Origin of the sequence: Caulobacter sp. SSI4214, from assembly GCF_012184455.1 — a bacterium.
Taxonomy (GTDB): domain Bacteria; phylum Pseudomonadota; class Alphaproteobacteria; order Caulobacterales; family Caulobacteraceae; genus Caulobacter; species Caulobacter vibrioides_E.
The window spans coordinates 1-56,604 of sequence record NZ_SZWJ01000021.1; the positions used below are offsets into that span (position 1 = coordinate 1).

The 56,604-nt window shown below is 68.1% G+C and carries 49 protein-coding genes, 1 tRNA gene and 3 pseudogenes (1 of these 53 only partly in view); 35 read left to right on the forward strand and 18 right to left on the reverse strand.

The features are described from left to right. Both FCU40_RS08580 and FCU40_RS08585 read left to right on the forward strand, forming a co-directional pair. Positions 1–498: pseudogene (locus FCU40_RS08580) on the forward strand (DegT/DnrJ/EryC1/StrS aminotransferase family protein); the annotation flags it as partial. 53 nt (positions 499–551) lie between these two features. Continuing rightward, positions 552–1,052 (forward strand): DUF2199 domain-containing protein, encoded by a 501-nt coding sequence (locus FCU40_RS08585; RefSeq protein WP_168074370.1) that lies wholly within the window; start codon positions 552–554, stop codon positions 1,050–1,052. Positions 1,053–1,246: 194 nt separating this feature from the next. On the opposite strand, the gene corA is transcribed toward FCU40_RS08585, so the two are convergent. Both corA and FCU40_RS08595 read right to left on the reverse strand, forming a co-directional pair. Continuing rightward, positions 1,247–2,215, reverse strand: coding sequence for a magnesium/cobalt transporter CorA (gene corA, locus FCU40_RS08590; RefSeq protein ID WP_168074373.1), 969 nt, complete (start codon positions 2,213–2,215; stop codon positions 1,247–1,249). A 15-nt stretch (positions 2,216–2,230) separates the two neighbouring features. Then, a complete protein-coding gene (locus FCU40_RS08595; protein ID WP_168074375.1) occupies positions 2,231–3,250 on the reverse strand; it encodes an adenosine deaminase in 1,020 nt (339 codons plus the stop codon). A 171-nt stretch (positions 3,251–3,421) separates the two neighbouring features. On the opposite strand from FCU40_RS08595, the gene FCU40_RS08600 reads away from it, so the two are divergent. Next, positions 3,422–4,474 carry a phytanoyl-CoA dioxygenase family protein gene (locus tag FCU40_RS08600; protein ID WP_241693574.1) on the forward strand — a complete coding sequence of 351 codons (1,053 nt, stop codon included), beginning with the start codon at positions 3,422–3,424 and terminating at the stop codon, positions 4,472–4,474. Between the two features lie 2 nt (positions 4,475–4,476). On the opposite strand, the gene FCU40_RS08605 is transcribed toward FCU40_RS08600, so the two are convergent. After that, complete coding sequence (locus FCU40_RS08605) at positions 4,477–5,373, reverse strand: pirin family protein (RefSeq protein ID WP_168074379.1); 897 nt, start codon at positions 5,371–5,373, stop codon at positions 4,477–4,479. 107 nt (positions 5,374–5,480) lie between these two features. Between FCU40_RS08605 and FCU40_RS08610 the strand changes: the two genes are divergently transcribed. Beyond that, the gene (locus tag FCU40_RS08610; protein WP_168074381.1) at positions 5,481–5,936 is read left to right on the forward strand and encodes a hypothetical protein; all 456 of its coding nucleotides are present in this window, start codon (positions 5,481–5,483) and stop codon (positions 5,934–5,936) included. Between the two features lie 66 nt (positions 5,937–6,002). On the opposite strand, the gene FCU40_RS08615 is transcribed toward FCU40_RS08610, so the two are convergent. Beyond that, entirely contained in the window at positions 6,003–6,500 is a 498-nt protein-coding gene (locus FCU40_RS08615) for an Lrp/AsnC family transcriptional regulator (RefSeq protein WP_004620861.1), read from the reverse strand. A gap of 142 nt (positions 6,501–6,642) precedes the next feature. On the opposite strand from FCU40_RS08615, the gene FCU40_RS08620 reads away from it, so the two are divergent. From FCU40_RS08620 to FCU40_RS08630, 3 genes are all read left to right on the forward strand, one after another. Then, entirely contained in the window at positions 6,643–10,089 is a 3,447-nt protein-coding gene (locus tag FCU40_RS08620; RefSeq protein ID WP_168074383.1) for an indolepyruvate ferredoxin oxidoreductase family protein, read from the forward strand. 221 nt (positions 10,090–10,310) lie between these two features. After that, positions 10,311–11,426, forward strand: a complete 1,116-nt coding sequence (locus FCU40_RS08625; protein ID WP_168074385.1) for an NAD(P)/FAD-dependent oxidoreductase — start codon at positions 10,311–10,313, stop codon at positions 11,424–11,426. Positions 11,427–11,719: 293 nt separating this feature from the next. Then, entirely contained in the window at positions 11,720–14,989 is a 3,270-nt protein-coding gene (locus FCU40_RS08630; RefSeq protein ID WP_241693575.1) for a S41 family peptidase, read from the forward strand. Positions 14,990–14,995: 6 nt separating this feature from the next. On the opposite strand, the pseudogene FCU40_RS23260 reads toward FCU40_RS08630, so the two are convergent. After that, positions 14,996–15,126, reverse strand: a pseudogene (locus FCU40_RS23260) (hypothetical protein); the annotation flags it as partial. 82 nt (positions 15,127–15,208) lie between these two features. On the opposite strand from FCU40_RS23260, the gene FCU40_RS08635 reads away from it, so the two are divergent. After that, complete coding sequence (locus tag FCU40_RS08635) at positions 15,209–16,258, forward strand: glycosyltransferase (RefSeq protein ID WP_168074389.1); 1,050 nt, start codon at positions 15,209–15,211, stop codon at positions 16,256–16,258. 44 nt (positions 16,259–16,302) lie between these two features. Beyond that, positions 16,303–16,379, forward strand: a tRNA-Met gene (locus FCU40_RS08640). A 37-nt stretch (positions 16,380–16,416) separates the two neighbouring features. Here FCU40_RS08640 and FCU40_RS08645 read toward each other — a convergent pair. Next, complete coding sequence (locus tag FCU40_RS08645) at positions 16,417–16,875, reverse strand: Lrp/AsnC family transcriptional regulator (protein WP_168074391.1); 459 nt, start codon at positions 16,873–16,875, stop codon at positions 16,417–16,419. Between the two features lie 108 nt (positions 16,876–16,983). On the opposite strand from FCU40_RS08645, the gene FCU40_RS08650 reads away from it, so the two are divergent. Further along, a complete protein-coding gene (locus tag FCU40_RS08650; RefSeq protein ID WP_168074393.1) occupies positions 16,984–18,189 on the forward strand; it encodes a methionine gamma-lyase in 1,206 nt (401 codons plus the stop codon). 80 nt (positions 18,190–18,269) lie between these two features. Beyond that, the gene (locus tag FCU40_RS08655) at positions 18,270–18,623 is read left to right on the forward strand and encodes a PilZ domain-containing protein (protein WP_168074395.1); all 354 of its coding nucleotides are present in this window, start codon (positions 18,270–18,272) and stop codon (positions 18,621–18,623) included. Between the two features lie 89 nt (positions 18,624–18,712). On the opposite strand, the gene FCU40_RS08660 is transcribed toward FCU40_RS08655, so the two are convergent. Together FCU40_RS08660 and FCU40_RS08665 are read right to left on the reverse strand one after the other, a co-directional pair. After that, positions 18,713–19,141, reverse strand: coding sequence for a helix-turn-helix domain-containing protein (locus tag FCU40_RS08660; RefSeq protein WP_004620846.1), 429 nt, complete (start codon positions 19,139–19,141; stop codon positions 18,713–18,715). Positions 19,142–19,271: 130 nt separating this feature from the next. After that, complete coding sequence (locus tag FCU40_RS08665; RefSeq protein WP_168074396.1) at positions 19,272–20,090, reverse strand: acyl-homoserine-lactone synthase; 819 nt, start codon at positions 20,088–20,090, stop codon at positions 19,272–19,274. A 129-nt stretch (positions 20,091–20,219) separates the two neighbouring features. Here FCU40_RS08665 and FCU40_RS08670 point away from each other — a divergent pair, with 129 nt between their 5' ends. Then, on the forward strand, positions 20,220–20,534 hold the full coding sequence (locus FCU40_RS08670; RefSeq protein WP_168074397.1) for an Mpo1-like protein: 315 nt from the start codon (positions 20,220–20,222) through the stop codon (positions 20,532–20,534). 44 nt (positions 20,535–20,578) lie between these two features. Here FCU40_RS08670 and FCU40_RS08675 read toward each other — a convergent pair whose 3' ends face one another. The 3 genes from FCU40_RS08675 to FCU40_RS08685 all read right to left on the reverse strand — a co-directional run bounded on the left by FCU40_RS08675 (position 20,579) and on the right by FCU40_RS08685 (position 26,058). After that, entirely contained in the window at positions 20,579–21,322 is a 744-nt protein-coding gene (locus FCU40_RS08675; RefSeq protein WP_004620840.1) for a LuxR family transcriptional regulator, read from the reverse strand. Positions 21,323–21,501: 179 nt separating this feature from the next. Beyond that, on the reverse strand, positions 21,502–23,043 hold the full coding sequence (locus tag FCU40_RS08680) for a response regulator (protein ID WP_168074398.1): 1,542 nt from the start codon (positions 23,041–23,043) through the stop codon (positions 21,502–21,504). Between the two features lie 177 nt (positions 23,044–23,220). Beyond that, entirely contained in the window at positions 23,221–26,058 is a 2,838-nt protein-coding gene (locus FCU40_RS08685; RefSeq protein ID WP_004620837.1) for a TonB-dependent receptor, read from the reverse strand. A gap of 479 nt (positions 26,059–26,537) precedes the next feature. Between FCU40_RS08685 and queC the strand changes: the two genes are divergently transcribed. From queC to FCU40_RS08700, 3 genes are all read left to right on the forward strand, one after another. Then, the gene (gene queC, locus FCU40_RS08690) at positions 26,538–27,266 is read left to right on the forward strand and encodes a 7-cyano-7-deazaguanine synthase QueC (protein WP_168074399.1); all 729 of its coding nucleotides are present in this window, start codon (positions 26,538–26,540) and stop codon (positions 27,264–27,266) included. 46 nt (positions 27,267–27,312) lie between these two features. After that, positions 27,313–27,945, forward strand: a complete 633-nt coding sequence (gene queE, locus FCU40_RS08695; protein ID WP_168074400.1) for a 7-carboxy-7-deazaguanine synthase — start codon at positions 27,313–27,315, stop codon at positions 27,943–27,945. Positions 27,946–28,017: 72 nt separating this feature from the next. Continuing rightward, positions 28,018–28,383, forward strand: coding sequence for a 6-carboxytetrahydropterin synthase (locus tag FCU40_RS08700; protein ID WP_168074401.1), 366 nt, complete (start codon positions 28,018–28,020; stop codon positions 28,381–28,383). A gap of 8 nt (positions 28,384–28,391) precedes the next feature. Here the strand turns inward: FCU40_RS08700 and FCU40_RS08705 are convergent, their stop codons facing one another. From FCU40_RS08705 to FCU40_RS08720, 4 genes are all read right to left on the reverse strand, one after another. Beyond that, positions 28,392–28,607, reverse strand: coding sequence for a hypothetical protein (locus FCU40_RS08705; RefSeq protein WP_004620831.1), 216 nt, complete (start codon positions 28,605–28,607; stop codon positions 28,392–28,394). 91 nt (positions 28,608–28,698) lie between these two features. Continuing rightward, the gene (locus FCU40_RS08710; RefSeq protein ID WP_004620830.1) at positions 28,699–29,229 is read right to left on the reverse strand and encodes a response regulator; all 531 of its coding nucleotides are present in this window, start codon (positions 29,227–29,229) and stop codon (positions 28,699–28,701) included. Positions 29,230–29,396: 167 nt separating this feature from the next. After that, positions 29,397–30,515 (reverse strand): chorismate synthase, encoded by a 1,119-nt coding sequence (aroC, locus tag FCU40_RS08715; protein ID WP_168074402.1) that lies wholly within the window; start codon positions 30,513–30,515, stop codon positions 29,397–29,399. Positions 30,516–30,640: 125 nt separating this feature from the next. Then, the gene (locus FCU40_RS08720) at positions 30,641–30,874 is read right to left on the reverse strand and encodes a hypothetical protein (protein WP_004620826.1); all 234 of its coding nucleotides are present in this window, start codon (positions 30,872–30,874) and stop codon (positions 30,641–30,643) included. 148 nt (positions 30,875–31,022) lie between these two features. Between FCU40_RS08720 and FCU40_RS08725 the strand changes: the two genes are divergently transcribed. Both FCU40_RS08725 and FCU40_RS08730 read left to right on the forward strand, forming a co-directional pair. After that, positions 31,023–31,988 (forward strand): bifunctional helix-turn-helix transcriptional regulator/GNAT family N-acetyltransferase, encoded by a 966-nt coding sequence (locus tag FCU40_RS08725; protein ID WP_168074403.1) that lies wholly within the window; start codon positions 31,023–31,025, stop codon positions 31,986–31,988. A 71-nt stretch (positions 31,989–32,059) separates the two neighbouring features. Beyond that, positions 32,060–32,545, forward strand: a complete 486-nt coding sequence (locus FCU40_RS08730) for a hypothetical protein (RefSeq protein ID WP_168074405.1) — start codon at positions 32,060–32,062, stop codon at positions 32,543–32,545. Positions 32,546–32,548: 3 nt separating this feature from the next. Here the strand turns inward: FCU40_RS08730 and FCU40_RS08735 are convergent, their stop codons facing one another. Next, a complete protein-coding gene (locus FCU40_RS08735) occupies positions 32,549–33,868 on the reverse strand; it encodes an aspartate aminotransferase family protein (RefSeq protein ID WP_168074406.1) in 1,320 nt (439 codons plus the stop codon). Positions 33,869–34,075: 207 nt separating this feature from the next. On the opposite strand from FCU40_RS08735, the gene FCU40_RS08740 reads away from it, so the two are divergent. From FCU40_RS08740 to FCU40_RS08780, 11 genes and pseudogenes are all read left to right on the forward strand, one after another. Further along, positions 34,076–34,750: a GntR family transcriptional regulator gene (locus tag FCU40_RS08740; protein ID WP_168074407.1), complete on the forward strand. Its 675-nt coding sequence runs from the start codon at positions 34,076–34,078 to the stop codon at positions 34,748–34,750. A gap of 64 nt (positions 34,751–34,814) precedes the next feature. Continuing rightward, positions 34,815–34,940, forward strand: a complete 126-nt coding sequence (locus FCU40_RS23525) for a hypothetical protein (RefSeq protein WP_275052044.1) — start codon at positions 34,815–34,817, stop codon at positions 34,938–34,940. Next, positions 34,937–36,382: an NAD-dependent succinate-semialdehyde dehydrogenase gene (locus tag FCU40_RS08745; RefSeq protein WP_168074408.1), complete on the forward strand. Its 1,446-nt coding sequence runs from the start codon at positions 34,937–34,939 to the stop codon at positions 36,380–36,382. The genes FCU40_RS23525 and FCU40_RS08745 overlap by 4 nt, the downstream gene beginning before the upstream one ends. Positions 36,383–36,394: 12 nt before the next feature. After that, positions 36,395–36,538: pseudogene (locus tag FCU40_RS23265) on the forward strand (hypothetical protein); the annotation flags it as partial. A gap of 25 nt (positions 36,539–36,563) precedes the next feature. Continuing rightward, positions 36,564–37,922, forward strand: coding sequence for an aspartate aminotransferase family protein (locus FCU40_RS08750; RefSeq protein WP_168074409.1), 1,359 nt, complete (start codon positions 36,564–36,566; stop codon positions 37,920–37,922). Positions 37,923–38,106: 184 nt separating this feature from the next. After that, positions 38,107–39,489, forward strand: a complete 1,383-nt coding sequence (locus FCU40_RS08755) for a glutamine synthetase family protein (RefSeq protein ID WP_168074422.1) — start codon at positions 38,107–38,109, stop codon at positions 39,487–39,489. A 109-nt stretch (positions 39,490–39,598) separates the two neighbouring features. Then, the gene (locus FCU40_RS08760; protein WP_168074410.1) at positions 39,599–40,693 is read left to right on the forward strand and encodes a spermidine/putrescine ABC transporter substrate-binding protein; all 1,095 of its coding nucleotides are present in this window, start codon (positions 39,599–39,601) and stop codon (positions 40,691–40,693) included. A gap of 143 nt (positions 40,694–40,836) precedes the next feature. Further along, a complete protein-coding gene (locus FCU40_RS08765) occupies positions 40,837–41,745 on the forward strand; it encodes an ABC transporter permease (protein WP_168074411.1) in 909 nt (302 codons plus the stop codon). A gap of 154 nt (positions 41,746–41,899) precedes the next feature. Next, a complete protein-coding gene (locus FCU40_RS08770) occupies positions 41,900–42,754 on the forward strand; it encodes an ABC transporter permease (protein WP_168074412.1) in 855 nt (284 codons plus the stop codon). A gap of 163 nt (positions 42,755–42,917) precedes the next feature. Beyond that, a complete protein-coding gene (locus FCU40_RS08775) occupies positions 42,918–44,069 on the forward strand; it encodes an ABC transporter ATP-binding protein (protein ID WP_168074413.1) in 1,152 nt (383 codons plus the stop codon). Positions 44,070–44,228: 159 nt separating this feature from the next. Further along, the gene (locus FCU40_RS08780) at positions 44,229–45,632 is read left to right on the forward strand and encodes an aspartate aminotransferase family protein (RefSeq protein WP_168074415.1); all 1,404 of its coding nucleotides are present in this window, start codon (positions 44,229–44,231) and stop codon (positions 45,630–45,632) included. A 2-nt stretch (positions 45,633–45,634) separates the two neighbouring features. Here FCU40_RS08780 and FCU40_RS08785 read toward each other — a convergent pair whose 3' ends face one another. Together FCU40_RS08785 and FCU40_RS08790 are read right to left on the reverse strand one after the other, a co-directional pair. Beyond that, entirely contained in the window at positions 45,635–45,910 is a 276-nt protein-coding gene (locus FCU40_RS08785) for a type II toxin-antitoxin system RelE/ParE family toxin (protein WP_035017419.1), read from the reverse strand. Beyond that, entirely contained in the window at positions 45,898–46,080 is a 183-nt protein-coding gene (locus FCU40_RS08790) for an antitoxin (protein WP_035017417.1), read from the reverse strand. The genes FCU40_RS08785 and FCU40_RS08790 overlap by 13 nt, the downstream gene beginning before the upstream one ends. 75 nt (positions 46,081–46,155) lie before the next feature. On the opposite strand from FCU40_RS08790, the gene FCU40_RS08795 reads away from it, so the two are divergent. The 7 genes from FCU40_RS08795 to FCU40_RS08825 form a co-directional block, all read left to right on the forward strand. Then, a complete protein-coding gene (locus FCU40_RS08795; protein WP_168074416.1) occupies positions 46,156–47,553 on the forward strand; it encodes a glutamine synthetase family protein in 1,398 nt (465 codons plus the stop codon). A 75-nt stretch (positions 47,554–47,628) separates the two neighbouring features. Continuing rightward, positions 47,629–48,942 (forward strand): FAD-binding oxidoreductase, encoded by a 1,314-nt coding sequence (locus FCU40_RS08800; RefSeq protein WP_168074417.1) that lies wholly within the window; start codon positions 47,629–47,631, stop codon positions 48,940–48,942. 56 nt (positions 48,943–48,998) lie between these two features. Further along, a complete protein-coding gene (locus tag FCU40_RS08805; RefSeq protein WP_168074424.1) occupies positions 48,999–51,020 on the forward strand; it encodes a tetratricopeptide repeat-containing sulfotransferase family protein in 2,022 nt (673 codons plus the stop codon). Between the two features lie 130 nt (positions 51,021–51,150). Further along, positions 51,151–53,541, forward strand: coding sequence for a TonB-dependent receptor (locus FCU40_RS08810; protein WP_168074418.1), 2,391 nt, complete (start codon positions 51,151–51,153; stop codon positions 53,539–53,541). A gap of 70 nt (positions 53,542–53,611) precedes the next feature. Continuing rightward, complete coding sequence (locus FCU40_RS08815) at positions 53,612–54,934, forward strand: amino acid permease (RefSeq protein WP_168074419.1); 1,323 nt, start codon at positions 53,612–53,614, stop codon at positions 54,932–54,934. Continuing rightward, complete coding sequence (locus FCU40_RS08820) at positions 54,931–56,214, forward strand: amidohydrolase family protein (protein WP_168074420.1); 1,284 nt, start codon at positions 54,931–54,933, stop codon at positions 56,212–56,214. The genes FCU40_RS08815 and FCU40_RS08820 overlap by 4 nt, the downstream gene beginning before the upstream one ends. A gap of 182 nt (positions 56,215–56,396) precedes the next feature. Then, on the forward strand, positions 56,397–56,604 hold the 5' portion of the coding sequence (locus tag FCU40_RS08825) for a hypothetical protein (RefSeq protein WP_004620787.1). The gene runs 29 nt beyond the window's last position; 208 of the gene's 237 nt are visible here — the first part of the coding sequence; its start codon is at positions 56,397–56,399; its stop codon lies beyond the right edge, outside the window.

Genomic DNA, 56,604 nt, shown 5'->3' on the forward strand with positions numbered 1-56,604 from the left:
GTCGACGCCGCCGGCGCCTTCGACGTGGTGATCGAGGCCCCCGCGCCGGTCCTGGTCGGCCTGCCCGGCGGCCAGGGCGTGTTCGTGGCCTGCGAGGACGCCACGCCCGTCAACGCCATCGCGGCCACGCCCTTCGTCGGCGATGACGGCCTGTCGGCCTGGCCGGGCCTGCGTCAGCGCCTGTGCGGCGTGGCCCAGCAGCTGCGCGTGCTGCTGCTGGACAGCGGCGTCGGCTTCCAGCCCGGCTGGGGCATGAGCTGGATCTCGCCGACCTGCGCGCTCAGCCTGCCCACGGACGACGCCGGCGCCGTGGCCTGGAAGCTGCAGGCGGCCGGAATCGCCGCCAGCTGCGCCGTCCGCGACCACGCGCTGGCTCACGACGAGACCCCGAACGCCGACCACCTGGCGGCCTCGACCGTGGTGATCGCTCTGGATCCGACCCTGGACGTCGAGAGTCTGGACCGCCTCTGCGACGCCCTGCGCGACGCGGTGGCCTGATCGGCCGACTTGGCCTAAGCCTTCGCGCCTGAGCCGAGCCGAAGGTGAAAGTGATGGCCGAAGTGTTCCTGTGCCCGACCTGCGGCGACCGTCATGAGGGTCTGTCTCGCGACTGGGGCTATGGCTTGCCCGACGAGGTCTGGGCCCTGCCCGAGGGCGAACGCGACGGGCAGGCGCGCTTCAACGACGACCTCTGCCAGTGGGGCGAGCGCTATTTCATCCGCTGCATCCTGCCCGTTCCGCTGAAGGGCCTGGACGACTATTTCGGCTGGGGCGCCTGGGCGGAGGTCGAGGCCGAGGTCTTCGAGCGCTATCTCGAACTCTATGACGAGGACGGGCGCGACGAGCCGCCGGTCCCGGGCAAGCTGGCCAACCGGCTGGAGCCCTATCCGGGCGTGACCCTGGGCACGCGCGTGCTGATCCAGTTCCAGGACCCCGGCGAGCGGCCGACCCTGACCCTGCTGGAAACCGACAAGAGCCGCCTGGCCCAGGACCAGCGCGACGGCATCGACGCCGCGCGGCATCATGAGATTTTGGAGATCTGCGGGGCGTAGGGGGCGATCCATATTCGGCGCGCGCCCCCTCCGTCTCGCTGCGTATCCGCAGCGCGCCACCTCCCCCGCGATGCGTGGGAGGAGGATAAGGCGTCTTCCTCACCCGCGAAGCGGGGGAGGTGGATCGGCGCGGATACGCGACGAGACGGAGGGGGCGTCAATGGCATTGACCGCGCCTCCAAACCTATCCGCCCCTAAAGCCACCCCGTCCGCTTGAACCGCTGGTACAGCAGGCCGCACACCACCACGATCGCGACCAGCACGGCCTCGTAGCCGTAGCGCCATTTCAGCTCGGGCATGTGCTCGAAGTTCATGCCGTAGATCCCGGCGATCGCCGTGGGCACGGCCAGGATGGCGGCCCAGGCGGCCAGCTGGCGGGTGATGACGCCCTGGCGCTGCTGTTCCAGCAGGCTGGAGATCTCGAACACCGAGGTGAGCACCTCGCGCAGGCCGTCGACCAGGATCTCGGTGCGCTGGATGTGGTCGCGGACGTCGCGGAAATACGGCCGCACCTCGGTGTCGATGCAGGGCAGTTCGTGGTGTTCGAGAGCGCTGGCCACCTGGGCCATGGGGCCGAGCATCTTCTTGAACCGCATCAGCGCCCGGCGCAGGTTGAAGATGCGGGCGATCTCGGCGCGGCTGAGGAACGCGTCCAGGGCGCGCCGCTCGAAGGCCTGCAGCTCCTCCTCGATCGTATCGACGATCGGCATATAGCCGTCGACGATGAAGTCCAGCACCGCGTGCAGCACATAGTCGACCCCGTGCGCCAGCAGAACCGGCGCGGCCTCCAGCTGGGCGCGCAGTTCGGTGTGGGCGCGGGCCGAGCCGTGGCGGACGGTGATCAGGTGCCGGCGGCCGACGAAGAAGTCGGTCTCGCCATACTGGATGTGGTCGTTGTCGAGATGCGCGGTCTTGGCCACGACGAACAGCTGGTCGCCATAGACGTCGACCTTCGGCGTCTGGCGGGCGCTGAGCGCGTCCTCGATCGCCAGCGGGTGCAGGTGGAACGCCTGCCGCAGCACCTCGAGCTCGGCTTCGTCGGGCTCGACCAGGCCGATCCACACGAACTCGTCGCCGCGCGGCTTCAGGCCCTCGGGATCGGCCAGGTCGAGGGCGCGGACGGGCTTGCCGTCGAGATAGGCGCAGGCGGCGACGACGCTCATGGGCGGAGGCTCAAATCAGTGCGCGGCGACGTAGGCGTCGATCTGGGCCAGGCGCGCGGCCTTCTCGGCCTCGCTCAGGAACGAGCCGGCGAAGCTGTTCCTGGCCAGGGTCACGATCTCGTCGCGGGTCAGGCCCACGGCCTGGGCGGTGGCCAGATAGTTCTCCAGCAGGTAGCCGCCGAAATAGGCCGGGTCGTCGGAATTGACCGTGGCCTTTAGGCCGAGCGCCAGCATCGTCTTCAGCGGGTGGACGTCCAGGCTGGGCACGCCGCACAGCTTCAGGTTCGACAGCGGGCAGACCGTCAGGGTGACGCCGTCCTTGACCAGGCGCGCGGTCAGGGCCTCGTCCTCCAGGGCGCGGTTGCCGTGGTCGATGCGGTCGACCTTCACCAGATCGATGGCTTCCCAGACATAGGCGGGCGGGCCTTCCTCGCCGGCGTGGGCCACGACCTTGAGACCCAGGTCCCGGGCGGCCTGCAGCACGCGGGCGAACTTGGCTGGCGGGTGGCCGACCTCGGAGCTGTCCAGGCCCACCCCGGCCAGCTTGTTCAGCCACGGCTTGGCCAGTTCCAGGGTCTCGAAGGCGCTGTCCTCCGACAGGTGGCGCAGGAAGCAGAGGATCAGCTTGCTGGTCACGCCCAGCGTCTTCTCGGCCTCGTCCATGCCGGCCAGCAGGCCTTCCATGACGACGCCGAAGGCGATCCCGCGATCGGTGTGGGTCTGGGGATCGAAGAAGATCTCGGCGTGGGTCCCGCCATCGGCCGCCAGGCGCTTGAAATAGGCCAGGGCCAGGTCCTTGAAGTCCTCGGCGGTCCGGAGCACCCCAGCGCCCTGGTAATAGATGTCCAGGAAGTCCTGCAGGTTCGAGAACTGATAGGCCGCCCGGATCTCGTCGACCGACTTGAAGGGCAGGGTGATCCCGTTGCGCTGGGCCAGCGCGAACATGAGTTCCGGCTCGAGGCTGCCCTCGATGTGCATGTGCAGCTCGGCCTTGGGCAGGCCGCGAACGAAGGTGGCGAAAGCGGTGTCGGTCATGGGGGAGTTATGGGCCGGCGAGGCGGCGACGATCAACCATCGCGCAGATTTTGTCGCCGAAATCCGCTAGCGACGTGGTCAATGGCCGGTTAAGTTGAGTTGTGGAGTAGAGGGGGCTTACGGTTGACTATTTCCCAGGCGTTGATGCCCGGCGTTCCGCTTGTTGAGTCCATGCTGCTCCAGGCGTCGCTGGGCCAGATGGACCTCACTGAACGTGAGCGCGCCATCGCCCTACAGGTTCATGACCAGGGTTTCGCGGTCATGGATTTTCCGGACGACGACCTCGACGCCCGCATCGAACGGATCAAGGCCGATCTGACGCCCCGCTACGACTTCGCCGGCTGGCGCGCGGCGGGCTGGGCGGCCAATGACGGCCTCAGGGTGCAGGACGCTTGGCGCACGAACGAGGATGTGCGCGCCATCGCCGCCAACCAGACAGTGCTGGACCTGCTGTCCAAGCTGTATGGACGCCGGGCTTTTCCGTTCCAGACCCTGAACTTTCCGGTCGGCACCCAGCAGCACGTCCATTCGGACTCGGTCCATTTTTCCAGCGTGCCGGAGCGTTTCATGTGTGGCGTCTGGCTGGCCCTGGAGGACATCCACGAAGACGCCGGCCCGCTTGTGTACTATCCAGGCTCGCACCGGTGGCCGATCCTCTACAACGACGCGATCGGCCGGGTGGCCGCGGCGAACACGGTCGATTTCGCCCAGCCGCCCTATGAAGCCGCCTGGCGCGCGCTGATCGAAGCCACCGGGACGCGACCCGAATACTTCCGCCCCAAAAAGGGCCAGGCACTAATCTGGGCGGCCAATCTGCTGCATGGCGGCAGCCGCCAGAACGATCCCGAGCGGACACGTTGGTCGCAGGTGACCCACTATTACTTCGAGAACTGCGCCTACTACACGCCGGCCTTCTCGGACCCGCTGGCCGGCAATCTCGACCTGCGGACCATCATCGATGTGGCGACCGGCGCCGTCGCGCCCAACATCTACGTCGATCGGCCGATCGCCGAGGTTGCGCGCGGCGGCTCAAACGCCCTCGCCAGGAAGGTGATGCGCCGCCTGCGCCTGGACCGCTGGCGATCCCCCTTCAGCTTTGGCCCCCCTAAGGACTTCGATCCGGCGCTGTATCTCGTCCTGAACCCCGACGTGGCCGCGGCCGGCGTTGAGCCGCGCGCCCATTATGCACGCCATGGCGCGCGCGAGCGGCGGCGATACAAATAGCTTTACGACATCGGCGGCGCCGGCGGCGGCGGGCCTTCGGGAAGCGGGATGAACTCGTCGTGGTCGAGGTCGGGCAGTTTCATGCGGCCGGCCTTCCAGTCGGCCTTGGCCTGCTCGATGCGGTCCTTGGACGAGGAGACGAAGTTCCACTCGATGAAGCGCGGGCCGATCGGCTCGCCGCCCAGCAGCATGACGGTCGAGGGCTCCAGGGCCTTGAACACCACCGTCTCGCCGGGCGCGAACACGGCCATCTGGGTGGCGTCGAGCACGCGGTGATCGACCTCGACGCGGCCCGAGGCGACATAGGCGGCGCGCTCGGAATATTCGGCCGGCAGGGCGGCCGTGGCGCCGGCCTCCAGCTCCCAGTGCACATAGAATAGCGGTGAAAAGACCGGCACATTGGCCTTGGCGCCGAACGCCTCGCCGGCGATCAGTCGGGCCTTCATGCCGCCGCCCTCGTAGTAGGGGAGGTCGGTCGGGCCCTCGTGGTGCGTGAAGCTGGGGGCGATCTCCTCATATTCCTGGGGCAGGGCGATCCAGGCCTGCATCCCGTCCATGCGGCCGCCGTGCTCGCGCAGGCCCTCGAAGCGTTCGGAGTGGGTGATGCCCGAGCCGGCGGTCATCCAATTGACCTCGCTGGGCTTGATCACCGCCAGGGAGCCGACGCTGTCGCGGTGGGTGATCTCGCCCTCGAACAGATAGGTCAGGGTCGACAGGCCGATATGCGGGTGCGGGCGCACGTCGGCGCTCTTGGCGAAGCCCGGATCGAAGGCGGCCGGGCCCATGTGATCGAGGAAGGTGAACGGCCCGACCATGCGGCGGGCGTGGAACGGCAACACCCGGCCGACCTCGAAATTGCCGAGGTTGTGGCGGCGGGCGTCGAAGACGAGGTCGATCATGGGAGCTCCGGGCGGTGGCGCGCGCGGAGCTTAGCGGGGACTCGTCCGGGATGCTTGTCGAAAACGGTCGAAAAGCGTCTGCTGCGGCGTCGAGGAAGGGGGAGACCATGGAGACGCCCGAAGACCAGCTGGCCGCCTTCGCCGCCCGCTACGCACCCGAGATCGCCGAACGCGGCCTGGCCGCCATCGCCCGCATGCGCCAGAGGATGCCCGGCGCCCACCGGCTGGTCTATGACAACTACAACGCCCTGGCCGTCGGCTTCGCCCATGGCGATCGGGCCAAGGACGCGTTCGTCTCGATCGCCTTCTATCCGCGCTGGGTGACGCTGTTCTTTCTGTACGGGAGCGGCCTGGACGATCCGGCCGGCGTGCTGAAAGGCCAGGGCGCCCGCGTGCGTCACGTGGTGCTGGACTCCGTCGAGGATCTGGAGCGGCCCGAGATCGTCGCCCTGCTGGACCAGGTCCTGGCGCGCCATGGCGTGGCGAGCGGGACGGATGGTCCGCTGATCATCAAGTCGATCTCGCCCAAGCAGCGGGCGCGGCGGCCGGGGGCTGGGGTCTGAAGGCGAGCAATGCCTTACCATCGTCATCCCGCGCATGAAGCGCGGGATGACGGGTTTTTGAGGCTCTTACCCCAGCGGGCTCACATACGGGCTGATCAGGCCCAGCGGCACGGCCGTCGAGTTCTTGACGCCGCGGATCACGATGCGGCTCTCGATATTGCTGACCAGGCCCAGCGACAGCAGCTTGTCGCGCAGGAATTCGTCGAAGGCGCGCATGTCGCGGGTGACGATCCGCATCTCGTAGTCGGCCGCCCCGGTCACGGTGGCGCACTGCACGACCTCGGCCCACTTGGCGACGGCCTGTTCGAACGTGTCCAGATTTTCCTTGGTCGGAAGGGACAGCTTGACGGTGCAATAGACCTCGAAGCCCAGGCCCAGCTTCTCGCGGTCCAGGATCGTGACGCGACGCTGGATGACGCCGGCGTCTTCCAGGCGCTTGATCCGGCGCCAGCAGGGGCTGGACGACAGGCCCACGCGTTCGGCGATCTCGGCGACGGACAGTCCGGCGTCGTGCTGGATCAGATCGAGGATCTTGGCATCCACGGCGTCGAGTTGTTCGGACAAGAAATTCCTCCCCCCAGAGGGCGTTGACGCTCCATTTTTGCGCAAAACGGCCATGACTCGGGCACGCCTTGGGCAAACAATTTCCGTGCTTCTATAAGATATTGCTTCAAGGCCGGGAAGCCCCGGGAGGAAAAAAATTGCCATGCGGCACTCGGAAGTCACGCTCGACGACAAATATGTGCTCGAAGATGGTCGGGCTTTCATCACTGGCGTGCAGGCGCTGCTGCGGGTCCTGCTGGACCGCAAGCGCCTCGATCGCCTGGCCGGGCTGAACACCGGGGGCTATCTTTCCGGCTATCGCGGCTCGCCGCTGGGCGGGCTGGACCAGCAGGCCGCGCGCATCAAGAAATTGCTGACCGCCCACGACGTGGTCTTCCAGGAAGGCCTCAACGAGGATTTGGCGGCCACCGCCGTCTGGGGCAGCCAACAGGCGAATCTTTTCCCCGGCGCCCTCTACGACGGCGTGTTCGGCATGTGGTACGGCAAGGCGCCCGGCGTTGACCGCACCGGCGACGTCTTCAAGCACGCCAACTTCGCCGGGACCTTCCCGACCGGCGGGGTGCTGGCGGTGGCCGGCGACGACCACGGCTGCAAGAGCTCGACCCTGCCGTCGCAGTCGGAGTTCGCCTTCCAGGACTTCGAGATGCCGGTGCTGTCGCCGGCCGACGTGCAGGAGGTGCTGGACTACGGGATCCTGGGGATTTCGCTGTCGCGCTTCTCGGGCCTGTGGACGGGCATGATCGCCCTGGCCGACACCATGGACTCGGGCGTGACCATCGACGTCTCGCTGGACCGCCACAAGCTGATTATTCCCGACTTCCCGTTTCCGCCCGGCGGTCTCGGCATCCGGCTGAAGGACCAGCCGATGGAGAAGGAGCGGCGGATGCGGCTGCACAAGCTGCCCGCCGCCCTGGCCTTCGCCCGCGCCAACGGGATCGACCGCGTGGTGCTGGGCGCCTCGCATGTGCGGGTGGGCAAGGCGCGTCTCGGCATCGTCTGCCAGGGTCAGGCCTATAAGGACGTGCTGGAGGCCTTCACGGCCATGGGCATGACCCTGCAGGAGGCCGCCGACCTGGGCGTCTCGATCTACAAGGTCGGGATGCCCTGGCCGCTGGAGCCCGTCGGCCTGCGCGCCTTCGCCGCCGGCCTCGAGACCCTGATGGTCATCGAGCACAAGCGCGCCCTGATCGAGCCCCAGGCGCGCGCGGCGCTCTACGACCTGCCCGCCCAGGCGCGTCCCCGCATCATCGGCAAGACCGACGAGAAGGGCGGGCCGCTGCTGTCGGAGCTGGGCGCGCTGTCGGTCGCCGAAATCGCCCTGGCCATCTACGACCGCCTGCCGGACGGTCCGCACATGGAACGGGCCCAGGCCTATCTGAACCGGGTCAGCGCCGCCGGCGTCGCCGCCGTCAGCCTGGCGGCCGATCAGGCCCGCAAGCCGTTCTTCTGCTCGGGCTGCCCGCACAACACCTCGACCAAGCTGCCGGAAGGCAGCCGGGCGCTGGCCGGCATCGGCTGCCACTACATGGCCGGGTTCAACGACCCGATGACCGACCTCAACACCCACATGGGCGGCGAGGGCCTGACCTGGGTGGGCGCCTCGCCGTTCACCTCGGAAAAGCACGTCTTCCAGAACCTGGGCGACGGCACCTACAATCACTCCGGCTCGCTGGCGATCCGGGGCGCGGTCGCGGCCAAGACCAACATCACCTACAAGCTGCTCTATAACGACGCCGTGGCCATGACCGGCGGTCAGCGGGCCGAGAGCGGCTTCACCCCCGCCCAGATCACCCGCCAGCTGGCGGCCGAGGGCGTAGCCAAGACCGTCATCGTGGTCGATGACCTCAAGCGCTACGAGGGCGTCACCGACCTCGCCCCCGGCGTCGAGATCTTCCCGCGCTCGGACCTGATGCGCGTGCAGGAGATGCTGCGCGAGACGCCCGGGACCACGGTGCTGCTCTACGACCAGACCTGCGCCACCGAGAAGCGCCGGCGCCGCAAGCGGGGCTCGATGCCCAAGGCGGCCCAGCGCGTCTTCATCAACCCGCTGGTCTGCGAGGGCTGCGGCGACTGCTCGGTGAAGTCCAACTGCGTCTCGGTCGAGCCGCTGGCGACCGAATTTGGCCGCAAGCGCAAGATCAACCAGTCCAGCTGCAATCAGGACTATTCCTGCGTCGAGGGCTTCTGTCCGTCGTTCATCACGCTGGAGGGCGCCGAAAACGCCCAGTCCAAGAAGACGCCCGCGCCCCTGACCGCCGAGTCGACGCCGTTGCCGGTGTTCGAGCCGCTGACCGGGGTGCGCAAGATCCTGTTCACCGGCGTCGGCGGCACCGGCGTCACCACCGTGGCCTCGATCCTGGCCATGGCCGCCCACATCGACGGCCGCGCCGGCAGCGTCGTGGACATGACGGGTCTGGCCCAAAAGGGCGGCTCGGTGTTCAGCCACGTCAAGATCGGCGAGACCGAGGAGACCATCGTCGGCGGCCGGGTGCCCGCCGCCAGCGCCGACGTGCTGATCGCTTGCGATCTGCTGGTGGCGGCCTCGCCCGAGGGCCTGTCGCTCTACGCCAAGGACCGCACGCGGGCCTTCGGCAACAGCGACTTCGCCCCGACCGCCGACTTCGTCACCAGCCGCGACATCCGCTTCGACAGCGGGGCCATGGCGCGGCGGGTCAAGGGCGCGACCAACACCTTCGACGCCTGTCCGGCCCAGCACCTGGCCGAGAGCCAGTTCGGCGACGCCATCTACGCCAACATGATCATGGTCGGCTTCGCCTGGCAGCGCGGGGTGATCCCGGTCTCCAGCCGCGCCCTCTATCGGGCGATCAAGCTGAATGGCGTCGACGCCGAGGCCAATCTCGCCGCCTTCGAGCTGGGTCGTCGCGTGGCCCACGATCCGACCTCGGTGGCGGTGAAGGAAGACAAGGTCGCCACGCCCGAGACCATGCCGCTGGACGACCTCATCGCCCACCGCGTTCGCGAGCTGACCGCCTATCAGAACGCCGCCTACGCCCAGCGCTACGCCGACAAGATCGCCAAGGTCCGCGCCGCCGAGGTCGCTGTCTCCGGCGCGGACTCGGCCCTGCCGCTGACCCGCGCGGCGGCGACCAATCTCCACAAGCTGATGGCCTACAAGGACGAGTACGAGGTCGCCCGTCTTTATACGGACGGACGCTTCGCGGCCGAGCTGGCCGGGACCTTCAAGGGCGGCAAGGCCAAGGTCTGGCTCTCCCCGCCGCTGCTGGCCCCCAAGGGCGCCGACGGCAAGCCCCGGAAGATCGCCTTCGGCGGCTGGATGCTGGACCTGGCCTTCCCGATGCTGGCCAGGATGAAGGGCCTGCGCGGCGGCGCGCTGGACATCTTCGGCCATACCGAGGAGCGCAGGATGGAGCGCGGCCTGATGGCGTCCTACGAGACGACGCTGGACCGCCTGTCGGCCGGTCTCTCGACCGAGAGCCTGCCGCTGGCGATCAAGATCGCCGAGATCCCCGGCCAGATCCGAGGCTTCGGCCACGTCAAGGACGCCTCCGTCGCGACGGCCAAGGCGGCCGAGGAGAAGCTGTGGGAAAGGTGGGGCGGGGCGGCTTAGGGGGCTACCCGCTCCCTTCCCCCTCGATGGGGGAAGGGCCGGGGATGGGGGTGACCTGCTGAGATGGGTCCGCGTCCGGCTTCCACCGCCGCGCCACCCCCACCCAACCCTCCCCCATCAAGGGGGAGGGCGCTCTGTTCCGCGCGGCTTTTACGTGATCCTGTATGCGGTCATGGAGCGGCGCGTTCGCATTCGCGCCGTCAAGCATTCGGCGACGCTAAATGACCCAGGACTTCGATTTCGACGCCGTCGTTGTTGGGGCGGGGGCCGTGGGCCTGGCCTGCGGCTACGCGCTGTCGCGGCGCGGCCTGATCGTGGCGGTGCTGGAAGAGCAGGGCCACATCGGCCAGGGCGTCTCGTCGCGCAATTCCGAGGTGATCCATGGCGGGCTCTACTATCCGACCGGCTCGCTGAAAGCCAAGCTGTGCGTCCAGGGCCGGCGGCTTCTCTACGCGTTCCTGGACGCTCACGGCGTCGCCTATAAGCGCTGCGGCAAGCTGGTGGTGGCCACCAGCGAGGACGAGATCCCGCGCCTCGACGCGATCCGGGACCAGGCCCTGGCCAATGATGTCGAGGGCATGGAGAAGCTCACCGGCGGCCAGGCCCGCGCCCTGGAGCCTGGTCTCAACGCCCACGCGGCGTTGCTGTCGCCGCAGAGCGGGGTCTTCGCCAGCCACGACTACATGCTGGCCCTGCACGGCGAGATCGAGGCCGCCGGCGGGGCGGTGGTTCTGTCCACGCCGTTCGAGGGCGCCGAGCCGATCGCGGGCGGCGGCTTTACCGTGCGGGCGGGCGGCGTCGATCCGACCCGCCTGACCTGCCGCCTGCTCGTCACCGCGCCGGGGCTGTCGGCGCAGGCGGTCGCCGGACGCATCGAGGGTTATCCCGCCGATCGCATCCCCCAGGCCCACTACGGCAAGGGCGTTTATTTCCGCCTGACCGGCAAGGCGCCTTTCCAGCGGCTGATCTATCCGCCGCCGATCCACGGGGCTCTGGGCACGCACTACCGCAACGACCTGGGCGGCCAGGCGGTGTTCGGGCCGGACCTGGAATACGTGCCCGCGCCCGACTATTCGGTCGACCCGGCCCGGGCCGAGGCCTTCGCGGCCTATATCCGCAAGTTCTGGCCGGGCCTGCCGGACGGCGCGCTGGCGCCCGACTACGCCGGGGTGCGGCCCAAGCTGCACGGACCGGACGAGCCCCAGCCCGACTTCCAGCTTCGCGGCGTCGAGGATCACGCCCTGCCCGGCCTGATGGCCCTGTTCGGCATCGAAAGCCCCGGGCTGACCAGTTCGCTGGCGATCGGCGAGGCGGTCGCGGCGGCCTTGCTGGATTAGATCCGCGCTTCCCAACGCCGATCTCCCCGGCGAATGCCGGGGTCCAGATCGAGCCCACGACCGTCTGCGGAGCGGTGCGGGCGCATCTCGCATGATCCCCAGACGCTCAGGATGAATCTTGGCCCCGGCGTTCGCCGGGGAAACGGAGGAGATCACGAGGATGAACCTTTCCCGATGCTCAACCTCGGCTCAGCCCTGAAAAAAGGGCCGGCATGAACCTTTGTTCACGGTTGGCCTCGCCAAAGCTCGTGCTAGCAATTCCGACTTCGGAGTTTCTGGGTTTGGGGCGTTCCATGGGTTTCAAGGTCAAGGCGCTGGTCGGCGCCGTGTCGGCGGTCGCGCTCGCGGCGGCCCTGTCTTCCACCGTGATGTCTTCGGCCGCGATGGCCGCGACCCAGGCGCTGCCGTCCCTGGCCGAGCCGTCCCTGTCGCCGGACGGTAGCGAGATCGCCTTCGCCTCGGGCGGCGACCTCTGGACCGCGCCCGCCGCTGGCGGCCAGGCGCGGCTGCTGGTCACCGATCCGGCCACGGAGTCGCGGCCGCTGTATTCGCCCGACGGCAAGTCGCTGGCCTTCGTCTCGACCCGCTCGGGCGTGGCCAACATCTATATCCTGACCCTGGCCACCGGCGAGGTGCGCCGCCTGACCTATGGCGATAGCGCCGAGGGGCTGGACGGCTGGTCGCGCGACGGCCAGTGGATCTATTTCACCTCGGGGATCAACGATGTCGGCCGCCAGGGCGACATCTTCCGCGTCGCCGCCTCGGGCGGCACGCCGCTGGAAGTCAGCCGCGAGCAGTTCCTGGCCGAGTTCGAATCCGCGCCCTCGCCGGACGGCAAGTCGATCGCCCTGATGGCCAAGGGCCTGTCGAACAGCCAGTGGTGGCGCAACGGCGGGGCCCATATCGACGAGACCGAGCTGTGGCTCAAGCCCATCGACGGCGGCGCCTACCGCAAGCTGCTGCCCGAGGGCGCCAAGCACGCCTGGCCGATGTGGACCCCGGACGGCAAGGCCATCTTGTACATGAGCAACGAGGGCGGGACCGAGAACCTCTGGAAGTTGCCGCTGGGCGGTCAGCCCAAGAAGGTGACGGGCTTCACTGACGGCCGCGTGCTGTGGCCGACCATCGGCTATGACGGCAAGACGATCGTGTTCGAGCGCGACTTCGCCATCTGGTCGCTGGACACCGCCAGCGGCAAGGCGACCAAGGTCCCGATCGTGCTGCACGGCGCCCCGGCGGCGGCGGGCGAGGAGCACAAGAACGAAACCAGCTTCGACGACCTGGCCCTGTCGGCCGACGGCAAGAAGGTGGCGATCATCGCCCACGGCGAGGTGTTCGCCGCCTCGACAAAGGAGGGCGGGGCGGCCCAGCGCGTCACGCGCACGCCGATCGTCGAGCACGACCCGGCCTGGTCGGCCGACAGCAAGCGCGTGGTCTATGTGTCCGAGCGCGATCGCGCGGCCAATCTCTACGCCTACGACTTCGCCAGCGGTCAGGAGACGGCGCTGACCACGGGGACGGCGCGCAGCACGGTCCCGACCTTCTCGCCCGACGGCAAGAGCCTGGCCTATGTGCGCGACGGCAAGGAGCTGCGGGTCATCAGCTTCGATGCGGCCGGCAAGGCCACCGGCGATCGCCTGCTCTACACTGGCCCGCTGGGCGGCTATGACGACACCCCGATCACCTGGTCGCCGGACAACCGCTGGCTGGCGTTCACGGTCACCGACCGCAAGGCCTTCGACAATGTCCATGTCGTGCCCGTCGAGGGCGGGCCGGCGCGGCCGGTGACGTTCCTGGCCAACGGCCAGGTCGGCAAGACCGCCTGGTCGCCGGACGGCAAGTATCTGCTGGTCGACATGGCCCAGCGCAGCGAGGACGCGCGGATCCTGCGCGTCGACCTGCTGCCCAACGTGCCGAAATACAAGGAGGACGCGTTCCGCGACCTCTTCAAGCCGGTCGAGGCGCCCGACAAGTCGCCGACCGATCCCAAGACCGAACCCAAGGCCGAGCCGGCCAAGTCCGCCGACGCGCCGGCCAAGCCGGTCGCCGCCGCCGACAAGCCGGCGGGCGCCAAGAAGAAGGTCGAGCCCGTCCGGATCGTCTTCGAGGGCCTGCGCGAGCGCGCCGCCTTCCTGCCCCTGGGCCTGGACGCCAGCGATCCGGTGATCAGCCCCGATGGCAAGACCCTGGTGTTCAAGGCCCGCAACGCCGGCCAGACCAACTACTACAGCTACAGCCTCGACGAGCTGGCCAAGGAGCCGCCCACCCCGGTGCAGCTGACCGCCAGCCGCAAGTCCAAGACCGCGCTGGCCTTCACCCCCGACAGCAAGGAGGTCTACTTCCTGGAGGGGGGCTCGATCGTCTCCACGCCGATCGAACAGCCCAAGCTGAAGCCCCTGGCGGTGAACGCCGAGCTGGACGTCGACTTCGACGTCGAGAAGACGGTGGTCTTCGAACAGGCCTGGGGCGTGCTGAATCGCGGCTTCTACGACGGCAAGTTCCACGGCAGGGACTGGGAAGCCCTGCGTCGCAAATGGGAGCCCTATATCGCTGGGGTTCGCACCGGCGACGAGCTGCGGCGCGACATCAACCTCCTGATCGGCGAGCTGGACGCCTCGCACTCGGGGATCAGCAAACAGCCGGAACCGTCGGCGATCGCCCCGCGCGCGGCCAATCTGGGCCTGCGCTTCGAACGCGAGGCCTATGAGGCCGGTAAGGGGCTGGTGATCCGCGAGGTCGTGGCCCTGGGACCGGCGGCGCTGGAAGGCTCGATCAAGCCGGGCGAGACCCTCGTCGCGGTCAATGGCGAGACGCTGAGCCCCGGCGTCAACCTGGACCGCCTGCTGCGCGGCCAGGCCGGCAAGCGCACGGTGCTGACCATCGCCGACGCGGCGGGCAAGCGGCGCGAGGCGGTCGTGCGGCCGGTCTCGACCGCCACGGCCTCGGGCCTCGTCTATCGCCAGTGGGTCAACGCTCGCCGGGCCTATGTCGACAGGATCAGCGGCGGTCGGCTGGGCTATGTGCACATCGCCGACATGTCGGACGGCTCGCTGGACCAGCTCTATATCGACCTCGACGCCCAGAACCAGGGCAAGGAAGGCGTGGTCGTCGACGTCCGCAACAACAATGGCGGCTATGTCAACGGCCGGGTGATCGATGTCTTCGCCCGCCGCAACTACCTGATGATGACGCCGCGCGACCGCTTCCCGACCCCGAGCCGCCAGGCGCTGGGTCAGCGGGCCCTGGGTCTGCCGACGGTGCTGGTGACCAACGAGTCGTCGCTGTCGGACGCCGAGGACTTCACCGAGGGCTACCGCGCCCTGGGCCTGGGCAAGGTGGTCGGCAAGCCGACGGCCGGCTGGATCATCTTCACCGGCGGCCGTCAGCTCTTGGACGGCTCGTCGGTGCGCCTGCCGTTCATCCGCATCGACGACCTACGCGGCCAGAACATGGAAGGCCATCCGCGTCCGGTGGACGTGACCGTCGAGCGGCCGCTGGGCGAGACCCTGGAGGGCAAGGACGCGCAGCTGGACGCGGCGGTGAAAGCGCTGCTGGGGAAGTGACGACTTAGCGCCCCCTCCGTCACGAGGCTTCGCCTCGCGCCACCTCCCCCGTTTCACGGGTGAGGAGAAGGTTTCTCCTCCCCCGCGCGCGGGGGAGGTGGATCGGCGCCGAGAGGCGACGAGACGGAGGGGGCGCTTGTCGGATCACCGAGCCCCTCTCGTGTTGACACCGGGGTCGCCGCCCACGATGGTCGCGGCCCTTAGCGTCCGGAGCCCGCCTTGACCAACCTGCTGCACGCCATGCTGGGCAAGGGGCTGGGCGGTCTGGAGCAGGTGTTCCTCGACTACCAGCCGATCCTGGAGGCCTGGGCCGCCAAGCACGGCGGGCGCTGCGTCGGCGTGGCGCGCAAGGGCGGCAAGGTGGCCGAGCGGGAAGCCTCGCGCACGCCGCCCCTGGCGGTGATGCCGGCCCTGACCGACTGGGATCCCGTGACGGTCGGCGCGGCGCGGGCCTTGGTCAAGGCCGTCGCGCCCGATCTGATCCTCAGCCATGGCCAGCGCCCGGCGCGCCTGTTCGCCAGGGCCGCGCCGGCCAAGGTCGTCCAGGCGGTGTGCCTGCACAAGCCGTCGTTCGACGTCACGCCCGGAACCCACTATCTGGCCGTCGGCCAGCATCTGGCCCGGCTGGCGATCGAGCGGGGCGCGCCGGCGGACCATGTCTGGTTCATCCCCAACGCCGTGACCCCGCCCAGCGTCACAGCCCATCCGCTGGCCCGGGACGACGGGCCTGTGAAGATCGTGGCCGCCGGTCGACTGCACCCCAAGAAGGGCTTCGACGTCCTGATCCGCGCCGTCGGCAAGCTGCGCGCTTGGGACTATGACGTCCGCTGCGAGATCGCCGGCGAGGGCGACGAGCGCGGCGCGCTGGAGGCCCTGATCGGCGAGCTGGACCTGGCGTCGCGCGTGACCCTGACGGGCTGGACCCGCGACGTCGCCGGCTTCCTGGCCCAGGGCGACGTCTTCGCCTTTCCCTCGCACCAGGAGGGCTTTCCCCTGACCCTGCTGGAAGCCATGGCCGTGGGCTTGCCGGTGGTGGCGACCGAGATCGACGGGCCGAACGAGATCCTGAAGGACGGCGTCACCGGTCGCCTCGTGCCCGACGACGACCCGGACCGTCTGGCCGAGGCGCTGGGCGAGCTGATCAGCGATCGCGAGGCCGCGCGCGGTTACGGCCGGGCCGCGCGGGATCTGGTGCTGAGCCAATACGGTCCCGACCAGCTGGCGCGGCGCTTGGAAGCGGCGCTCGACGGAATTCTATCGCGGGCTTGATGCGAAGCGCGCTTGGGCGTATGACCCCCGTCCGTCCTGGCGATGGCTGGGTAGCTCAGATGGTTAGAGCGGTGGATTCATAACCCACAGGTCGGCGGTTCGATCCCGCCCCCCGCCACCAGGACGGACTGTTTTCCTCGACAATTGAGCGGCTTGGGTCAGGTCGAGACCGGGAAGACCCGCGTCTGCTTGACCACGCCATAGGCGAAACTGGTGTCGATCGAGGCGATGCCCGGGATGGCGTGCAGCTTGCGGCGCATGAAGTCCTCATAGGCCTCCAGACTGTCGACGATGACGCGCAACAGATAGTCGTCGCCACCCGCCAGCAGGAAGCAGTCGAGGATCTGATCGATCCGCGCCACCGCCGCCTCGAAGCCGGTGATCAGGTCCTGGCCGTGGCGGTCGAGGCGCACGCGGACGAACACGGTGATCGGCAGGCCGTAGGCCTTCTGGTCGACCAGCGCGGTATAGCCCGTGATGACGCTGGCCGTTTCCAGATTACGGACCCGCCGCAGGCAGGGCGAGGGCGACAGATTCACCCGCTCGGCCAGCTCCTGGTTGGTCAGGCGTCCGTCCTTTTGCAGCTCTCGGATGATCTGGCGGTCCTTGGCGTCCATCTCGGCCTTCCGTGGCAGGATCTGCTAAAATATGCCCTCAGGATGGCAGGGTTCGCAATCCGATCGATCTCAAACGGCGTCATGGTCGCTTCAACAGGGAGCTATCGGATGCGTCAAGATCAAGCCGGCTTCGCCACGCGAGCGATCCATGCGGGATACGATCCCGCCGAAGCGCAGGGCGCGCTGACGCCGCCGCTGCACCTGACCTCGACCTTCGCCTTCGAGAGCGCCGAAGCCGGCGGCGAGATGTTCGCCGGAACCCGCGAGGGGCACTTTTATTCGCGGATCTCGAACCCGACGACCGACCTCCTGGAACGGCGGCTGGCCAGCCTGGAAGGCGCGGAGGCCGCGGTCGCCACCGCCTCGGGCATGGGCGCGATCACGGCCACGCTGTGGAGCTTTCTGAAGGCCGGCGACGAGGTGATCACCGACCAGACCCTCTATGGCTGCACCTTCGCCTTCCTGCGCGACGGCCTGACCCGCTTCGGCGTGACGGTCCGCCAGGTCGACATGACCGAGCCCGACGCGCTGGCGGCGGTCATCTCGGAGAAGACGCGGATTGTCTATTTCGAGACCCCGGCCAATCCGAACATGCGCCTCGTCGACATCGCGGCCATCGCCGACATCGCGCGGGCGGCGGGGGCCAAGGTGGTGGTCGACAACACCTACGCCACGCCGGTGATCACCCGCCCGATCGCGCTGGGCGCCGACATCGTCGTGCACTCGGCCACGAAATATCTGGGCGGCCACGGCGACCTCGTCGGCGGCGTGGCCGTCGGCGGGACCGAGGACATGGCGCGGGTGCGCCTGTGCGGGGTGAAGGACATGACCGGGGCCGTGATGTCGCCGTTCACGGCCTTCCTGGTGCTGCGAGGCCTGAAGACGCTGTCGCTGCGCATGGCTCGACACGCGGCCAGCGCCGAAACCGTGGCCCGCTGGCTGGACGCGCATCCAGCCGTCGAGCGCGTCTTCTATCCGGGTCTGGCCGGCTTCGCGCAGCGGGCCCTGGCCGAGCGGCAGATGGCGCTGGGCGGCGGCATGATCGCCTTCGAGCTGAAGGGCGGCCACCAGGCGGGCGTGTCGATGATGAACCGCCTGGCGCTGATCCGTCGGGCGGTCTCGCTCGGCGACGCGGAGACGCTGATCCAGCATCCGGCCAGCATGACTCACTCGCCCTATACGCCCGAGGAGCGGGCGGCGGCGGGCATCGGCGAGGGGCTGGTGCGGCTGTCGGTGGGGCTGGAGGAGGTCGCCGATATCCTGCGCGATCTCGACGCGGCGCTGGAGGTCCGAAAGGTCGCGGCGATGGCCTGAGCGTCGCCGCGGCGTTAACCTTCCCTACAAAATTCCTACGCCTGCACGGCCGATTAACCGCGCCGTGCGTTTATCCTCCCATGTCGAAGTTTACGGCGGGCGTGGATCAGGATCGGCGGACATCCGTCCGTGTCCCGACGCGGAGACCAGGAAAGGTGCTGTGCGGCGCCTTCGCCTGGGACTGCGTGATCCGTGACGTCTCCAGCCAGGGCGTCAGGATCCAGATGCTGGCGGGCGCGACGCCTCCGGACCAGATGCAGCTGGTGGATATCGCCGAGGGCCAGGCCCACGACGTGGTCGTCGCCTGGCGCCGCGATCGCGAGCTGGGCCTGCGCATTCTCCGCACCTATGACCTGCGCGGCCTGGCGCCCGCCGCCGCTGGCGTGGCCCGGCGGATCTGGCGCGCGTCCCGGTCCGAAACGGACCCCGGCTGACGTGAAAAAGGCCCCGGTTCCGCCAACCGGGGCCCTTGGAATTTCACGGGGTCGAGGGCCTCTGGCGGGCCCTCACCGTCACTAGACTTTTAGGCCTCGCGCGCGGCTTCGTCGGCCATCGCGCGCACCAGGTCGAGAACCTGGCGACGGACGCGGCCGCGACCGATGCGCGGAAACACCTCGGCCAATTCCAGACCCTCGGGAGTGGTCAGGAACTCCTGGACCACCTTTTCAGCGTGCCGCGTCGCGTCATCGACCTCGGCGCCGCTCATCGGGTCGGCCAGGCCGTCGAAGAAGAACGACACCGGCACCTGAAGTGTACGGGCGATCTCGTAGAGCTTTGACGCGCTGACGCGATTGGCGCCGCGCTCGTATTTCTGAACTTGCTGGAAGGTCAGGCCCAGGGATTCCGCCAACTGTTCCTGGCTGACGCCCATAAGCTTGCGACGCATTCTCACGCGACCGCCGACATGCATGTCGACGGGATTTGGGCGCCGGCCTTCGGTTTCTTCTTTCATCTTTCTTCCGCCTCCAACGGTTGTCCGCAGAACATGACACGACCGTGACGTCGGTGAAAGCGAGGTATGCCGGGCGCGGCGTTAGGTCGCTATGGTCAAGCTTTGCTTTGCGACCGCCTTCTACACGATGTCACGCGTGCAAGGTCCGGGTACCGTGACCACGGTCATCCCAGATGCGCCGCGCCGCCGTTTTCGTGTCATGCAGCCGATAGAGGGTTTCCGCCGCCAGAGTCTCGTCCCGTTCCGCGCCGGCGCCCAACTGCGGGGTCATGGCGCGCTTCACCTGGCGCTGCACGGCGGCGAGGTCGCCGAACGCCATCATGTCCAGCGCGTCGACCTCGTAGCCCACCGGCGATTCGCGGCAGATCGATTCCAGCACGCGCGCCAGCAGCTCTGGGCTGACGGCGATCTCCGAACCGGCCACCACGCCGTACTGGTAGGCGCGTGGAATGCCGACCAGGCGCGTGTCGATCGGCGAATTCAGGATGCCTGGATAGAGCTGCATGTCGATCATGCCCACGAAGCGGGTGACGCCGTGGCGCAGGGCGTGCTCGAACGCCGCCGCCCAGACCTCGAACACGCGCTGGCCCCGGCCCGGCCCCTTGCGATCGCGATAGACCTCGGTGGTGAACAGGCGGGTGGCCTCCCAGACGTCGGGACCCTTCTTGGGGGTCTCGCCCGGGGCGATCAGGTGCGGGAACTTGTCGGCCAACATGCAGCGGTCGTCGGTGGGACGCAGGCGCAGCCCGACCTCGAGCCGCATCTCGTCGTCGAAGCCCAGCAGATAGATGGCGCGATCATCGTCGTAGTCGTCGACCTCGCCGCCATCCAGAACGACCAGGTCGACCCAGCCGTTCTTCTCGACGCACTGGCGGCGGCGCTCCTCGTGCATGGCCCAGAGCTGCGGGCCGTACAGGTGACGGTTCTCGGAAGTGATGATGTGGATCATGGGCCGGCCCCCAGCAGGCGATGACGGGACGGCCTGGATTAGGAGACATGATCCGCCTGGCGGGCGATAGGCCAAACGGCCTATGCGGCCGCGCTTGCCAGCGCGCCAGGACAAGGCCAGCATCCCGCCATGAGCACGCTGTCCGAAGAACGCTACCGCAGTTTCGCGGCCTTCTATCCCTTCTACCTGACCGAACACGTCCATCCGGTCAGCCGGCGGCTGCACGTTGTGGGCACGACGCTGGTGGTGGCGTGTCTGGTTCTGGGCGCGCTGCGCAGCGCCTGGTTCTTCGCGGCCGCGCCGGTGGTCGGCTACGGCTTTGCCTGGGTGGGGCATTTCGTGTTCGAGAAGAACCGGCCGGCGACGTTCAAATATCCGCTCTACAGCCTGATGGGGGACTTCCGGCTGTGGTTCGAGACCGTGACGGGTAAGCGCGGATTCTGAGGCTCATCCGATCGCGCCAAGGCCGTTGAAACGGGCGCGTCGGGTCAACCCGCCTGGCTGAGCAGGCCCAGTTCGCCGGCCTTCATCACCGCTTCCTGGCGCTTGACGACGCCCAGGCGCTTCTTCGCCGCCTCGATGTGATGATGGACCGTGCGGGGCGACAGCTCCAGGATCGCGCCGATCTCCCAGTCGGTCTTGCCCCGGCTGGCCCAGTACAGGCACTGGGCCTGGCGCTCGGAGATCACCCCGTAGTCGGGATTGTCGTCCTGCAGCTCCCAGTGCTTGAGCATGACGGTCCCGAAGACCGTGGCCAGGCTCTCGAGCACGGCGCGGGCGGCGGGGTCGGTGTCGGGCGCGCGGGTCGACATGCGGATCAGCACCTCCTGGCCGGCGGGCCCGAAGACGCGCACCACGAAGCCCTCGTTCATGCCGTGCTCGCCGGCCTCGCCCCACATGGCCTGGGCGCGGCCGTCGCCAAAGGGCTTGGCGTCGCTCCAGGCGAAGGCGCGAGGCGACTTCAGCAGCAGCTTCACGCACGGATCATGGACGACGTAGCGCTCGCCCCAATAGCGCTGATCCCAGGCGTCGAAGTCCTGGCGGCTCAGGGTCGGCGGTTCCCTGCCGTAGCGTTCGGCATTGACCAGGGTGGCGCAGAACCGGTCATAGCCGAACGCGCCGATGGCCTGGGCGAAATGGGTCTCGACCTCGCCCGCCGATCCCAGATGCGGCGCTCTGCTAAGGAAGGCCCAGGCCTGTTGTTCGGCGGTGGTCAGCACCCTGCGGGACATCCTGAGGAATACGTCAGGGTAGGCTAGGCCAGGAGTCTCGCGGGCGCCAAGCGACTGCTATCCTGGGTGGCGCCCGGCGCGCGCGTCCAATGGTCGCTGGAGCGTGACGCCGAAAGTGGCAACCGGCTTCGGGGGCGAGCCACGCTCACAAGTATATGATTTAGAGCCTCGACCCAGGATCAGGCGGCGGCTTCGTGACCGCTTTCGGCGTCCTGGTCGTCCTCGTCGGAGAGCAGGGCCGACAGCACGACGGCCAGGCGTTCGGGCTTGATCGGCTTTTCGACCACGTCCTGCATCCCGGCGGCGATGTAGGTCTGGACATCGGCGGGATCGGCGTTGGCGGTCAAGGCGACGATCGGCGTCCGCGCCGGACGGCCGCTCATCTCGCGGATGGCGCGGGTCGCGGCGATGCCGTCCATCCGGGGCATCTTGATGTCCATCAGGATCAGATCGAAGCGGCCGCCGCGGGCCATCTCGATCGCCTCGACGCCGTCGACGGCCTGTTCCGACGTGCATTCGAACATGTCGCACAGCGCTTCGGCGACCATGCGATTGGTGGCGTTGTCATCGACGATCAGGATGTGAGCCGCGCGACCGGCGACGGCGGGTTCGGCCTCCTGGGCCTCGACCGCGGCGGCCGGGGCGACGCTCAGCGAGAAGCCGACCGTCAAGCCCGCGCCGCGATTGGGCTCCGCCGCCAATGGGCCGCCCATCGCGCGCATGATGCGATGAGCCAGGGCCACGCCGACGCAGTGCGCCAATTCGCTGTGATCGCGCAGGCTGACGGCGCTCAGCGGATCGCGCACGCGCGCCAGGCGCTCTTCCAGATGCCCCTCGGTGTTGTCGCGGACCTGACCGTCGAGTCGGATCTTGGCGCCCTCCGCGCGGGCGGTCAGGCGGGCCTCGATCAGGCCCCGGCCGCACGCCAGGGCGTTCTCGATCAGGATGTCGAAGACCTGAAGCAGGCGATCGCCGTCGGCCTCGACGCCGCACTCGGGGTCGCCATCGTAGGACACCAGGAGCATGGAGCCGCCTTCCTGGGCGCGCGGCGCCCAGCGCGCCTCGATCGCGTCGGCCAGATCGCGCAGGCGCATCGGTGCGAGCTTGAAGGTCAGCTGGCCCTGCGCCGAGCGGTGCAGGTCGACGGCGCGGCTCAAGGTCTCGCCCATGTCGCGGCTGGTGTCGCCGATGGCGCGGACGAAGGCGGAGGCGTCGGGCGTCAGGCGCTGATGCTCGAGGCGCTCGGTGATGGCCATGACGCCGTTCAGGTGGGCGCCGACATCGACGGCCATGCGCTCCACCAGGGCCATGGCGTCGCGCGCCTCGCGCTGGCGACGACCGTGGGACTCAAGCAGCGAGGACAGACCGCCGACGCCGAGATAGCGGCCCGCGCCGTCCACGGCGACATAGGCCGAGCGGTGGATCGGCGTGGGGCTCTCGGCCAGCGCCATGACGAAGGCGTTGGAGTCGAGATCGGCCGCGACGATCCGCGGCTCGGGGTCCATGACGTTGGCGATCGGCTGGGTCGCCAGGGTCTCGCCCGCGACGCGCATCATGCCTTTCAGGACGTCGCGGTAGACCAGGCCCACCGGCGCGGCGCCCTCGACGACCGCCAGCGCGGGCAGGGCCGGTTCCGCGTCGAACAGCGCCGCCACCTGACCGCAGGGCGTGGCGGGGCTGATCGGGGCGCGGTGGTCGATGAGGCGGGATAGCGTTTCCATACAGCGCTTCGCTCGGCATTCGGGAGGCGAACATGGACCGAGCGGCCTTGCGGAGTCGTTAAGTCGAGCGCGCTTCTCTTTCTGGGCCTCGCGCGAGGATCGCGCCGCGACGCGAGAGAACATGAAAAAGGGGCGACGGTCAGACCGTCGCCCCCGTTCTCGATGGTTTCGCCAAGCCTACCAGGACTTGGTGATGGCCACGCCATACAGGCGCGGCTCCTGGGTGATCACGTTCGTGAACAGACCCGAGGTGTCGTCGGTCGTATAGGCGTCGACGATCGGGGTCTTGTTGCCCAGGTTCTTCACATAGGCCTCGAGCGTCACACCCCATTCCGGCTTGTCCAGCTTCAGGGTGATGTTGGCGTTGTCCCAGGCCTTCAGGCGGTCGTAGTCGGTGTTGTAGACCCGGGCGAACTGCTGGGTCTGGCGATAGTAGTCGCCGCGCAGGGTGGCGTTCCAGCCGCCCGGCAGGTCGAAGCGGTACTGGGCGCCGACCGAGGCGGTCCAGTGCGGCGAGTTCGGCAGCTCCTTGCCCGCCAGGCTGGAGGCCGTGCCTTCGATCGAATAGCCGGCGCCGTAGTTGTAGAGACCGGTGCCGTTGGCCAGGAAGGCGGCCGTGGCGGCCGGCAGACCCGCGCCGCCGAGCGCGGCCGGAGTCGCCAGGAACGCTTGATAGGCCGCCGCGCCCGAGCAGGCGAAGGGCAGGGTGGCGCCCGCGCCCAGGCCCAGCACCGTGGCGACGCCGGAGGTCGTCAGCACGCAGTTGGCGCCGACGGCGGGCGAGTTGGGACCGACCTTCACGACCGTGTACAGCGGGTTGTTCTGCGTGCGGTTCATGGTGTCGATCGAGCTGACGCCGTCGCCGATCTTGGTGTGCAGATAGCCCAGGTTGGCGTTCAGCTTCAGGTCATGCACCGGCGACCAGATGGTCTCGAACTCTAGGCCGTAGACCTTGGCGTTGACGTTCTCGTTGACCGAGGTGCGGTTGACGATCTTCGAGATCTGATAGCCCTGGTAATCGTAGTAGAAGCCGGTGGCGTTGAAGAGCAGGCTGCCGTGCAGCATCGTGTTCTTGGTGCCGACCTCGATCGCGTTGACGAATTCGGGGTCGAAGGTCTGCTTGACGCCGACCGAGTTGGCCGGGACGCCCGGGTTGATGCCGCCGCCCTTGTAGCCCTTCGAGTAGAAGGCATACAGCAGCGTGTCGTCGGTGAACGACAGGTGCGCCTTGTAGTCGAAGCCGAAGCGGCCGGTCAGCTCGCTGAAGCGGGCGCGCTGGTCGGGGTTGGTCGGGTTCAGCGTCAGGCCGTAGCCGGGCGCCAGCAGCACGGTCGAGAAGTTCTTCACCGCCTTCTTGTCGCGGGTCTGGCGCAGACCCAGGGTGAACTTCAGATCCTCGTTGGCCTGCCAGTACAGTTCGCCGAACAGGGCGTCCGAGGTCAGGGTATAGGGCGTGCGGTTGTCATAGTAGTTGTGGCCGTCGCCGGTCGGCGTGGCCGAGGTGTCGATGCCGATGCAGTTGGCGGTGGTCGCCGGGTTGCAGTTCGGGTTGCCGGTCTTGGAGTAGTTCAGGGCCAGCGACGACAGGGTCAGCGAGTTGCCGATCACGTAATAGTCGGTCAGCGTCCGGTAGGTGAAGTGGATGCCGCCGAAGTTGAAGTTCAGCGGACCGTCGAACGACGACTGCAGTCGCAGTTCCTGGCTGAACTGTTCGGAGCGGCCCGACGAGACGTCGATCGTGGTGAACTTGTTGGTGTTGCCGACCTGCGGGTCGTTGAAGAAGCCGCCCGGCGTGAACGGGGTGTTGTTGAACGGCACCAGCGAGACGGTGCGGTTGTAGTCCTGCTTGGTATAGACCGTGCCCTTGCCGTAGGACGTCATGGCCGTGAAGGCCAGCTTGTCGGTCAGGTCGTAGTTCAGGGTGAACTGGTAGGTGTTCGAGGCCGAGCGATACAGCGGATCCAGGGCGGTCTGGATCTGTTGCAGGTCGGTCGAGGTGGTGTTGCCGGCGTTCACGTCGCCCGAGGTGAAGCCGAAGATGTTGCCCAGCAGGCCGGTCAAGGTGCCGGCGGTGTTGACCGTGCCATAGGCGCTGGAGCCATACAGCGACGAGGGCAGACAGCCCTGCGACAGGAAGATGCGCGACGCGCCGGTGGCGACGCCGCCGACCGTGGCCGGGCCCGGGTCCTTGGTACAGAGCTGCTTGCCGGTGCGGGCGCGGTTGTCGTCCTCGTGGAAGCGCTCCCAAAGGAAGTTGGTGCGCAGCTTCTCGGTCGGGTTGAACATCACCTGGACGCGGGTCGAGTACAGATCCCGGTCGTCGACCTTGTGATTGTTGAAGGTGTTGGTGACGAAGCCGTCGCGGTTCAGCGTGGTGCCGGCGACGCGAACGGCCAGCTTGTCCTCGAAGATCGGGATGTTGACCATGCCGCGATAGCGGGTCGAGCCGTAGTTGCCGACTTCGGCGCGGACATTGGCCTCGAACTTGTCGGTCGGCTTGGCGGTGATCACGTTGACCACGCCGCCGGTGGCGTTGCGGCCATACAGCGTGCCCTGCGGGCCGCGCAGCACTTCGACGCGCTCGACGTCATAGAATTCGGATTCGAACAGGTTGCCCGACTGCTGCGGGGCGTTGTTCATGTGGACGCCGACGCCCTGGTCGGCCGACGCGCCGACCGCCTTGGCCCCGATGCCGCGGATCTGGAAGTTGAAGCTGTTGGTGAAGTTGCTGCGGGCGAAGGTGACGTTCGGAATCGCCTGCTGCAGGTTGGGACCGCCGTCGATCTTCTGCGCGGCCAGGCTGTCCTGGCTGAAGGCCGACACCGCGATCGGCACGTCCTGCAGCGCCTCTTCCTTCTTCTGGGCGGTGACGACCAGTTCCTCGATCACCGTGGTCTGGGCCGCCGGTTGAGCGGGCTTGGCCTGCTGCGCGAACGCGGGGACGGCGAAGCCGGAGATCGCGATCACGGAAGCGCCCATGACCAACAGGCTCCGCATACGCAGAGTTTGCGACATTGAATTCCCTCCCTGAACCCAAGCGGCCCCTTATGGGCGGAGCCTGCGAGGGTCGATGTTTCCTCGGCGCCGTACTGTTTTTCACCACGCGGGCGCACGGCGGGCCCTTCGTGGCATTGGGAGATTGCATACTTGCGTTTGAAAGCTGTCAACTGGCCTGCGTGTAAGTGATCAGCGATAGGTTACGCCTTTTCACTTTCGGAGGGCCTTGTTCTCCTAGGGCGCGTAAGTCACCCTTGAATTAGAAGATCAGGTTTGTCGCGTTCCGCGACGGAAAGTCGCGCTCTGAGTCGCCAATATAGCGGCCAGGATGCGGTTTCCATATATTTCGCGGGCGAAAGACGTCGGCGATGTTCATGTCTGGAGTATCGCCAAAGAGCGCGGTTCGGCCAGGTCGCGCCGCGCCCGAGGTTCCGGGGCGGCCTTGCTTGGTGTAGGGGAGGGCCCATGTTCCCCCTCTTTCAAGTCGAGAGGCCCGCATGAGCCCCACCGAGAGCCAAGCGGCCCTGGTCCTGTTTTCCGGCGGCCAGGACAGCAGCGTGTGCCTGGCCTGGGCGCTGGAGCGCTATGGGCGGGTCGAGACCGTCGGCTTCGACTATGGCCAACGCCACGCCATCGAGATGGAGGCTCGCCAGACCGTGCGTCGCGAGATCGCCGCGCGGTTTCCGCGCTGGGCCGAGCGCCTGGGCGAGGACCACGTGCTCGACATCAAGAGCTTCGGCGCGGTGGCCCAGTCGGCCCTGACCGCCGACCGCGCCATCGAGATGACCGAGCGCGGCCTGCCGTCGACCTTCGTCCCTGGGCGCAACCTGGTGTTCCTGATCTACGCCGCGGCCCTGGCCGACCGACGCGGGATCGACGCCTTGGTCGGCGGCATGTGCGAGACCGACTTCTCGGGCTATCCGGACTGTCGCCGCGACACGCTGGACGCCATGCAAGGCGCCCTGAACCTGGGCATGGATCGGAATTTCCGCGTCGAGACTCCGCTGATGTGGCTGACCAAGGCCCAGACCTGGGCGCTCTCCAAGAGCCTGGGCGGCGAGGATCTGGTCCGGTTGATCGTCGAGGAAAGCCACACCTGCTACCAGGGCGAACGCGGCGAGCTCCATCCGTGGGGCCACGGCTGCGGAACCTGCCCGGCGTGCGAGCTGCGCGAAAAAGGCTACGCCGAGTGGGACGCGGCGGGGCGCGAGGCGCTCGTCCGATGAGCGGCGATCAGCGGTTTCCCTTCCCCCAGCAAAGGGGGAAGGGGGCATGACCTATTCGGTGAAGGAGATCTTTCTCACCCTTCAGGGCGAGGGCGGCCAGGCCGGCAAGGCGGCGGTGTTCTGCCGGTTCTCCGGCTGTAACCTGTGGAGCGGGCGCGAGCAGGACCGCGCCAAGGCGGTCTGCGCGTTCTGCGACACCGACTTCGTCGGGACCGACGGCGAGAACGGCGGCAAGTTCGCCACGGCCGAGGCGCTGGCCTCGGCGGTCGAGGCCCAGTGGACCGGCGGGCCGGACGATCGCCTGGTGGTCTGCACCGGCGGGGAGCCGCTGCTGCAGCTGGACGCCGCGGCGATCGCGGCCCTGCGCGCGCGAGGGTTCCAGATCGCGGTCGAGAGCAACGGAACCCTTAAGGCGCCGGACGGAATCGACTGGATCTGCGTCAGCCCCAAGGCCGACGCGCCGGTGGTTCAGACGTCCGGCCAGGAACTGAAGCTTGTTTTTCCTCAGGAAAAGGCCCCGCCCGAGCGGTTCGCCGACCTCGATTTCGAGCGCTTCTACCTGCAGCCGATGGACGGACCGGAGCGCGAGCGGAACACGCAATTGGCGGTGGCCTATTGCCTTTCCCACCCGCAATGGCGTTTAAGCGTCCAAACACACAAATATCTCGGCCTGCCCTGACGGATAAGGCGCGCGACTTGGTGACAGGGTCGTCGCGCTAGAGCCTCCCAGGCCTAGTCAAAGAAGCGACATATGAAGCCCGTCTTCGAGATCACGAAGGCCGCGTATTTCGACGCGGCCCATTTCATTGAGCAGGGTCCGCCGGACCATCGCTACCGCCGGCTGCACGGCCACTCGTTCAAGGTCGAGGCCAGCGTGAAGGGCGAGATGGCGGAGGCCGGCTGGGTCGCCGACCTGGAAAGCCTGGACGTGGCGCTGAAGGCCATCGCGGCCGAGCTCGACCATGGCCTGCTGAACGAAAAGCCCGGCCTGGACGTCCCGAGCCTGGAGCGTCTGTGCCTCTATTTCGCCGAGCGGCTGAAGGGGACCTTCCCGAGCCTGTCGCGCGTGGTGCTGTCGCGCCCGACGATCGGCGAGAGCTGCTCCCTGGCGCTGTAGGGCGCCGCCTACTTCGGATCCTTGTCGCCATGTCCCGGCGTGATGGCCCGGCCCGTGGCCATGACGGCATGGCCGCCGAGCTTGGCCGCGCCGCCGACCGCCGCGCCGGTGACGCCGATGGCCGTGCCGGCCGCGGCGCCCACGGCGGAGGCGACGCAGCCCGCCTGCGAGAGGGCTAGCGCCGTCAGGACGGCGGTGATCGGCGCGAGACGGCGAAGGGTCATGGCAAGGCTCACAAAACGCTGTTTGGCTTTTCTAGCCGGCCAATCGTTTAAATTCCGCGTGTCGGATCGTCGCGGCGGCCGAGCGCTCGCGTCAGGACGGCCGGATGCGATCGGACTCGACGTCCAGATAGGCGGTGTTGGCGTCCTCGGCGCGCCGCCAGGGGCCCGTGTGGCGCGGATCGGCGCGCCGACGGCGGTCGGGGCCGAAATAGTCCTCGGTCCGCACGAACGGACGGGGATTCTCGATCAGCAGGGTCAGGCGATGGATGACGCCGCGCGCGGTCACCGGCTTGGCCAGGAATTCGTTGACGCCCGCGTCGCGCGCCTCGTGCACCCGGCGCTGGGTCGAATGGCCGGTGATCATCACGATCGGGACGAGCGGATTGGGGCTGTTGGGCGCGCGACGGACCAGATTGACGAAGTCGAGGCCGTCCACGCCGTTCATGGACAGGTCGGTGAACACGACGTCGATGGCCGTGCTTCGCATGATCGACAGCGCCTCGGCCCCATCCATCGCCTCGAAGACGTGCTGGACGCCGATCGCGCGCAAGATCTCGATCAGCAGGATGCGCATGTGCTGGTTGTCGTCGACCAGCAGTATTTTCAGAAGGTCGAAACGCACGCGCTGGGCCCCCTGTCATCGCGCCGCCCATCACACTCATGGCGTGTGGTTGTCTCGCGCCAGGGGATAGGTGTTTCCAGCCTTACGCCCGCGAGCCTTCGCGGGTCAACTGAAAAGGCGAGCTAAATCAGTGCTAAGGCCGAGCGGTGCGAGACTCTTGATCTTGCTCAAGCTTGCGCGCTCAGGGTGAACGCGCCGCCGCCCGTCTGGCCGCGATGGCGCAGAAAGGCGTCGGCCAGCACGCAGGCGGTCATGGCCTCGACCACCGGGACGCCCCGGATGCCGACGCAGGGATCGTGGCGGCCCTTGGTGCGCAGATCGACCTCCTGGCCCGCCTCGTTCAGCGTCTGGCGCGGGATCAGGATCGACGAGGTCGGCTTGAAGGCGACGCGCGCGACGACGGGCTGCCCCGTCGAAATGCCGCCCAGGATCCCGCCGGCATGATTGGACAGGAACGCCGGCTGGCCGTCCGGTCCCAGGCGCATGGCGTCGGCGTTATCCTCGCCGGTCAGGGCGGCGCTGGCGAAGCCCTCGCCGATCTCGACGCCCTTGGCGGCGTTGATGGACATCAGGGCGGCCGCCAGCTCGGCGTCCAGCTTGCCATAGAGCGGCGCGCCCCAGCCGGCCGGAACGCCGGTCGCCTCGACCTCGACGATCGCCCCCGTCGACGAGCCGGCCTTGCGGATCTTTTCCAGGTGCTCTTCCCACACGGGCACGATCGCGGCGTCGGGGGACCAGTAGGGGTTCCGCTCGACCTGACCCCAGTGCCAGTTTTCGCGGTTGATCGCGTGCGGTCCGATCTGGGTCAGGGCCGCGCGCACGGTGACGCCGGGGATGACGAGGCGCGCGATCGCGCCGGCCGCCACCCGCGCGGCGGTCTCGCGCGCCGAGCTGCGCCCGCCGCCGCGATAGTCCCGCACGCCGTACTTGGCGAAATAAGCGTAGTCGGCATGGCCGGGGCGGAAGGCCTGGGCGATCTCGGAATAGTCCTTCGACCGCTGGTCGGTGTTCTCGATCATCAGGCTGATCGGCGTGCCGGTCGTGCGCTGGCCGTTGCTGCGCTCGTCCTCGAACACGCCCGACAGGATGCGCACCGCGTCCGGCTCCTGGCGCTGGGTCACGAACTTGCCGTTCCCCGGCCGGCGCTTGTCCAGGAACCCCTGGATCATCTCGGCCGTCAGCGCGATCCCGGGCGGGCAGCCGTCGACGACGCAGCCCAGGGCGGGCCCGTGGCTCTCGCCCCAGGTGGTGACGCGGAACAGGTGGCCGAAGGTGTTGTGCGACATGGCGCGGCTTCTAGCGGAAACCGGGCGAGCGCGCAAAAGCGGGGCGGTTTTCGCGCGGGCGAGAAGAACCTCTCCCGCGAGAGAGGTTCCCTGGTTCGCTTCAATCGTGTGTTCGCGGCGCCCCGTTATTCGCAGGGATAGGTGGTCTCGGTATAGTAAGCGCTGCTCGTACCCCAAATCTGCGTGATGCCTTGGCCCAGGCAAGGCCTGTACATGCCGCCGACCTCGGTCGTGTGCTCAGGCTCGGCGTAATAGATGCGCTCATAGGCGACCGGCGGATAGGCGAACGCGACGGCGGGCAGGAAGCTGAGGGCGATCGCGCCGCCCAGAGCGATCTTCGTGGCAAGTTTGCTGATCATTACAGTCTCCACGGTCGAGGCGCGGGAGATTATCTCTCGTGCAACTTCAGACTGTATCAATTTTCGCCCCGCGTCACGCGTTCAAGTGCTTGTGTGGAAGGTTTATATATAGCAAGCTATATAGCGAGCTATTAATCGGAGGCGCATGATGGATGTCGATCTGTTGGCCGGGTTCGGCGTGGGGTTCCTGGGCAGTCGGCTCAAGCGTCTGGCCGAGCGGATGCAGGCCGACGCCGCCGAGGTGGCGCGCGCGTTCGACCTGCCGGTGCAGCCGGCCCAGATGTCGCTGCTGATGACCATCCGCCTGCACGGCCCGATCGCGGTCGGCGCTCTGGCCGAGCGGCTGCGGCTGGCCCAGCCCACGGTCACCCGGGCCCTGGGCGCTCTGGAGGCCGAGGGGCTGGTCGAGGCGCGCCGCGCGCCGGGCGACGGCCGGACCAAGCGGTTGGCCCTGACGGAGAAGGGCCAAGCGGTCATGGCGCGGGTCCAGGCCGGCATGTTGCCCAGCATCGAAGCGGCCGCCGCGCAGCTGGTCGAGGGGCTGGAGGGCGATGTCATGCTGAGCCTGGCCAAGATCGAGGCGCGATTGGCCGAGAAGTCGTTACTCGCGCGCATCGAAAGCGCCCCGACGCCGACGATGTGGGCGCGCGACTTCTCCGACGATCTGGCCGAGGCCTTCCACCGGATCAACGCCGAGTGGATCCAGTCGATGTTCACCCTGGAACAGAACGACATCGACCTGTTGTCGCGGCCGCGCGAGCTGATCCTCGACAAGGGCGGGGTGGTGCTGTTCGCCGAGACGGCGGAGATGGGCGTGGTCGGAACCTGCGCCCTGATGGCCTCCAAGGACGGCTGGTTCGAGCTGACCAAGATGGGCGTCCTCGAAAGCGCGCGCGGCCTGAAGGTCGGCGAATTCCTGCTGACCAAGGTTCTGGAGCGCGCGTCCAGCCTGGGCGTCGACAAGCTGTACCTGCTGACCAACACCAAGTGCGCGCCGGCCATCCACCTCTACGAGAAGCTGGGCTTCGTCCACGACGCCGAGATCATGCGCCTGTTCGGGGCGCGCTACGCCCGTTGCGACGTGGCGATGTCCTACCGGCCGCGCCGGGACTGAACGAAGGCGGTTGGCAAGCGTCTCTCTGTCGGGTTACATTTGTAAAACGCGGTGCGGCTGGGGAGACGGACATGACGCCCGAAGGCTTTCACATCGAACGGGTGAAGATCGCGGCGCCGGGGCGCGTCCAGCGGCGTCGGGCGGCCGTGGCGCTGATCCTGACAGGCCTGGCCAGCCTGCCGATCTTCCACGCGGTCGCTCAACACGCGCGCGACGACGGCGCCGAGCGCGCGGCCTATTGGAGCGTCTCGGGCCACCCCTGCCAGCTCTTGGCCCCCGAACGCTTCGCCAGTGTCTCGACCCCGCCGCAGGTCACGGCCTACGACGGAACGATCTACCAGCGGCATGGCGGGGCCATGACCTGCACCCACCGCGTCGAGACGATCGGCGGCGCGTCCGTGCGCTATCCGGTGTGCAAGTTCACCTCGCCGGACTATCTGGCGGTGGTCGCGGACGGACGCCAGACCTTCTACGACCTGACCATGGGCCGCGCGGCCAGCGTCGCGGTGGTCAACGGCCAGGTCCGCTGCGGGGTGAGCGCGAAGTTCGCGATGTAGACCTCACGCCACCCGTCCCAGAACCGACCGCAGAGTCTCGACGATGCGGTCGATGTGGCTCTTCTCCAGGATCAGCGGCGGGGAGAGGGCGATGGTGTCGCCGGTGACGCGGATCAGCAGGCCTTCGTCGAAGCAGGTCTCGAACACCTCGGTCGCGCGGGCGGTCGGGGCGCCGTCGCGCGGCGCGAGCTCAATGCCGGCGACGATGCCCAGGTCGCGGATGTCGATGACGTGGCGGGCGTCGGCCAGCGTGTGGATGGCGTCGCGCCAGTAGCCCTCGATCGCGGCGGCGCGGGCGAAGAGGTCGTCTTCGCGGTACGTCTCCAGCGTCGCCAGCCCCGCCGCGCAGGCCAGAGGATGGGCCGAGTAGGTGTAGCCGTGGAAGAGCTCGATCGGCGCCTCGGCCCCCGCCAGCATGGCGTCGTAGATGGCCGTCGAGGCGGCCACGGCGCCGCAGGGCACGGCGGCGTTGGTCAGCCCCTTGGCCAGGCACATCAGGTCGGGCGTGACGCCGAAACGGTCGGCGGCGAACGGGGCGGCCAGGCGTCCGAAGCCGCTGATCACCTCGTCGAAGATCAAGAGGATGTCGTGGCGGTCGCAGATGGCGCGCAGGCGCTCCAGATACCCCTTTGGCGGAACCAGCACCCCGGTGGAGCCGGCGACGGGCTCGACGATCACCGCGGCGATGTTGGAGGCGTCGTGCAGGGCCACGATGCGTTCCAGATCGTCGGCCAGATGCGCCCCGTGCTCGGGCTGGCCCTTGGTGAACAGGTTGCCGGGGACGCCGTGGGTGTGGGGCAGGTGGTCGACGCCGGTCAGCAGGCCGCCGAAGGTCTTGCGGTTGGTCGAGATGCCGCCCACCGAAATGCCGCCGAAGCCAACGCCGTGATAGCCGCGTTCGCGCCCGATCAGCCGGGTCTTGGTCCCCTTGCCCCGGGCGCGGTGATAGGCGAGGGCGATCTTAAGCGCCGTGTCGACCGACTCCGAGCCGCTGTTGGTGAAGAAGATGCGGTCCAGGCCCTTCGGCGTGATCTGGGCCAGGCGCGAGGCGAACTGGAAGGCCAGCGGGTGGCCCATGTTGAAGCTGGGGGCGAAGTCCATTTCCGCCGCCTGCTTCTGGATCGCCTCGCGAATGCGGGGGCGGTCGTGGCCGGCGTTGACGCACCAGAGGCCGGCGGTTCCGTCCAGCACCTCGCGGCCCTCGGGGGTGCGATAGAACATGCCCTTGGCCGAGGCCAGCAGGCGGGGATGGGCCTTGAAGCGCCGGTTCGGCGTGAACGGCATCCAGAAGGCGTCGAGGTCGTTGGCGCCGAAGTCGGGCATGGGAGGCTTCCCTTGGAGAGGCCTTGCATTGTGATCGCAATTTGATCTTCTTCGAAAGGGTTTCCTTCCATCCGACGTCCCCGGCGAACGCCGGGGCTCGGATGGCGGGCATTGGCGTGGGCTCCGGAAGGCGCCGAGCTCATCCCGCGAGCCCACGCGCTTTTGGATCTGGATCCCGGCCTTCGCCGGGAAGGTCGGGAGAGGGAGATGGCCGCCGTTCGCAGACCCCTCGCCGATTCCCAGGCCGTGCATGATCAAGTGTACGCGGCGATCCGGCGGGCGCTGATCACCGGTCGCATCGCGCCGGGCAAGGGCGTCAGCTTGCGGAGCCTGGCCGCCGAGCTGGGCGTCTCGCCGATGCCGGTGCGGGACGCCGTCCGGCGGCTGGTCGCCGAGCGGGCGCTGGCGATCAACCCGGCCAACAAGCGCCTGTCCGTGCCGTCCCTGACCGCCGACCGGCTGGAGCAGCTGGCCCTGGCCCGGCTGTGGGTCGAGCCGGAGCTGGCGGCGCGCGCCGCCGCGAGCGCCGACGCCGGCCTGATCCGCCAGCTTCAGGCCGTGGACGCCGATCTCGACGAGGCGCTTAGGCTGGGCGATGTCGACCGCTACATGACGGCCAACCACGCCTTTCACTTCACGCTCTACGAGCGGGCGGGGGCCGAGGTGCTGCTGGCCATGGCCGGGGGGCTCTGGCTGCAGATCGGGCCGTTCATGCGGGTGGTGTTCGGCCGCGTTGGGGCCAACGACCTGGCGGCCGACCACCACGCCCAGGCCATCGCCGCGCTGAAGGCCAAGGACGCCGAAGGCGCCCGCCGCGCCATCGCCGCGGATCTTTCCGAAGGCATGGACAAGATGCGAGCCGCCGTGGAGGGCGTGTCGTGAACCCCCGGCTTGACAGGGTCGCGAGGGCGGAAAACTGTGATCACAGTTATCAGGATCTTGTCCCGTGACCATGCTCGCCGCCATCGCCGCGCCGTCCGGAGGCTTCGCGCCGACGGGCGTCGCGCGCGCCGTTCGCGCGTTGCATAACGGCGCCGAGCCAAAGTCGGCGCGTCGAGGCAATCCGTTATGACCCCTCTCAAACTCATTGAAACCCAAGCCTTCATCGACGGCCAGTGGATCGCGGGCGACCGCGCGTTCGAGGTGCTGGATCCCGCGACCGGCGCCGTGATCGCCAAGGTCGCCGATCTTGGTCCCGACGAGACGCGGACGGCGATCGCGGCCGCGCATCGCGCCTTCCCCGCTTGGGCCGGCCAGACGGCCAAGGCGCGCGGGGCGATCCTGCGCCGGTGGAGCGACCTGATGCTCGCCCACGCCGACGACCTGGCGCGGCTGATGACCGCCGAGCAGGGCAAGCCGCTGGCCGAAGCCAAGGGCGAGGTCGCCTACGGGGCGGCGTTCATCGACTGGTTCGCCGACGAGGCCAAGCGCGCCTACGGCCACACGATCCCGACCCCCATGCCGGGTAAGCGCCTGGCCTCGATCAAGCAGCCGGTGGGCGTCTGCGCCGCCATCGCGCCGTGGAATTTCCCGATCGCCATGATCACCCGCAAGGTCGGGCCGGCCCTGGCCTCGGGCTGCACCGTGGTGGTGAAGCCAGCCGCGGAGACGCCGCTATGCGCGCTCGCCATCGCGCGCCTGGCGGTCGAGGCGGGCGTGCCGGCCGGGGTGCTGAACGTGGTGACCACGACCAACTCCAGCGCCGTCGGCAAGACGTTGTGCGAGGACAGCCGGGTGCGGAAGCTGTCGTTCACCGGCTCCACCCCGATCGGCAAGGTGCTGTACGAGCAGTGCGCCGGCACGATGAAGAAGCTCTCCCTTGAGCTGGGCGGCAACGCCCCCTTCATCGTCTTCGACGACGCCGACCTGGAAGCCGCCGTCGACGGCGCGATCGCCAGCAAGTACCGCAACACCGGCCAGACCTGCGTCTGCGCCAATCGGCTGATCGTGCAGTCGGGCATCCACGACGCCTTCGTCGCGCGCCTCTCTGAAAAGGTCGCGGCGATGAAGGTCGGGCCGGGGACGGAAGACGGCGTGGTGATCGGGCCGCTGATCAACGACAAGGCCATTCAGAAGGTCGAGGCCCTGGTGCGCGAGGCGGTGGCCGGCGGGGCCAAGGCGGTGGTCGGCGGCGACCGCCACGCCCTGGGCGGCCTGTTCTATCAGCCCACGGTTCTGACGGGCGCGACACCAGCCATGCGCCTGTTCAACGAGGAGATCTTCGGTCCGGTCGCCCCGATCGTGAAGTTCGAGACGGAAGCCGAAGCCGTCGAGCTGGCCAACGCCACGCCCTTTGGCCTGGCCGCCTACTTCTACAGCCGCGACGTCGGCCGCTGCTGGCGCGTGGCCGAGGCGATCGAGGCCGGCATGGTCGGGATCAACGAAGGCCTGATCTCCACCGAGGTCGCGCCGTTCGGCGGGGTGAAGGAGTCGGGCCTGGGCCGCGAGGGGTCTTCGGAGGGGCTCGAGGAATATCTGGAGACCAAGTACCTGTGCTTTGGCGGGGTGGGATGACGCGCTCTCAGTCCCAACAAATACACCCGTCATTCCCGCCCTTGTGGCGGGAACCCCTCTATCCGCCGCACGTGCGGGAGGGGCGGACCGCCGGCGGTCCGCTGGCGTCGCACGTGCGGGCTGAACCAGGGGTTCCCGCCACAAGGGCGGGAATGACGGATGAAAGGGGAGGGCGCGCGAGATGATCACCGAACTCTCCCGATCGCTCGATACGCTCCTCGCCGCCGAACGCGCCCGCTTCACGGCCGAACACCCCCGCTCCGTCGCCATGGCCAAGGCGGCCGCCGCGCACTGGCGCGGCGGGGCGCCGATGCACTGGATGAACGATTGGGCCAGTCCGTCGCCGATCTTCGCCGCCCAGGGCGTCGGGGCGCAGATCGCCGATGTCGACGGCAAGCTCTATGACGACTTCTGCCTGGGCGACACGCCGTCGATGTTCGGCCATGGCGACGCCTCGGTGGCGGCGGCCGTCGCCGACCAGATCAAGCGCGGCGCGGGCTTCATGCTGCCGACGCCGTCCGCCGCCATCGTCGGCAAGCTCCTGGCCGAGCGGTTCGGCCTGCCGCTGTGGCAGGCGGCGACCACGGCCAGCGACGCCAACCGCGCGGCGATCCGCTGGGCGCGAGCGGTCACCGGCCGGCCGGTTATCTTGGTGTTCGACGGCTGCTATCACGGCATGGTCGACGACGCCTTCGTGGTGCTGAAGGCTGGCGGACCCGCGATGAAGCCGGGCCTGCTGGGCCAGGTCCACGACCTGACGGCGACCACCCGCGTCGTCCCGTTCAACGATATCGCCGCGCTGGAAGCGGCCCTGGCGCCCGGCGATGTCGCCGCCGTCCTGGCCGAGCCGGTGATGACCAACTGCGGCATGATCCTGCCCGAGCCTGGCTTTCACGAGGCCCTGCGCCGCCTGACCCGCGACGCCGGGACCCTGCTGATCATCGACGAGACCCACACCATCTCGACCGGCCCCGGCGGCTATACGCTCGCCCATGGCCTGGAGCCGGACGTCTTCGTCCTGGGCAAGGCCATCGCCGGTGGCGTGCCGGCGGCGGTCTGGGGCGTGACGGCCGAGCTCTCGGCGCGGATGGACGAGGCCCAGGCGCGCATCGGTCCGGGCCAGTCAGGCATCGGCACGACGCTGTCGGGCAACGCCCTGGCCATGGCCGCCATGCGCGCCATGCTGACGCAGGTGATGACCGACGCCGCCTACGCCAAGATGCTGGCCGGCGCCGAGGGGCTGGTGGCGGGGCTGAAGGGCGTGATCTCGGCGCGGAAGCTGCCGTGGTCTGTCGTCCATGTCGGGGCGCGGGTCGAGCTGGTCTTCGCCGATCCCCCGCCGAAGACCGCCGCCCAGATGCGGAAAGTGCTGGACCACGAGGCGGTGGAAGCGCTGCATTTGTGGCTGATCAACCGAGGGGTGCTGATCGCGCCCTTCCACAACATGATGCTGGTCTCGCCCGTCACCGACGACGCGGCGATCGACCGGCTGGTCGTGGCCGTGGACGGGTTCGCGGCGGCGATGGGGGAGATAAATTGATGAGCGGGACGCTAACGGAAACCCTCTCCCGGCGGGAGAGGGCGGGGCCCAAGGCGCAGCCTTGGGAGGGTGAGGGATTTCACCCTCGACCGGCTTCTCGCCCTGACTTTTCCGGAAAGGCTTTACCCCCTCACCCCCCCACGTCCTACGGACGCGGGTCCCGCCCTCTCCCCACGGGAGAGGGATCATGGTGATGGTCGCCGACATCCAGGAATGCCGCGACTTCCTGGCCGCGAACCCTCAGGTGCGGTTCGTCGAGGTGTTCTTCACCAGCATGACCGGCGTGCCGCGCGGCAAGCGGCTGCGGGTCCATGAGCTGGAGGCGATCTACGAATACGGCCGCTTCCTGCCGGGCTCGGTGCTGGTGGTCGACACCACGGGGGCGGACTGCGAGGACACGGGCCTGGTCTGGGAGGATGGCGACGCCGACCGCCGCGCGCGGCCCGTCCCGGGAACCCTGACCCTGGCGCCCTGGCTGGGACCCGACGTCGCCCAGGTCATGCTGTCGATGTACGAGCTGGACGGGACGCCGAACGACCTCGATCCCCGTCACGTGCTGCGACGGGTGCTGGACCGCTACGCCGCCGATGGCCTGACCCCCGTCGCCGCGTGCGAGCTGGAATACTACCTCGTCGACCTGGAACGGGGCCCGCGCGGCGAGCTCCTGCCCGCCAAGTCGGCCCTGACCGGCCAGGCCCCGACCGGCATCCAGGTCTACGGCCTGCCGGAGCTGGAGGCCCACGCCCCGTTCCTGCGCGAGCTGTGGGACGTCGCCGACGCGATCGGCGTGCCGCTGGAAGGGGCGATCTCGGAATTCGCGCCGGGCCAGGTCGAGTTGACCCTCAAGCACAAGGCCGACGCCCTGCGCGCGGCCGACGACGCGGTGCTCTACAAGCGCGCCGCCAAGGGCGTGGCTTTGCGCCACGGCTGCGAGGCGACCTTCATGGCCAAGCCCTGGAGCGACCGGGCCGGCAACGGCTTCCACGTCCATCTCAGCATCAACGACGCCAGCGGCGACAACCTGTGCGCGGCGGAGGACGTCGAGGGCTCGGCGCTGCTCAAGCACGCCATCGCCGGCATGAAGGCCCTGCTGGGCGAGGGCATGGCGATCCTGGCGCCCAACGCCAACAGCTACCGCCGCTTCAAGGCCAACAGCTACGCGCCGGTGGCGCCGACCTGGGGCGTGAACAATCGCACCGTCTCGCTGCGCGTGCCGGCCGGTCCGCCGCACACCCGCCACGTCGAGCACCGCGTGGCGGGCGCGGACGCCAATCCGTATCTGGTGCTGGCCGTGCTGCTGGCCAGCGCCCACCATGGCCTGAAGAACAAGCTCGATCCGGGCCCGGCGGTGGTCGGCGACGGCTACGCGGCCGCCGCCAAGGAGAACATCCGCCTGCCCAACAACTGGTTCGCCGCCGTGGACCTGTTCGCGACCTCGGAGGTCCTGCGCGACTATCTGGGCGAGCGTTTCGTGGACATGTTCGTGTCGGTCAAGCGCACGGAACAGGCGCGCTTCTTCGAGGTCGTCACCGAGCTCGATTTCGATTGGTATCTCCGCAACGCGTGAAGTTGCGTGGTGAGTGAGGGGGCTCCTTTCCCCGTCCAAGGGGAAGGAGCGAGTGAGTGCCGCGAACGTCATGTCCGTGATCGGACAACCTAGAGGGAGATAGGGGACCATGAGCACTATCACGGGGAGGGGCCTGAACCGCCGCTCGCTTCTGGCCGCGACCGGCGCGGCCGCCATCGGCATGACCTTCACCGCCTGCGGTGAGAAGCCGAAGGCCGCCGGCGCCGGCGGCGAGGAGCCCAAGCTCAACTTCTACAACTGGGACACCTATATCGGCGAGACCACCCTGGCCGACTTCAAGAAGGCCACGGGCGTCGACGTGAACATGAGCCTGTTCGCGACCAACGACGAACTGTTCGCCAAGCTGAAGGCGGGCAATCCCGGCTTCGACGTCATCGTGCCGTCTAACGAGTTCGTCACGCGGATGACCCAGGCCGACATGCTGACGCCGCTGGATCACGCCAAGATCCCGAACATCAAGAACATCGACCCGACGTTCCTCAATCCCGACTACGACCCTGGCCGCAAGTTCTCGATGCCCTACACCTGGCTGCTGCTGGGCATCGGCTATCGCAAGAGCAAGGTCCAGGGCGTGCCCGACAGCTGGAAGTGGCTGTTCGACAGCGACAAGTACAAGGGCCGCATCGCCCTGCTGTCCGAAAGCGCCGACCTGGTGCGGCTGTCGGCCAAGTATCTGGGGCACTCGCTGAACAATATCCCCGCCGACATGATCCCCCAGATCGAGAAGATGCTGATCAAGCAGAAGCCGTTCGTGAAGGCGTTCCACGACGACAACGGCCAGGACATGCTGCTGGCCGGCGATGTCGACCTGGTGCTGGAGTACAACGGCGACATCGCCCAGGTGATGCGGGAAGACCCCGATCTCGACTTCGTGGTGCCCAAGGAAGGCAGCCTGATCAACTCCGACAGCCTGTGCATCCCGAGGGGCGCGCCGCGTCCCAACAACGCCCACGCCTTCATCAACTATCTGCTGGACGCCCAGGCCGGCGCGGCGATCACCAAGAAGATCCTCTATCCGACGCCGAACGCGGCGGCCAAGGCGCTGATGCCCGACAGCTACAAGAAGAATCCGGTGATCTTCCCGCCCCCCGAGGTGATGGCCAAGTGCGAATACGGGGCCTTCGAGGGCGCGGAAAAAGCCAGCCTCTACGAGGAGGTGATCACCCGGGTGCGGGCGGCCTGAGAACCCTTCCCCCTTGATGGGGGAAGGGCAGGGATGGGGGTGACTCCGACAGCGGACGTCACCCCGGCCTCGCCAAGTTCCGAACCGCTTTCACCCCCAACCCCGCCCTTCCCCCATCAAGGGGGAAGGGAGAGACGCTGACGATGGAACAATCCTGGAAACAGGCCAAGGCCGTGTTCGCGGCCGCGCTGGGACCGCCGCTGGCTTGGCTGGTGGTGTTCTTCGTCGCGCCCATGGCGATCGTCTGGGCCTACAGCTTCGGTCACAACGCCGGTCTGACCCAGATCGCCATCACCGGCACGTTCCAGAACTACGCCCGGGCGATCGAGCCGCTGTACCTGCTGATCTTCCTGAAGTCGGCCTGGGTGGCGGGGCTGACGACGGCGCTGTGCCTGGTGCTGGGCTTCCCGGTGGCCCTGGCCATCACCTTCGCGTCCGACAAGGCCAAGACCTGGCTGCTGCTGCTGGTCATGCTGCCGTTCTGGACCAACCTCTTGATCCGCACCTACGCCCTGATCGCGGTGCTGCGCACCGAGGGCTACGTCAATATGAGCCTGGAATGGCTGTGGAAGGGCGGCGGGACCCTGGCGGCGCTGGCGGGGCTGAAGCCGTTCGAGCCGTTCCAGCCGCTGGAGCTGCTGCACAACAATTTCGCGGTCGTGCTGGGGCTGGTCTATGTCCACCTGCCGTTCATGGTGCTGCCGCTCTATTCGGCCCTCGATCGCCTCGACAAGTCGCTGCTGGAAGCCAGCCTGGATCTTGGCGCCGGGCACCTGCGGACGCTGTTCAAGGTGGTGGTCCCGCTGGCCCTGCCGGGCATCGCCTCGGGCGTGCTGATCACCTTCATCCCGGCGCTGGGGGCCTATCTGACCCCCGACCTGCTCGGCGGTCCCGACAGCCAGATGATCGCCAACGTCATCGAACGCCAGTTCAAGCGCGCCAACGACTGGCCGTTCGGCGCGGCCATGTCGTTCGTGCTGATGTACCTGACCTTCATCGCCATCGCCGTGCAGGGCCTGCTGGCGAAGCGGACGCCGGAGGGCAGGGGATGAGCGCCCTGATCCGAGCCATAGCGCCCCCTCCGTCACGCCGCGTATCCGCGGCGCGCCACCTCCCCCGCGTCGCGGGTGAGGAGGGGCGTCATCCTCCCCCGTGCAACGGGGGAGGTGGATCGACGCGAAGCGGCGAGCCGGAGGGGGCGCTCTGATGGCCAGACGCGCGCCCCCCGGTCCCCTCGAATATCTTCGCCGTTGGCCGATGCGGGCCTGGCTGGCGGCGGTGTTCGTCTTCCTCTACGCGCCGCTGATCGCCCTGATGGCGTTCAGCTTCAACGACAGCCGGCGCAACATCGTCTGGAAGGGCTTCACGCTCAAATATTACGACAAGCTGTTCCATGACTCGGCCCTGCTGGAAGCCTTCGCCAACAGCCTGACCATCGCGGCGGTTTCGACGGTGATCAGCCTGGCCCTGGGCGCGATGGCGGCGCTGGCGCTGTGGCGGTTCCGCTTCGTCGGCAAGACGGCGCTGGACGGCGCCATGGCCCTGCCGATCGTCGTGCCCGAGATCTGCATGGGCGTGGCCATGCTGGTGTTCTTCGCGCGGGTCATGCCCTGGCCGCAGGGTCTGCCGTGGCCGCTGGACCTGGGGGCGATCATCATCGCCCACGTGTCGTTCTCGTTCCCGTTCGTGGCGGTCGTCGTGCGGGCTCGCATGGCCAGCTTCAACCGCGAGATGGAGGAGGCCGCCCGCGACCTGGGGGCCGGCGAGTTCCGCACGATCCGCGACGTGATCCTGCCGCATATGGCCCCGTCGCTGGTGGCGGGGGCCCTGCTGGCCTTCACGCTCAGCCTCGACGACTTCGTGATCACCTTCTTCACCGCCGGGCCCGACACCGTGACCTTCCCGGTGAAGGTCTATTCGATGGTCCGCTTCTCGGTGACGCCGGAGGTCAACGCGGCCTCGACGGTGCTGATCGTGCTGACCGTGCTGCTGACCGCCGCGGCGCTGAAGCTGCAGGGAAACGCCGCGGCGACCGCGGGGCATGGGGGGGACGGGAAATGAGCATGTTCGCAGCGCCCCCTCCGTCTCGCCGCTTCGCGTCGATCCACCTCCCCCGTTTCACGGGTGAGGAGCGTGGAATGTCCTCCTCCCACGCAAGGCGGGGGAGGTGGCGCGATGCGGATGCGCATCGTGACGGAGGGGGCGCTTTGCTGGCCGGGAACGTGTGTGTCGGGGGACAATCGAAGTGACCAAGCCCATCATCACCTTCGAGAACGTCACCAAGCGCTTCGGCAAGCTGGCGGCGGTCGACGACGTCTCGCTGACGGTCAACGAGGGCGAGTTCTTCGCGCTGCTGGGGCCGTCGGGTTGCGGCAAGACCACGCTGCTGCGGATGCTGGCCGGGTTCGAGACCCCCACCGAGGGGCGGATCCTGATCGACGGCCAGGACATCTCCAACGTGCCGCCCAACAAGCGGCCGGTGAACATGGTGTTCCAGTCCTACGCCGTGTTTCCGCACATGAACGTCGCCGACAACGTCGCCTATGGCCTGGTGGTCGACAAGGTGGGCAAGGCCGAGCGCGATCGTCGCGTCGAGGAGGCGCTGGAGCTGGTGCAACTGGGCGGCTATGGCGGCCGCAAGCCCGACCAGCTGTCGGGCGGCCAGCGCCAGCGCGTGGCCCTGGCCCGGGCGCTGGTCAAGCGGCCGCGCGTGCTGCTGCTGGACGAGCCGCTGTCGGCCCTGGACGCCAAGCTGCGCGAGCAGATGCGCACCGAGCTCTGCACCCTGCAGGAAAAGGTCGGGATCACCTTCATCATGGTCACCCACGACCAGGACGAGGCCCTGGCCCTGGCCACCCGTTGCGCGGTGATGAACAAGGGCGTGCTGCGGCAGGTGGCCTCGCCGAACGATCTCTATGAGTTCCCCAACAGCCGGTTCGTCGCCGACTTCATCGGCCAGGTGAACCTGTTCGAGGGCGTGCTGGCCGTCGACGAGCCCAGCCACGCGGTGATCCGCTCGCCGGACCTGCCGGTCGACATCTTTCTGGACCACGGCGTCACCGGCGCGCGCGGCGGCGCGGTCTGGGCGGCGATCCGGCCCGAGAAGATCGAGCTGCACAAGATCGAGGGCGAGGCCGCGCCCAATCTCGGCGACGCCCCCACCGGGACCAACGCCATCCAGGGGGTCATCAAGCACGAGGCCTATCTGGGCGGGTCCTCGACCTACGAGGTCGAGGTTCTTACGCCCAATGGGGGCGGGCGGCGGATCAAGGTCCAGCGCTCGAACCTGACCCGCTGGGATCAGGAGGACTTCAAGCTGGGCGAGACGGTGTGGCTGTGCTGGCACGCCTGCTCGCCGGCGGTGCTGTTGAGCTAGCTATTTCCCCTCCCCCTCGATGGGGGAGGGGCGGGGGGGGGGTGACGCGGCGGTTCAGCTGAGCCGGGTTCGGACGCGCTGTCACCCCCATCCCCGACCCTTCCCCCATCAAAGGGGGAAGGGGGCACAACGAGAAAAGATTATCGTCAGGAGCCACCGATGACCGTCCCGATCCGCAACCACGACATCGCCGAGCTCAAGCGCCTGGATCTGGCCCACCACCTGCCGGCCCAGGCCGACCACAAGGTCATCGCCGAGCTGGGCGGCAGCCGGATCATCACGCGCGCCGAGGGCTGCCACATCACCGACGGCGAGGGCCACAGGATCCTCGACGGCATGGCCGGGCTTTGGTGCGTCAATGTCGGCTATGGCCGCGCCGAGCTGGCGGAAGCCGCCTACGAGCAGATGCTGGAGCTGCCGTACTACAACACCTTCTTCAAGACCGCGACGCCGCCGACCGTGACCCTGGCGGCCAAGATCGCCGAGAAGATGGGCGGCCGCCTGACCCACGTGTTCTTCAACTCGTCGGGCTCGGAGGCCAATGACACGGTCTTCCGTTTGGTGCGCCACTACTGGAAGCTCAAGGACCAGCCGCAGCGCAAGGTCTTCATCAGCCGCTGGAACGCCTATCACGGCTCGACCGTGGCCGGGGTCTCGCTAGGGGGCATGAAGCACATGCATGTGCAGGGCGACCTGCCGGTTCCCGGCGTCGAGCATGTGATGCAGCCCTATGCGTTCGGCGACGGCTTCGGCGAGGACCCGGCCGCCTTCCGCGACCGCGCGGTCAAGGAAATCGAGGACAAGATCCTCGAGGTCGGCCCCGAGAACGTCGCGGCCTTCATCGGCGAGCCGGTGCAAGGGGCGGGCGGGGTGATCATCCCGCCGGACGGCTACTGGCCGGCGGTCGAGGCCCTGTGCCGCAAGTACGGAATCCTGCTGGTCTGCGACGAGGTGATCTGCGGCTTCGGGCGCCTGGGCCAATGGTTCGGCCACCAGCACTACGGCATCAAGCCGGACCTGATCGCCATGGCCAAGGGCCTGTCGTCCGGCTACCTGCCGATCTCGGCGGTGGGCGTGGCCGACCATATCGTCGCCGAGCTGCGCGAGAAGGGCGGCGACTTCATCCACGGCTTTACCTATTCCGGCCACCCGACCTGCGCGGCCGTGGCGCTGAAGAACATCGAGATCCTGGAGCGCGAGGGCCTGGTCGAGCGGACGCGCGAGGACACCGGTCCCTACCTCGCCAAGGCCCTGGCCCGACTGAACGATCACCCGCTGGTCGGCGAGACCCGGTCGCTGGGCCTGATCGGCGCCGTCGAGATCGTGCGCGAGAAGGGAACCAACCATCGCTTCCTCGACAAGGAGGGCGAGGCTGGTCCGATCGTCCGCGACATCTGCATCAAGAACGGCCTGATGGTCCGCGCCATCCGCGACAGCATCGTCTGCTGCCCGCCGCTGATCATCACCCACGCCGAGATCGACGAGCTGGTCACGATCATCGGCAAGTCCCTGACCGAGGCCGAGCCGGTGCTGCGGGCGCTTAAGCCGGGGGCGGTGACATGAGGCTAGGATCGACGGCGCGCCGCGTGGCGAACCTCCATGATGAAGACTCGGTCGCCCTTGATCCGATAACGCATCAGATAGGGCTTGATAAATGCGACCTCTCGACGACCGTGCGAGATAGGGCGCCCGCGATCGGGATGATCGCGGAGGCTTTCACCGACCGCCAAAAGCTTCTGGCCAAGACGCTGAGCCGCGAGGGGTTTCGATTCACTGGCGATGTAAGCGACGATCGCTTCAATGTCGGCGAAAGCGCGGTCGGTCCAGACTACTTCCGCCACGAATATGGTGTGGGCAGTTGGTTGGGCGTGCCAAGGGATTTTAGCCACTCAACGACACGCTCATGCGGCACGACCCGACCGGCCGCGATGTCTGCGTCGGCCTCAGCCATCGCTTGGCGATCAGCTTCGTCTTCAAACTCGTCGAAGATGTCGGGTTCCGGCTTGGCCATGCCCTACGATAGCAGAAACCTTTCGAGAACAAATCCGGAAAAACCGAGCTCTCGGCCGAGCTCTCGGAGCGTGTCATGAAGCCCAAGCACAGCAAGGCCAAGCGCGAGCACACCCTGGATCGCGGCGTCTCGACCCTCGACGAGGCCGCCGCCTGGTTCGCGCGGCAGAGCATCGAGGAGATCGAGTGCGTGGTGCCCGATCTGGCCGGGGTGGCGCGCGGCAAGATCATGCCGGTGCGCAAGTTCCTCGGCGCGCCGTCGATGAACCTGCCGCTGGCGGTGTTCTACCAGACCATCACCGGCGACTTCCCCGAGTTCGAAGGCGCGGTGAACGCGGTGCAGTCCGACACCGACATCTTCCTGACCCCGGACTTCGCGACCCTGGCCGCCGTGCCGTGGGCCCAGGACCCGACGGCCCAGGTGATCCACGACGCGTTTCACCCCGACGGCCGTCCGGTCGAAGAGGCCCCGCGCCAGGTGCTGCGGCGAGTGCTGGCGCTGTATTCCGAGAAGGGCTGGAACCCGATCGTCGCGCCGGAGATCGAGTTCTATCTGGTCGATCGCAACACCGACCCGGACTACCCGCTCAAACCCCCGGTCGGCCGCTCGGGTCGTCCCGAGACCGGCCGCCAGGGCTATTCGATCAGCGCGGTCAACGAGTTCGACGCCCTGTTCGAGGACATGTACGAATATTCCGAGCGCCAGGGCCTGGAGATCGACACCCTGATCCACGAAAGCGGCGTGGCGCAGATGGAGATCAACCTGCGTCACGGCCATCCGCTGGAGCTGGCCGACCAGGTCTTCATGATGAAGCGCACGATCCGCGAGGCGGCGCTGGAGCACGAAATCTACGCCACCTTCATGGCCAAGCCGATGGCCAGCGAGCCGGGCAGCGCCATGCACATCCACCAGTCGATCGTCGACCGGAAGGGGCGCAACCTGTTCTCCGACGACGAGGGACGGGAGACGGCGCTCTTCCACGGGTTCATCGCCGGTCAGCAGACCTATCTGCCGGCGATCATGGCCATCCTGGCGCCCTATGTGAACAGCTACCGCCGGATCGCGCGGGACTCGGGCGCGCCGGTCAACACCCAGTGGGGCTATGACAACCGCACCTGCGGTCTGCGGGTGCCGCCGTCCGATCCGGCCAATCGACGGCTGGAAAACAGGATTCCCTCGTCCGACGCCAATCCGTACCTGGCGATCGCCGCGACCCTGGCCGCCGGCTATCTGGGCATGGTCGCGGGCCTGAAGCCCAGTGAGCCGGTCAATACCGACGCCAGCGTGGCGGGCGTGCAGCTGCCGCGCAGCCTGTCGGAGTCGCTGCGTCTGTTCGAGGCCTGCAAGCCGCTGGTCGATATCCTGGGCCCGACCTTCTGCGCCGCCTACGACCGCGTGAAGCAGGCCGAGTACGAGACCTTCATGCGCACGATCAGCCCCTGGGAGCGGGAGTTCCTGCTGCTGAATGTGTAGGGGTCTAATCACCTTCTCCCAGCGGGAGAAGGGGGGACCCGCGCCGCAGGCGTGGGCGGATGAGGGGCTGGGGCGGTGACCGGCGAATTCCCTCACCCCCCCACCGCTTCGCGGCGGGTCCCGCCCTCTCCCCATGGGAGAGGGAATAATTGGTATGCGGACACCGCTTCCGACCTCCCCCACCTGCCCCCGCTATCCGGCGACGTCTCCGCCGAAGTCTGCGTCGTCGGCGCGGGCTTCACCGGCCTTGGCGCGGCCATGGCGCTGGGCGGCCGCGCCATCGTGCTGGAAGCGTCAGAGGTCGGCGCCGCCGCCACCGGCCGCAACGGCGGGCAGGTCCATACCGGCCAGCGGCGCGACCAGGCCTGGCTGGAGAAGGCGGTCGGCCCCGACGACGCCCTGGCGCTCTGGCGCCTGGCAGAGGACGCCCGCGCCTGCTTCCGGACCCTGACAGAGACCATCGCCTGCGACTGGCGGCCCGGCCTGATCCACGCGCGCCACAAGCCCGGCGGCGAGGCCGAGGACGCGGCGCACATCGCCCTGATGGCGGAACGCTACGGCTATGACCAACTGGCGCTGATCGGCGAGAAGGACCTGGCCCACGATCTGGGAACCGACGTCTACCACGGCGGCCTGATCGATCGCGGCGGGGGTCACGTGCATCCGCTGAAGCTGGCGGGGGGCATGGCCCAGCGCGCCCTGGCGGCGGGCGCCACGATCCACGCGCATACCCGCGCCGAGACCTGGCGTCGCGCGGGCGGTAAGATCGTGGTCGAGACCCGGACCGGCCGCGTTACCTGCGACCAGCTGATCCTCACCGGCGACGGCTCACTGAATGTTATGGCTGGTCCGGCCCGGGCGCGGGTCATGCCGATCAACAACTTCATCGCCGTCACCGCGCCGCTGGGCGCGCTGGCCGAAGAGATCATCCGTTCGAACGCGGCGGTGTCGGACAGCCGCTTCGTCGTGAACTATTTCCGCAAGACGCCGGACGGCCGACTGCTGTTCGGCGGCGGCGAGAACTATCGCCCGGGCTTTCCCCGCGATATCGCCGGGATGGTCCGCAAGAACCTGGCCAAGGTCTATCCGCGCCTTGCCGAGGTTCCGATCACCCACGCCTGGGGTGGGACCCTGGGCATCACCATGAACCGGATGCCGTTCGTCGGCGAGATCGCGCCGGGCGTGCGCGTCGCCTCGGGCTATTCGGGACAGGGCGTGATGCTGGCGCCGCACGTGGGCCAGCTGTTGGCCGAGGCCGCGCTGGGGCGGCCGGATGGCGTCGACCTGCTGGCTCGCCTGCCCACCCCGCCGTTTCCCGGCGGGCGCTGGCTGCGCTGGCCGCTTACGGTGGCGGGGCTCAGCTGGTACGCGCTGCGCGATCGGCTGTAGTCGGACGACGCGCGCCGCATTGACACTCCCGCCCTCCGCCCGCTCTCCTGATGTCCATGGAATCCACGACCGCCCAGCCCGCCGTCAGCCTCGCCGCCGCGCTCCAACACGCCGAGCGGCTTTTGGAGACGGCGCCGGCGCTGGCGGCCGAGCAGGCGCGCGCCATTCTCGAGGCCGCGCCGCGTCATGCCGACACTACCCGCGTGCTGGCCGCCGCTCTACGCCTGTCGGGCGAGCCGGAGGCGGCGCTTCGGACGGTCGCGCCCCTGGCGGCGGCCCTGCCGAACCTGCCGCTGGCGCAGCTGGAGCTGGGGCTCTGCCTGGAGCAGTTGGGCCGGACCGCCGAGGCCGCCAAGGCCTTCGACCGCGCCAGCGCGCTGGAGCCGCGTCTGTCGGAGGCCTGGCGCGGCCTGGCCGATAGCCTCGAGCTCCTGGGCGACACCGCCGGCGCCGAGCGGGCGCTGGCCCGGCAACTGCGCGCCTCGACCCGCGATCCGGCGCTGATCGAGGCCGCCACGGCCCTGGGCGAGAATCGTCTGGGCGTCGCCGAGCAAATCCTGCGCGAGCGGCTGAAGGCCGATCCCGGCGACATCGCGGCCATCCGCATGTTGGCCGAGACCGGGGCGAGGCTCGGTCGCTACGCCGACGCCGAGGCGCTGCTGACCCGCTGCGTCGAGCTGGCCCCGACCTTCGCCGCGGCGCGGCACAACCTGGCGACCATGCTCTATCGCCAGAACAAGAACGCCGAGGCCCTGGCCCAGATCGATATCCTGACGGCCAAGGACCCGCGCCATCCCGGCTACGCCAACCTGCGCGCGGCGGTCCTGGCGCGGCTGGGCGAGTACGATCAGGCGATCGCCGTCTGCGACGCCATGCTGGCCCTGCACCCCGCCCAGCCCAAGGGCTGGATGAGCTATGGCCACGTCCTCAAGACCGTGGGCCGGCAGGCCGACAGCATCGCGGCCTATCGCACGGCGCTTTCCCAGGCGCCGACCCTGGGCGAGGCGTGGTGGAGCCTGGCCAATCTGAAGACCGTGAAGTTCACCGACGCGGACCTAGCCGCGATGACCGAGGCGCTGGCCGCCCGCGACCTGTCGGACGACGACCGCCTGCACCTGCGCTACGCCCTGGGCAAGGCGCACGAGGACGCCGGACTGTGGGACGCGGCCTTCGAACACTACGCGGCCGGCGCGGCCATCCGCCGGGCGCAGCTGGACTACGACGCCGAGGAGAACGCGGCCGATACGGCCAGGACCAAGGCGGTGTTCACGCCGGCCTTCCTGGCGGCGCGCGCGGGGCAGGGCTGCCCGGCGCCCGATCCGATCTTCATCGTCGGCCTGCCCCGGGCGGGCTCCACCCTGATCGAGCAGATCCTGGCCAGCCACAGCCAGGTCGAGGGGACGATGGAGCTGCCCGATCTGATCGTCATGGCCCGCCGGCTAGGCGGCAAGGTCGCGCGACGGGCCGATTCGACCTATCCCGAGGGCCTGGCCGACCTCTCGCCGGACGACCTGAAGGCGCTGGGCGAGGAGTTCCTGGAGCGCACCCGCATCCAGCGCAAGACGGCCAAGCCGTTCTTCATCGACAAGATGCCCAACAACTTCGCGCATGTCGGGCTGATCCACCTGATCCTGCCGAACGCCAAGATCATCGACGCGCGCCGCCACCCGCTGGGCTGCTGCTTCTCGGGCTTCAAGCAGCACTTCGCGCGGGGGCAGGCCTTCAGCTACGACCTGACCGACATCGGCCGCTACTACGCCGACTATGTCGAGCTGATGGCGCATTTTGATGCGGTTTTGCCCGGACGTGTGCATCGCGTGATCTATGAGCGCCTGATCGCCGATCCAGAGGCGGAAATCCGCGCCTTGCTGGATCATTGTGGCCTAGCCTTCGAGGAGGCCTGCCTTTCGCCGCACCAGAACGATCGCGCCGTCCGCACCGCCAGCTCCGAGCAGGTGCGCCGCCCGATCTTCAAGGACGCGGTCGAGCATTGGCAGAAATTCGAATCGCACCTCGGGCCGCTCAAGCAGGCATTGGGGCCGGTGCTCGACGCCTATCCCAACCCGCCTGTTATTTGACCAGATGCTCTGAACCTTGCCATTTCTGCAACACTCGCAGGAATTGGCGGCAAACCCATATTTCCAATCTTGCCGGACGCCTACGGGGGGTCGAACGTCGACCGATTAGAACCGTAAGGGGACCGACTGTATGTCGTTGGGATCGGTTGGATTAAAGAAGGCGGGGGCCTATTCGGCCGCCCTGTTGGCCACGTCCATGCTCGCCGGCGTCGCGCACGCCCAGGCCCAGACGGCCAAGGCGCCGTCCGGCGCCCAGCCCGCGACCGCGCTGGAAGAGGTGGTGGTCACGGCGCAGAAGCGTTCGGAAAACCTGCAGGACGTTCCGGTCAGCATCCAGGCGCTGGGCCAGCAGAAGCTGGAGCAGCTGCAAGTCGGTTCGTTCGTCGACTATGTGAAGTACCTGCCCAGCGTGTCGTTCACGACCAGCGGTCCAGGCTTTGGCCAGGTCTATATGCGCGGCGTCGCCAGCGGCGGCGACGGCAACCACTCCGGCTCGCTGCCCAGCGTCGGCGTCTATCTGGACGAACAGCCGGTCACCACGATCCAGGGCGCGCTGGACATCCACGTCTACGACATCGCCCGGGTCGAGGCCCTGGCCGGTCCGCAGGGCACGCTGTACGGCGCCAGCTCGCAGGCGGGCACCCTGCGGATCATCACCAACAAGCCCTCGACCGCCGGCTTCGCGGCCGGGGTCGATGTCGAGCTCAACAAGATCGACCATGGCGGCACGGGCGACGTGGTCGAAGGCTTCGTCAACATCCCGCTGTCCGACAAGGTCGCCGTGCGCCTGGTCGGCTGGGACGAGAAGGAAGGCGGCTACATCGACAACGTCTACGGCACTCGGACCTATACGCGCGGCGATAACGATCCGACCAACGACGTGACGATCAACAACAAGAACCGCGTCCAGAACAACTACAACACCGTCTACACCCAAGGCGGCCGGGCCGCCCTGCGCGTCGATCTGGACAACAACTGGGTGATCACGCCCCAGGTCATGGGCCAGACCACCAAGACCGGCGGCCTGTTCGCCTTCGACCCCAAGGTCGGCGACCTGAAGCTGTCCCACTTCTTCCCGGAAAGCAGCAAGGACAGCTGGGTGCAGGCGGCCCTGACCATCGAGGGTCAGATCGCCAATCTGGACGTCACCTATTCGGGTTCGTACCTGAAGCGGCACGACGAGACCAACCAGGACTACACCGACTACTCGTACTTCTACGACCAGATGGGGTCGGGCTTCTCCTGGACCGACAACGCCGGCAACCTCGTCACGCCGTCGCAGTACATCCAGGGCAAGGACCGCTACCGCAAGGAAAGCCACGAAATCCGTATCGCGACGCCGCATGACAAGCGGTTCCGCGTGGTGGCCGGCGCCTTCTACCAGAAGCAACAGCACCACATCCTGCAGAACTACAAGATCGACGGATTGGGCAGCACGATCTCGGTGCCGGGACATCCGGGGACGATCTGGCTGACCGCGCAGGATCGCGTCGACCGCGACGAAGCGGTGTTCGGCCAGGCCGAGTACGACATCACCGACAAGCTGATGCTGACCGGCGGCATTCGGTTCTTCAAGGCGCACAACACCCTGGCCGGCTTCTTCGGCTATGGCGCGGGCTACGGCTCGACCGGCGAAAAGGCGTGCTTCGCCTCGACGATCCAGGTCGCCGACGCGCCCTGCATCAACCTGGACAAGGGGGTGAAGGAAAGCGGCAACTCGCCGAAGGTGACGCTGACCTACAAGTTCGACGGCGACAAGCTGATCTACGCCACCTATTCCAAGGGCTTCCGCCCCGGCGGCATCAACCGCCGCTCGACCCTGCCGCCTTATCACGCCGACTATCTGAAGAACTACGAGGCGGGGTGGAAGACCAGCTGGTTCGGCAACACCTTCCGCTGGAACGGCGCGATCTTCCTGGAGGACTGGCAGAACTTCCAGTTCTCGTTCCTGGGCGCCAACGGCCTCACCGAGATCAAGAACGCCAACCAGGCCCGGATCAAGGGCGTGGAAAGCGACGTCACCTGGGTTCCGGTCCACGGCCTGACGATCAACGCCTCGGCCGCCTATACCGACGCCAAGCTGTCGACCAACTACTGCGGCGTGACCGACAGCGCCGGCAATCCGATCACCAACTGCGCCAAGCCCCAGGCGCCCAGCGGCACCGCCTTGCCGGTGACGCCGAAGTTCAAGGCCAACCTGACGGCGCGCTACGAGTTCGACCTCGCCGACTGGAACGCCTTCGTGCAGGGGGCCGCGGTCACTCAGACCAGCGACTGGACCGATCTGCGCCTCTATGAGCGCGGCGTCATCGGCAAGCAGAAGGGCTATACGACGGCCGACTTCTCGGCCGGGATCGACAAGGATGGCGTGTCGATGTCGATCTATCTAAAGAACGCCTTCGACAAGCGCGCCAGCCTGAACCGCTATGCCGAGTGCGCGATCGCCACCTGCGGCACGCAGTACTACATCGTCCCGAACCAGCCCCGGACCATCGGGGTCAAGGTCGGGAAGAAGTTCTAGTTCGCGTCCATTGAGCGAGGGGCGGCCTCTTCGGGGCCGCCCCTTTTGCGTTGCGTAAGGGGGAAAGGCCATGAAGGTGTCCGCGAGCAGGCCCCTCGGCCTGTGGATGTGCACGGCCCTGGTGGTCGGCAACACGATCGGCTCGGGCGTCTTCATGCTGCCGAGCGCCCTGGCGCCCTATGGCTGGAACGCCATGATCGGCTGGGGCCTGACCATCGCCGGAACCCTCTGCCTGGCCTTTGTCTTCTCGCGCCTGTCGCGGGCCTTTCCGCGCGCCGGCGGACCCTTCGCCTATACCGAGGAGGCGTTTGGCAAGGCGCCGGGCTTCCTGATCGCCTGGTCGTACTGGATCTCCGTCTGGGTGGCCAACGCCGCCGTGGCCATCGCGGCGGTCAGCTACGCCAGCGTCTTCATTCCGGGCCTGGCCAGCACGCCGGGGCTGGCGGCCTTGACCACCATCGCGGTCGTCTGGCTGGCCACGGCCATCAACGCGCTGGGCGCGCGCTCGGCCGGCTGGACCCAGGTGGTGACCACGGTGCTGAAGCTGGTGCCCCTGGTCGCCGTGGCGGGTTTGGCGCTGCATGTGCTGCTGACCAAGGGCGCCGGCGTCGTCGCGCCGTTCCAGGCCTCGACCTTGTCGGCCGGTGGGATCACGGCCGCCGCGTCCCTGACCCTGTGGGCGCTGCTGGGCATCGAGACGGCCAGCATTCCGGCCGACAAGATCACCGATCCGGCCCGCACCATTCCGCGCGCCACCCTGGTCGGAACCGCCTTCACCGGGGCGATCTATGTCCTGGTGTCCGCCGGCGTCCTGCTGCTGACCCCCGTCGCGGTGCTGAAGGCGTCCAACGCGCCGCTGGCCGACTTCATGGCCTATCACGGCCTGGGCGACCTGCGCGCGCCGCTGGCCGCCTTCGCGTCGATCAGCGCTCTCGGGGCCTTGAACGGCTGGGTGCTGATCCAGGGCGAGATGCCCGCCGCAATGGCCCACGATGGGGTCTTTCCGGCCTGGTTCGGCAAGCTTTCCAAGCGCGGCGTGCCGATCCGCGCCCACCTGGTGTCCAGCGGGCTGTGCACGGTGCTGGTGGCGATGAACTACGCCAAGTCGCTGGCCGACGCCTTCACCTTCATGGCCTTGCTCGCGACCGCCGCCACCCTGTTCGCCTATCTGGCCTGCTCGCTGGCCGTGCTGCGTCTGCAGGCCAGCAAGAAGATGGCGACCGACCGCGCCCTGACCGTGATCGCGTCCCTGGCCGCGCTCTATTCGGTCTGGACCTTCTACGGCGCCGGCTGGTCGCCCACCCTGTGGGGACTGGTGCTGCTGGTCGCCGGCCTGCCCGTCTATCTGTTCATGACCCGCGCCGCCAAGGTCGCGCCGGAGACCCTCGCATGACCACACGCTTCCTCGCCGCCGCCGCGCTCGCGGCCCTGATCCCGGCCGCCGCCAGCGCCCAGGTATCCTATGTCCACGCCGGCAAGCTGATCGACCCTCAGGCCGGCAAGGTGCTGACCGATCAGCTGATCCGCATCGAGGGCGAGAAGATCGTCTCGGTCGGCCCGTGGAAGGGCGCGCCCAAGGACGGGAAGGTGACCGACTGGAGCAAGCTGACGGTCCTGCCCGGCCTGATCGACATGCACACCCACCTGGTCGATCAGGAGCAGACCGAGAACATCGCCGAGCCGCTGCTGACCACGGCCGCCTATCAGTCGTTCATCGCCGCCGACCACGCCCGCAAGACCCTGATGGCCGGCTTCACCAGCGTGCGCGACGTCGGCACCTGGCGGGCGTTCGGCGACGTGGCCCTGCGCGACGCGATCAACAACGGCCTGGTGCCCGGCCCGCGCATGTCGGTGGCCGGGGCCTATATCACCATCCCGGGCGGTGGCGGCGAGGTCACCGGCATTGCCGACGACGTCAAGCTGCCCGACGAGATGCGGGCCGGCGTGGTCGAGGACGCCGCCGACGCGCATCGCAAGGCGGCCAACATCCTGGCCCATCACGCCGACTTCCTGAAGCTGATCGCCACCGGCGCCGTGCTGACCGTCGGCACCGAGCCCGGCCAGCTGGAGCTGACCGAGGACGAGATGCGCGCCGCCGTCCAGGAGGCGGCCAAGCGGGGGACCTACGCCACCGCCCACGCCCACGGCGCCGAGGGCATGAAGGCGGCGATGCGGGCCGGGGTTCGCTCGATCGAGCACGGCTCCCTGATGGACGACGAAGCCATCGCCATGATGAAGGCCAAGGGCGTGTTCCTGGTCGCCGACATCTATGACGGCGACTGGATCGACGAATACGGCAAGGCCCACGGCTGGCCCGCCGAGACTCTGCGCAAGAACTACGAGACCACCGAGACCCAGCGCGAGGGCTTCCGCAAGGCCGTCAAGGTCGGGGTCAAGATCGCCTTCGGCACCGACGCCGGCGTCTTTCCGCACGGCCTCAACGCCCGCCAGCTGCCCTACATGGTCAAGTACGGCATGACGCCCATGCAGGCGATCCAGTCGGCGACCACCGTGGCGGCCGAGCTGATGAGCAAGACCGGCCAGGTCGGCTGCGACGCCGCCGGCTGCTACGCCGACCTGATCGCCGTGCCCGTCGATCCGACCACGGACATCGCGTCCCTGCTCAAGGTGCCGAAGGTCATGAAGGGCGGGGCGGTGGTGAAAGACGACTGATCCGCTCGCGATTTCCCCGGCTTTCGCCGGGGAGGTCGGGTTATTCGCCATCTCGGACGGCTATCCTGGTCTGGTCCGGTTCATGCATTGTGCGGCGCAGCGCATTTTCGTTGTGCGGGGGCGAAACAACTGTCACACCCGCGCGCTTAGGTGCATGTTGAACGTCGTCCAAGGAGGTCGCCATGACCGAGAACCACTATTACGTCCGCCCGGTCGCCGGGGTGTGGCATGTGACCTGGAACGACTCGGCCGAGCTGATCGGCTCCTATTCCTCGCAGCATGAAGCCGAGGCCCTGGCTCAGCTGCTGGCCCGCCACATGCGCGTTCAGGGCCGCAAGGCCGAGGTTCATGTCGACGAGCCCGAAGCGCGCACGCCGTCGTGGGCTCGCA

What these genes read in the sequence shown, in the direction of transcription:
- FCU40_RS08585 (WP_168074370.1), top strand. Translation starts at nt 552, where the DNA reads ATGGCCGAAGTGTTCCTGTGCCCGACCTGCGGCGACCGTCATGAGGGT.
- corA (WP_168074373.1), bottom strand. Translation starts at nt 2,215, where the DNA reads ATGAGCGTCGTCGCCGCCTGCGCCTATCTCGACGGCAAGCCCGTCCGC.
- FCU40_RS08595 (WP_168074375.1), bottom strand. Translation starts at nt 3,250, where the DNA reads ATGACCGACACCGCTTTCGCCACCTTCGTTCGCGGCCTGCCCAAGGCC.
- FCU40_RS08600 (WP_241693574.1), top strand. Translation starts at nt 3,422, where the DNA reads ATGCTGCTCCAGGCGTCGCTGGGCCAGATGGACCTCACTGAACGTGAG.
- FCU40_RS08605 (WP_168074379.1), bottom strand. Translation starts at nt 5,373, where the DNA reads ATGATCGACCTCGTCTTCGACGCCCGCCGCCACAACCTCGGCAATTTC.
- FCU40_RS08610 (WP_168074381.1), top strand. Translation starts at nt 5,481, where the DNA reads ATGGAGACGCCCGAAGACCAGCTGGCCGCCTTCGCCGCCCGCTACGCA.
- FCU40_RS08620 (WP_168074383.1), top strand. Translation starts at nt 6,643, where the DNA reads ATGCGGCACTCGGAAGTCACGCTCGACGACAAATATGTGCTCGAAGAT.
- FCU40_RS08625 (WP_168074385.1), top strand. Translation starts at nt 10,311, where the DNA reads ATGACCCAGGACTTCGATTTCGACGCCGTCGTTGTTGGGGCGGGGGCC.
- FCU40_RS08630 (WP_241693575.1), top strand. Translation starts at nt 11,720, where the DNA reads ATGGGTTTCAAGGTCAAGGCGCTGGTCGGCGCCGTGTCGGCGGTCGCG.
- FCU40_RS08645 (WP_168074391.1), bottom strand. Translation starts at nt 16,875, where the DNA reads ATGGACGCCAAGGACCGCCAGATCATCCGAGAGCTGCAAAAGGACGGA.
- FCU40_RS08650 (WP_168074393.1), top strand. Translation starts at nt 16,984, where the DNA reads ATGCGTCAAGATCAAGCCGGCTTCGCCACGCGAGCGATCCATGCGGGA.
- FCU40_RS08655 (WP_168074395.1), top strand. Translation starts at nt 18,270, where the DNA reads ATGTCGAAGTTTACGGCGGGCGTGGATCAGGATCGGCGGACATCCGTC.
- FCU40_RS08660 (WP_004620846.1), bottom strand. Translation starts at nt 19,141, where the DNA reads ATGAAAGAAGAAACCGAAGGCCGGCGCCCAAATCCCGTCGACATGCAT.
- FCU40_RS08665 (WP_168074396.1), bottom strand. Translation starts at nt 20,090, where the DNA reads ATGATCCACATCATCACTTCCGAGAACCGTCACCTGTACGGCCCGCAG.
- FCU40_RS08670 (WP_168074397.1), top strand. Translation starts at nt 20,220, where the DNA reads ATGAGCACGCTGTCCGAAGAACGCTACCGCAGTTTCGCGGCCTTCTAT.
- FCU40_RS08675 (WP_004620840.1), bottom strand. Translation starts at nt 21,322, where the DNA reads ATGTCCCGCAGGGTGCTGACCACCGCCGAACAACAGGCCTGGGCCTTC.
- FCU40_RS08680 (WP_168074398.1), bottom strand. Translation starts at nt 23,043, where the DNA reads ATGGAAACGCTATCCCGCCTCATCGACCACCGCGCCCCGATCAGCCCC.
- FCU40_RS08685 (WP_004620837.1), bottom strand. Translation starts at nt 26,058, where the DNA reads ATGTCGCAAACTCTGCGTATGCGGAGCCTGTTGGTCATGGGCGCTTCC.
- queC (WP_168074399.1), top strand. Translation starts at nt 26,538, where the DNA reads ATGAGCCCCACCGAGAGCCAAGCGGCCCTGGTCCTGTTTTCCGGCGGC.
- queE (WP_168074400.1), top strand. Translation starts at nt 27,313, where the DNA reads ATGACCTATTCGGTGAAGGAGATCTTTCTCACCCTTCAGGGCGAGGGC.
- FCU40_RS08700 (WP_168074401.1), top strand. Translation starts at nt 28,018, where the DNA reads ATGAAGCCCGTCTTCGAGATCACGAAGGCCGCGTATTTCGACGCGGCC.
- FCU40_RS08705 (WP_004620831.1), bottom strand. Translation starts at nt 28,607, where the DNA reads ATGACCCTTCGCCGTCTCGCGCCGATCACCGCCGTCCTGACGGCGCTA.
- aroC (WP_168074402.1), bottom strand. Translation starts at nt 30,515, where the DNA reads ATGTCGCACAACACCTTCGGCCACCTGTTCCGCGTCACCACCTGGGGC.
- FCU40_RS08720 (WP_004620826.1), bottom strand. Translation starts at nt 30,874, where the DNA reads ATGATCAGCAAACTTGCCACGAAGATCGCTCTGGGCGGCGCGATCGCC.
- FCU40_RS08725 (WP_168074403.1), top strand. Translation starts at nt 31,023, where the DNA reads ATGGATGTCGATCTGTTGGCCGGGTTCGGCGTGGGGTTCCTGGGCAGT.
- FCU40_RS08730 (WP_168074405.1), top strand. Translation starts at nt 32,060, where the DNA reads ATGACGCCCGAAGGCTTTCACATCGAACGGGTGAAGATCGCGGCGCCG.
- FCU40_RS08735 (WP_168074406.1), bottom strand. Translation starts at nt 33,868, where the DNA reads ATGCCCGACTTCGGCGCCAACGACCTCGACGCCTTCTGGATGCCGTTC.
- FCU40_RS08740 (WP_168074407.1), top strand. Translation starts at nt 34,076, where the DNA reads ATGGCCGCCGTTCGCAGACCCCTCGCCGATTCCCAGGCCGTGCATGAT.
- FCU40_RS08745 (WP_168074408.1), top strand. Translation starts at nt 34,937, where the DNA reads ATGACCCCTCTCAAACTCATTGAAACCCAAGCCTTCATCGACGGCCAG.
- FCU40_RS08750 (WP_168074409.1), top strand. Translation starts at nt 36,564, where the DNA reads ATGATCACCGAACTCTCCCGATCGCTCGATACGCTCCTCGCCGCCGAA.
- FCU40_RS08760 (WP_168074410.1), top strand. Translation starts at nt 39,599, where the DNA reads ATGAGCACTATCACGGGGAGGGGCCTGAACCGCCGCTCGCTTCTGGCC.
- FCU40_RS08765 (WP_168074411.1), top strand. Translation starts at nt 40,837, where the DNA reads ATGGAACAATCCTGGAAACAGGCCAAGGCCGTGTTCGCGGCCGCGCTG.
- FCU40_RS08770 (WP_168074412.1), top strand. Translation starts at nt 41,900, where the DNA reads ATGGCCAGACGCGCGCCCCCCGGTCCCCTCGAATATCTTCGCCGTTGG.
- FCU40_RS08780 (WP_168074415.1), top strand. Translation starts at nt 44,229, where the DNA reads ATGACCGTCCCGATCCGCAACCACGACATCGCCGAGCTCAAGCGCCTG.
- FCU40_RS08790 (WP_035017417.1), bottom strand. Translation starts at nt 46,080, where the DNA reads ATGGCCAAGCCGGAACCCGACATCTTCGACGAGTTTGAAGACGAAGCT.
- FCU40_RS08795 (WP_168074416.1), top strand. Translation starts at nt 46,156, where the DNA reads ATGAAGCCCAAGCACAGCAAGGCCAAGCGCGAGCACACCCTGGATCGC.
- FCU40_RS08805 (WP_168074424.1), top strand. Translation starts at nt 48,999, where the DNA reads ATGGAATCCACGACCGCCCAGCCCGCCGTCAGCCTCGCCGCCGCGCTC.
- FCU40_RS08810 (WP_168074418.1), top strand. Translation starts at nt 51,151, where the DNA reads ATGTCGTTGGGATCGGTTGGATTAAAGAAGGCGGGGGCCTATTCGGCC.
- FCU40_RS08815 (WP_168074419.1), top strand. Translation starts at nt 53,612, where the DNA reads ATGAAGGTGTCCGCGAGCAGGCCCCTCGGCCTGTGGATGTGCACGGCC.
- FCU40_RS08820 (WP_168074420.1), top strand. Translation starts at nt 54,931, where the DNA reads ATGACCACACGCTTCCTCGCCGCCGCCGCGCTCGCGGCCCTGATCCCG.